At 36.1% G+C, this 57,671-nt stretch carries 56 protein-coding genes and 3 pseudogenes (2 of these 59 only partly in view); 23 read left to right on the top strand and 36 right to left on the bottom strand.

From position 1 onward, the window contains the following. The 3 genes in view from dltB to dltD are tightly spaced (at most 14 nt apart) and all read left to right on the top strand, a layout consistent with a single transcriptional unit that may run on beyond the window. Positions 1-5: the end of a D-alanyl-lipoteichoic acid biosynthesis protein DltB gene (dltB, locus tag H8787_RS09670; RefSeq protein ID WP_003071567.1), read on the top strand. The gene continues 1,240 nt to the left of window position 1, outside the view; 5 of the gene's 1,245 nt are visible here — the last part of the coding sequence; its start codon lies beyond the left edge, outside the window; the stop codon is at positions 3-5. Between the two features lie 14 nt (positions 6-19). Further along, positions 20-259, top strand: coding sequence for a D-alanine--poly(phosphoribitol) ligase subunit DltC (dltC, locus tag H8787_RS09665; protein ID WP_006269161.1), 240 nt, complete (start codon positions 20-22; stop codon positions 257-259). After that, the gene (dltD, locus tag H8787_RS09660; RefSeq protein WP_187327951.1) at positions 252-1,520 is read left to right on the top strand and encodes a D-alanyl-lipoteichoic acid biosynthesis protein DltD; all 1,269 of its coding nucleotides are present in this window, start codon (positions 252-254) and stop codon (positions 1,518-1,520) included. Before dltC ends, dltD begins: the two co-directional genes overlap by 8 nt. 128 nt (positions 1,521-1,648) lie before the next feature. On the opposite strand, the gene H8787_RS09655 is transcribed toward dltD, so the two are convergent. Together H8787_RS09655 and H8787_RS09650 are read right to left on the bottom strand one after the other, a co-directional pair. Continuing rightward, complete coding sequence (locus tag H8787_RS09655) at positions 1,649-2,485, bottom strand: Cof-type HAD-IIB family hydrolase (RefSeq protein ID WP_037598325.1); 837 nt, start codon at positions 2,483-2,485, stop codon at positions 1,649-1,651. Positions 2,486-2,504: 19 nt separating this feature from the next. Further along, positions 2,505-3,251, bottom strand: coding sequence for a DeoR/GlpR family DNA-binding transcription regulator (locus tag H8787_RS09650; protein ID WP_187327950.1), 747 nt, complete (start codon positions 3,249-3,251; stop codon positions 2,505-2,507). Between the two features lie 259 nt (positions 3,252-3,510). Between H8787_RS09650 and H8787_RS09645 the strand changes: the two genes are divergently transcribed. Together H8787_RS09645 and H8787_RS09640 are read left to right on the top strand one after the other, a co-directional pair. Then, complete coding sequence (locus H8787_RS09645) at positions 3,511-4,107, top strand: DNA-3-methyladenine glycosylase (protein WP_003071561.1); 597 nt, start codon at positions 3,511-3,513, stop codon at positions 4,105-4,107. After that, positions 4,094-5,338 carry a S41 family peptidase gene (locus H8787_RS09640; RefSeq protein WP_187327949.1) on the top strand — a complete coding sequence of 415 codons (1,245 nt, stop codon included), beginning with the start codon at positions 4,094-4,096 and terminating at the stop codon, positions 5,336-5,338. Before H8787_RS09645 ends, H8787_RS09640 begins: the two co-directional genes overlap by 14 nt. Before the next feature lie 70 nt (positions 5,339-5,408). Here the strand turns inward: H8787_RS09640 and H8787_RS09635 are convergent, their stop codons facing one another. Then, complete coding sequence (locus H8787_RS09635) at positions 5,409-6,578, bottom strand: CynX/NimT family MFS transporter (RefSeq protein ID WP_049476416.1); 1,170 nt, start codon at positions 6,576-6,578, stop codon at positions 5,409-5,411. Positions 6,579-6,641: 63 nt separating this feature from the next. Beyond that, the gene (locus tag H8787_RS09630) at positions 6,642-7,163 is read right to left on the bottom strand and encodes a TetR/AcrR family transcriptional regulator (RefSeq protein WP_037598336.1); all 522 of its coding nucleotides are present in this window, start codon (positions 7,161-7,163) and stop codon (positions 6,642-6,644) included. Between the two features lie 170 nt (positions 7,164-7,333). Between H8787_RS09630 and H8787_RS09625 the strand changes: the two genes are divergently transcribed. The 3 genes and pseudogenes from H8787_RS09625 to H8787_RS10190 form a co-directional block, all read left to right on the top strand. Next, complete coding sequence (locus H8787_RS09625) at positions 7,334-8,203, top strand: cation diffusion facilitator family transporter (RefSeq protein ID WP_006269331.1); 870 nt, start codon at positions 7,334-7,336, stop codon at positions 8,201-8,203. Between the two features lie 10 nt (positions 8,204-8,213). After that, complete coding sequence (locus H8787_RS09620) at positions 8,214-8,354, top strand: hypothetical protein (protein ID WP_003071554.1); 141 nt, start codon at positions 8,214-8,216, stop codon at positions 8,352-8,354. A gap of 25 nt (positions 8,355-8,379) precedes the next feature. Next, positions 8,380-8,475: pseudogene (locus H8787_RS10190) on the top strand (GNAT family N-acetyltransferase); the annotation flags it as partial. A gap of 429 nt (positions 8,476-8,904) precedes the next feature. Here H8787_RS10190 and H8787_RS09615 read toward each other — a convergent pair. The 8 genes and pseudogenes from H8787_RS09615 to H8787_RS09580 all read right to left on the bottom strand — a co-directional run bounded on the left by H8787_RS09615 (position 8,905) and on the right by H8787_RS09580 (position 14,678). Further along, complete coding sequence (locus tag H8787_RS09615) at positions 8,905-9,372, bottom strand: DUF1643 domain-containing protein (protein WP_049492368.1); 468 nt, start codon at positions 9,370-9,372, stop codon at positions 8,905-8,907. A gap of 281 nt (positions 9,373-9,653) precedes the next feature. After that, positions 9,654-10,918: pseudogene (locus tag H8787_RS09610) on the bottom strand (tyrosine-type recombinase/integrase). 89 nt (positions 10,919-11,007) lie between these two features. Continuing rightward, complete coding sequence (locus H8787_RS09605; RefSeq protein ID WP_187327948.1) at positions 11,008-11,268, bottom strand: MerR family transcriptional regulator; 261 nt, start codon at positions 11,266-11,268, stop codon at positions 11,008-11,010. Beyond that, positions 11,261-11,848, bottom strand: coding sequence for a replication protein (locus tag H8787_RS09600; RefSeq protein ID WP_187327947.1), 588 nt, complete (start codon positions 11,846-11,848; stop codon positions 11,261-11,263). The genes H8787_RS09605 and H8787_RS09600 overlap by 8 nt, the downstream gene beginning before the upstream one ends. Positions 11,849-12,042: 194 nt before the next feature. Then, on the bottom strand, positions 12,043-12,657 hold the full coding sequence (locus H8787_RS09595) for a hypothetical protein (protein ID WP_187327946.1): 615 nt from the start codon (positions 12,655-12,657) through the stop codon (positions 12,043-12,045). Positions 12,658-12,660: 3 nt separating this feature from the next. Next, positions 12,661-13,737: a cell division protein FtsK gene (locus H8787_RS09590; RefSeq protein WP_187327945.1), complete on the bottom strand. Its 1,077-nt coding sequence runs from the start codon at positions 13,735-13,737 to the stop codon at positions 12,661-12,663. Continuing rightward, the gene (locus H8787_RS09585) at positions 13,737-14,051 is read right to left on the bottom strand and encodes a hypothetical protein (protein ID WP_187327944.1); all 315 of its coding nucleotides are present in this window, start codon (positions 14,049-14,051) and stop codon (positions 13,737-13,739) included. Before H8787_RS09585 ends, H8787_RS09590 begins: the two co-directional genes overlap by 1 nt. Positions 14,052-14,201: 150 nt before the next feature. Further along, positions 14,202-14,678 carry a hypothetical protein gene (locus H8787_RS09580; protein WP_187327943.1) on the bottom strand — a complete coding sequence of 159 codons (477 nt, stop codon included), beginning with the start codon at positions 14,676-14,678 and terminating at the stop codon, positions 14,202-14,204. A gap of 279 nt (positions 14,679-14,957) precedes the next feature. Here H8787_RS09580 and H8787_RS09575 point away from each other — a divergent pair, with 279 nt between their 5' ends. Further along, positions 14,958-16,280 (top strand): hypothetical protein, encoded by a 1,323-nt coding sequence (locus H8787_RS09575; RefSeq protein ID WP_187327942.1) that lies wholly within the window; start codon positions 14,958-14,960, stop codon positions 16,278-16,280. A gap of 637 nt (positions 16,281-16,917) precedes the next feature. Then, positions 16,918-18,313, top strand: a pseudogene (locus H8787_RS09570) (IS1182 family transposase). A 168-nt stretch (positions 18,314-18,481) separates the two neighbouring features. On the opposite strand, the gene H8787_RS09565 reads toward H8787_RS09570, so the two are convergent. Both H8787_RS09565 and H8787_RS09560 read right to left on the bottom strand, forming a co-directional pair. Beyond that, on the bottom strand, positions 18,482-23,185 hold the full coding sequence (locus H8787_RS09565) for a DEAD/DEAH box helicase (RefSeq protein WP_187327941.1): 4,704 nt from the start codon (positions 23,183-23,185) through the stop codon (positions 18,482-18,484). A gap of 177 nt (positions 23,186-23,362) precedes the next feature. Further along, positions 23,363-24,157, bottom strand: a complete 795-nt coding sequence (locus tag H8787_RS09560) for a hypothetical protein (protein WP_187327940.1) — start codon at positions 24,155-24,157, stop codon at positions 23,363-23,365. 215 nt (positions 24,158-24,372) lie between these two features. On the opposite strand from H8787_RS09560, the gene H8787_RS09555 reads away from it, so the two are divergent. The 3 genes from H8787_RS09555 to H8787_RS09545 are packed head-to-tail and all read left to right on the top strand — an operon-like array spanning position 24,373 to position 27,332. Further along, positions 24,373-25,146, top strand: a complete 774-nt coding sequence (locus H8787_RS09555) for a hypothetical protein (protein ID WP_084972060.1) — start codon at positions 24,373-24,375, stop codon at positions 25,144-25,146. 13 nt (positions 25,147-25,159) lie between these two features. Next, a complete protein-coding gene (locus tag H8787_RS09550; protein ID WP_187327939.1) occupies positions 25,160-26,665 on the top strand; it encodes a protein kinase domain-containing protein in 1,506 nt (501 codons plus the stop codon). A gap of 16 nt (positions 26,666-26,681) precedes the next feature. Further along, the gene (locus tag H8787_RS09545) at positions 26,682-27,332 is read left to right on the top strand and encodes a hypothetical protein (RefSeq protein ID WP_187327938.1); all 651 of its coding nucleotides are present in this window, start codon (positions 26,682-26,684) and stop codon (positions 27,330-27,332) included. A 381-nt stretch (positions 27,333-27,713) separates the two neighbouring features. Here the strand turns inward: H8787_RS09545 and rpmG are convergent, their stop codons facing one another. Together rpmG and rpmF are read right to left on the bottom strand one after the other, a co-directional pair. Continuing rightward, positions 27,714-27,863, bottom strand: a complete 150-nt coding sequence (gene rpmG / locus H8787_RS09540) for a 50S ribosomal protein L33 (protein ID WP_003026692.1) — start codon at positions 27,861-27,863, stop codon at positions 27,714-27,716. 15 nt (positions 27,864-27,878) lie between these two features. Continuing rightward, the gene (gene rpmF, locus H8787_RS09535) at positions 27,879-28,061 is read right to left on the bottom strand and encodes a 50S ribosomal protein L32 (protein WP_003071531.1); all 183 of its coding nucleotides are present in this window, start codon (positions 28,059-28,061) and stop codon (positions 27,879-27,881) included. Between the two features lie 226 nt (positions 28,062-28,287). Here rpmF and hisS point away from each other — a divergent pair, with 226 nt between their 5' ends. The 4 genes from hisS (at position 28,288) to H8787_RS09515 (ending at position 32,642) form a co-directional block, all read left to right on the top strand. After that, complete coding sequence (hisS, locus tag H8787_RS09530; RefSeq protein WP_187327937.1) at positions 28,288-29,568, top strand: histidine--tRNA ligase; 1,281 nt, start codon at positions 28,288-28,290, stop codon at positions 29,566-29,568. 72 nt (positions 29,569-29,640) lie between these two features. Further along, positions 29,641-29,847, top strand: a complete 207-nt coding sequence (locus tag H8787_RS09525; RefSeq protein WP_003071529.1) for a hypothetical protein — start codon at positions 29,641-29,643, stop codon at positions 29,845-29,847. Positions 29,848-29,965: 118 nt separating this feature from the next. Further along, positions 29,966-31,720 (top strand): aspartate--tRNA ligase, encoded by a 1,755-nt coding sequence (aspS, locus tag H8787_RS09520; RefSeq protein WP_187327936.1) that lies wholly within the window; start codon positions 29,966-29,968, stop codon positions 31,718-31,720. Then, positions 31,707-32,642 (top strand): YitT family protein, encoded by a 936-nt coding sequence (locus tag H8787_RS09515; RefSeq protein WP_003071527.1) that lies wholly within the window; start codon positions 31,707-31,709, stop codon positions 32,640-32,642. Before aspS ends, H8787_RS09515 begins: the two co-directional genes overlap by 14 nt. A 216-nt stretch (positions 32,643-32,858) precedes the next feature. Here H8787_RS09515 and pulA read toward each other — a convergent pair whose 3' ends face one another. The 6 genes from pulA to H8787_RS09485 form a co-directional block, all read right to left on the bottom strand. Next, positions 32,859-34,934 carry a type I pullulanase gene (gene pulA, locus H8787_RS09510; RefSeq protein ID WP_187327935.1) on the bottom strand — a complete coding sequence of 692 codons (2,076 nt, stop codon included), beginning with the start codon at positions 34,932-34,934 and terminating at the stop codon, positions 32,859-32,861. Positions 34,935-34,947: 13 nt separating this feature from the next. Further along, positions 34,948-35,934: a LacI family DNA-binding transcriptional regulator gene (locus H8787_RS09505; protein ID WP_003071525.1), complete on the bottom strand. Its 987-nt coding sequence runs from the start codon at positions 35,932-35,934 to the stop codon at positions 34,948-34,950. Positions 35,935-35,944: 10 nt separating this feature from the next. Further along, entirely contained in the window at positions 35,945-36,757 is an 813-nt protein-coding gene (locus tag H8787_RS09500) for a DUF1189 domain-containing protein (RefSeq protein ID WP_187327934.1), read from the bottom strand. A 97-nt stretch (positions 36,758-36,854) separates the two neighbouring features. Next, a complete protein-coding gene (locus tag H8787_RS09495; RefSeq protein ID WP_003026676.1) occupies positions 36,855-37,697 on the bottom strand; it encodes a sugar ABC transporter permease in 843 nt (280 codons plus the stop codon). Between the two features lies 1 nt (position 37,698). Beyond that, complete coding sequence (locus H8787_RS09490) at positions 37,699-38,994, bottom strand: sugar ABC transporter permease (RefSeq protein WP_187327933.1); 1,296 nt, start codon at positions 38,992-38,994, stop codon at positions 37,699-37,701. A 73-nt stretch (positions 38,995-39,067) separates the two neighbouring features. Next, positions 39,068-40,330, bottom strand: a complete 1,263-nt coding sequence (locus tag H8787_RS09485; RefSeq protein WP_037598374.1) for an extracellular solute-binding protein — start codon at positions 40,328-40,330, stop codon at positions 39,068-39,070. 327 nt (positions 40,331-40,657) lie between these two features. Between H8787_RS09485 and malQ the strand changes: the two genes are divergently transcribed. The 4 genes from malQ (at position 40,658) to nrdI (ending at position 45,808) form a co-directional block, all read left to right on the top strand. After that, on the top strand, positions 40,658-42,181 hold the full coding sequence (gene malQ / locus H8787_RS09480) for a 4-alpha-glucanotransferase (RefSeq protein ID WP_048801180.1): 1,524 nt from the start codon (positions 40,658-40,660) through the stop codon (positions 42,179-42,181). A gap of 27 nt (positions 42,182-42,208) precedes the next feature. Then, the gene (glgP, locus tag H8787_RS09475; RefSeq protein ID WP_070669005.1) at positions 42,209-44,470 is read left to right on the top strand and encodes a glycogen/starch/alpha-glucan family phosphorylase; all 2,262 of its coding nucleotides are present in this window, start codon (positions 42,209-42,211) and stop codon (positions 44,468-44,470) included. Between the two features lie 297 nt (positions 44,471-44,767). Further along, the gene (locus H8787_RS09470) at positions 44,768-45,277 is read left to right on the top strand and encodes a hypothetical protein (RefSeq protein WP_187327932.1); all 510 of its coding nucleotides are present in this window, start codon (positions 44,768-44,770) and stop codon (positions 45,275-45,277) included. Between the two features lie 75 nt (positions 45,278-45,352). After that, a complete protein-coding gene (gene nrdI, locus H8787_RS09465) occupies positions 45,353-45,808 on the top strand; it encodes a class Ib ribonucleoside-diphosphate reductase assembly flavoprotein NrdI (protein ID WP_003071516.1) in 456 nt (151 codons plus the stop codon). A gap of 51 nt (positions 45,809-45,859) precedes the next feature. Here the strand turns inward: nrdI and argS are convergent, their stop codons facing one another. Further along, on the bottom strand, positions 45,860-47,548 hold the full coding sequence (argS, locus tag H8787_RS09460) for an arginine--tRNA ligase (protein ID WP_187327931.1): 1,689 nt from the start codon (positions 47,546-47,548) through the stop codon (positions 45,860-45,862). 103 nt (positions 47,549-47,651) lie between these two features. Here argS and argR point away from each other — a divergent pair, with 103 nt between their 5' ends. Together argR and mutS are read left to right on the top strand one after the other, a co-directional pair. After that, a complete protein-coding gene (gene argR / locus H8787_RS09455; protein WP_003071513.1) occupies positions 47,652-48,092 on the top strand; it encodes an arginine repressor in 441 nt (146 codons plus the stop codon). Between the two features lie 162 nt (positions 48,093-48,254). Further along, on the top strand, positions 48,255-50,813 hold the full coding sequence (gene mutS, locus H8787_RS09450) for a DNA mismatch repair protein MutS (protein ID WP_187327930.1): 2,559 nt from the start codon (positions 48,255-48,257) through the stop codon (positions 50,811-50,813). 140 nt (positions 50,814-50,953) lie between these two features. Here the strand turns inward: mutS and H8787_RS09445 are convergent, their stop codons facing one another. The 13 genes from H8787_RS09445 to H8787_RS09385 all read right to left on the bottom strand — a co-directional run. Continuing rightward, entirely contained in the window at positions 50,954-51,412 is a 459-nt protein-coding gene (locus tag H8787_RS09445) for a DUF3021 domain-containing protein (protein WP_187327929.1), read from the bottom strand. After that, positions 51,409-51,849: a LytTR family DNA-binding domain-containing protein gene (locus H8787_RS09440; RefSeq protein ID WP_187327928.1), complete on the bottom strand. Its 441-nt coding sequence runs from the start codon at positions 51,847-51,849 to the stop codon at positions 51,409-51,411. Before H8787_RS09440 ends, H8787_RS09445 begins: the two co-directional genes overlap by 4 nt. A 544-nt stretch (positions 51,850-52,393) precedes the next feature. Continuing rightward, positions 52,394-52,774 carry a type II toxin-antitoxin system HicB family antitoxin gene (locus tag H8787_RS09435; protein WP_049508833.1) on the bottom strand — a complete coding sequence of 127 codons (381 nt, stop codon included), beginning with the start codon at positions 52,772-52,774 and terminating at the stop codon, positions 52,394-52,396. A 36-nt stretch (positions 52,775-52,810) separates the two neighbouring features. Next, on the bottom strand, positions 52,811-53,002 hold the full coding sequence (locus H8787_RS09430) for a type II toxin-antitoxin system HicA family toxin (protein ID WP_003038349.1): 192 nt from the start codon (positions 53,000-53,002) through the stop codon (positions 52,811-52,813). A gap of 142 nt (positions 53,003-53,144) precedes the next feature. Further along, on the bottom strand, positions 53,145-53,333 hold the full coding sequence (locus H8787_RS10310; protein WP_187327927.1) for a hypothetical protein: 189 nt from the start codon (positions 53,331-53,333) through the stop codon (positions 53,145-53,147). A gap of 223 nt (positions 53,334-53,556) precedes the next feature. Continuing rightward, positions 53,557-53,982, bottom strand: a complete 426-nt coding sequence (locus tag H8787_RS09420; protein ID WP_049508837.1) for a DUF1492 domain-containing protein — start codon at positions 53,980-53,982, stop codon at positions 53,557-53,559. 741 nt (positions 53,983-54,723) lie between these two features. Continuing rightward, on the bottom strand, positions 54,724-55,548 hold the full coding sequence (locus tag H8787_RS09415) for an ATP-binding protein (protein WP_187327926.1): 825 nt from the start codon (positions 55,546-55,548) through the stop codon (positions 54,724-54,726). Positions 55,549-55,563: 15 nt separating this feature from the next. Further along, positions 55,564-56,382: a DnaD domain protein gene (locus tag H8787_RS09410; protein WP_187327925.1), complete on the bottom strand. Its 819-nt coding sequence runs from the start codon at positions 56,380-56,382 to the stop codon at positions 55,564-55,566. Between the two features lie 31 nt (positions 56,383-56,413). Next, positions 56,414-56,767 carry a head-tail adaptor protein gene (locus tag H8787_RS09405; RefSeq protein WP_049508842.1) on the bottom strand — a complete coding sequence of 118 codons (354 nt, stop codon included), beginning with the start codon at positions 56,765-56,767 and terminating at the stop codon, positions 56,414-56,416. Between the two features lie 2 nt (positions 56,768-56,769). Further along, a complete protein-coding gene (locus tag H8787_RS09400; RefSeq protein ID WP_016670425.1) occupies positions 56,770-57,051 on the bottom strand; it encodes a hypothetical protein in 282 nt (93 codons plus the stop codon). Then, positions 57,032-57,382: a hypothetical protein gene (locus H8787_RS09395; RefSeq protein ID WP_049508844.1), complete on the bottom strand. Its 351-nt coding sequence runs from the start codon at positions 57,380-57,382 to the stop codon at positions 57,032-57,034. The genes H8787_RS09400 and H8787_RS09395 overlap by 20 nt, the downstream gene beginning before the upstream one ends. Then, positions 57,379-57,615 carry a hypothetical protein gene (locus tag H8787_RS09390; RefSeq protein WP_070484729.1) on the bottom strand — a complete coding sequence of 79 codons (237 nt, stop codon included), beginning with the start codon at positions 57,613-57,615 and terminating at the stop codon, positions 57,379-57,381. Before H8787_RS09390 ends, H8787_RS09395 begins: the two co-directional genes overlap by 4 nt. Then, positions 57,605-57,671, bottom strand: partial view of a hypothetical protein gene (locus H8787_RS09385; protein WP_162885539.1) — the 3' end only. 110 nt of this gene lie beyond the right edge of the window; 67 of the gene's 177 nt are visible here — the last part of the coding sequence; its start codon lies off the right edge, out of view; the stop codon is at positions 57,605-57,607. The genes H8787_RS09390 and H8787_RS09385 overlap by 11 nt, the downstream gene beginning before the upstream one ends.

The raw sequence follows: 57,671 nt of genomic DNA, 5'->3' as shown, positions 1-57,671 counted from the left end.
AATAAAAAGGAGTTCTCTAATGGATATAAAAGCAGAAGTATTGGAAATTATTGATGAATTGTTTATGGAAGATGTATCAGACATGATGGATGAAGATTTGTTTGATGCAGGCGTTCTGGATAGTATGGGAACAGTTGAATTGATTGTTGAGTTAGAAAATCGCTTTGATATTCATGTTCCAGTATCAGAATTTGGTCGCGACGATTGGAATACAGCTAATAAAATTATTGAAGGTGTAACGGAGCTTCGTAATGCTTAAACGTTTATGGCTCATTTTAGGTCCGGTTATCTGTGCCTTTTTGATGGTTGTAACCTTACTATTTTTCTATCCAACCAAGCAGCGACATGATTATCAATCTGAAAAGCGCTCAGCCGTTACCCTGACAGCAGGAAGTTTCAAAGGAAGAACACAAAAAGTACGTGCTTTAACAGATAAAAAGCATCGTTTTGTTCCTTACTTTGGGTCAAGTGAATGGTTGCGATTTGATAGTATGCACCCTGCTGTTTTGTCTGAAAAATACAAGCGGAATTATCGTCCATATTTTTTGGGACAACGTGGAGCGGCATCTCTCACACAATATTTTGGGATGCAACAAATGCTCCCCCAAATAGAAAATAAAACAGCTGTTTATGTGATTTCTCCTCAATGGTTTACAAAAAAAGGTTACAGCCCTGCAGCTTTTCAACAATATTTTAATAGTGATCAATTAACTAGTTTCTTGCACCAACAAGAAGGAGACATTGCTGCTCAATATGCGGCGAAGCGTCTCTTGCAACTGTATCCGACAGTAGCTATGAAAGATAATGTAAAAAAAGTCGCTGATAATCAGAAACTGTCAAATTTCGATAAACAGTACATTCGCCTTATAAGCCGCTTGAATAACCGCGAAGACGCTCTTTTTAGCTCCCTTTTTTCCGAACATAATGAGAATTATGAAAAATTAGTACAACCTCAGGTCAATCGATTGCCAGATAAATTTTCTTACTCAGATCTAGAGAAATTTGCGACAAGAGATGCTCAGAGGAATACAACAAACAATGACTTAGGAATTGACAATAAGTTTTATAAACATCGCTTGCGAAAGCGCATAAAGAAACTTAAAGGAACGCAAAAAAGGTTTTCTTATACCAAATCTCTTGAGTATAATGATTTGCAGCTTGTCTTGAATCAGTTCGCAAAGTCAAAAACCAATCCAATTTTTGTGATTCCGCCCGTTAATGCGAAATGGACGGCTTACACAGGATTGAGTCAGGAAAAATACCAACAGGCTGTGAAAAAAATTCGTTATCAACTGGAAAGTCAAGGATTCAAGAATATTGCTGACTTTTCAAACGATGGCGGAAAACCTTACTTTATGCAGGATACGATTCATATGGGATGGCTTGGTTGGCTAGCGTTTGATAAGGCTGTGAATCCTTTTATTTCAAATCCAAAACCAGTTCCTAACTATCAGATAAATAATCGATTCTTTAGCAAAGAATGGGCAAATTATGACGGCGATGCCAAGGATTTTAAATAATCATAAAAAGCTGAGAGAAATCTCAGCTTTTTAGAATGGGAGAAAGGGATGATACGACTTGTAAAAAGAGAGGATTTCTCAGTAGTTTCATTATGTCAGAACGTTTATGTTCCAGCACTTTGACAATTTTATTTACATCCAATCAAGATATAATCTTCAATGGCCTTGGCAACACCGTGCTGATTATTGGTTTGAGTAATAGCGGTGGCTTGAACTTTCACAGGTTCAGGGGCGTTTCCCATGGCGACTCCAAAACCAGCTAACTTTATCATCGGAAGGTCATTAAAATTATCTCCGATTGCCATGACTTGAGGAAGCGGAATTTGATAGTGTTGAGCGATTTCTTGGAGGGCATTTTCTTTGGAGACATTCTTAGCAGTGACCTCTAAGTAATTGTCTTTTGAAAGATAGAAAGCTGTATTGGGAAAATCAAGAGTTTGGAGATAATTGTAGAGACGCTGAATTATTGCAGGTTCATCAATCAAGAGAAGTTTGTGGATTGGGACAAGTACATCTAAGACAAGAATGAGTAGATTTTGAATTGTGGGGACTTCTCCAGTGATGTCAGCTTCAATCTGGATCCACTTATCAAAACGGTCGGCTAGCCAGTTCTTTCCAGAGTAGAGATTGATAGAAACTGTTGGAAATTCTTGCTTAATTAATTCAATGAAAGTCCGAATTTCTTTTTTATCCAAAGGGTGTTCAATGATAGTTTCATAATGTTGCGGATTACCTTTAATAACGAGAGCACCATTGTAGCAAGCTAAGGGATTATCACCAAGCCCTAGTTCGTGCGCGATTGGCTTCATACCAAGTGGAGAGCGAGCAGATGCCAAGACAAAGGGAATGTTTTTCTTCTTTAAAAGCGGAATTTGCTCTTTCAGATTTTTGTCAACCTGATGTTGGTCATTTAAGATGGTTCCATCAATATCACTGACAATCAAACGAATACTTTGGTTATTCATAATTGTATCCTCCGTAAATTTAGTAGATGATTTTTAAAGTGTCAGGTAGGAGTGTCTTGATTTCTGTAGTTGGCTTTTGGTCTGTAATCCAATAGTCGAATGAACTAATATCGCTTAAAATATAATTGGAATTTTTTTGCCATTTCTCCTGCTCGGCTAGCAATACTTTCGTTTGGCTATGTTGCATGACTAGTTTTTTAATATAGGCATCTTCAGCATCCTCATAGCTAACTTGTCCATTTTTCAAACTTGCTGCTCCAAAGAAAGCAATATCGAATTGAAGATGTTCTAATAATTCAGCTTCGTTTAAGGAATAATAGAAGCGGTTTTTGGGATAGAATTTGCCTCCAAGTAGATGAAAATCAATCTGTTTCTGGCCACTAAGCATGATAGCATTGTCTAAAGAATGCGAATAAATAGTGTTTTTTTGATTCATCAATTGAGCTAATTGCAAGATAATTGTTGAGACGTCAAAATAAAGCAGTTGTTCTTCCTCAATCAATTCGTACGCTTTTTGAGCAATTTTTCTTTTTTCCTTGGTAAATTTTTTGCTACGATCATTGAAGGAGAGGATTTGTTGTTTGTTTTCTAAAGGAAGGATTCCGCCATGAGTCCGTTGTACGAGCTTACGCTCATTTAAAATAGAAAAATCCCTGCGAATGGTATCTTTAGAAACGTGAAAATAGTCAACCATTTCCTTTGCAGAAAGCTGTCTTTTCTCTGCAAGTAATTCTAATATTTTATTTAATCGTTGTTCTTGATACATACTCTTCCTCCTATGATTTCATTTTAACATAGAGGATAAGTGTTTTCAAGTTTTTTTAATGCTTTATAAGTTTTTCATAGTGTGGTTCAACTGTAAAGCCTTAAGGCAAATTTAAGTTAACTTTCTTATACTATAGATAATCCTAAAAAACTTTTCTCATATTAATCTCCTAAAGAAAAAAGCAATCGAATTGTACTGCCTTCAAAAGTTGGACAAATACGATTGCTTTTTTGTGTGAAATTCATGTTATAATAAGACCATGATTTCAAAAGAATTTCAAGAGCTGATGCGAGTAGATACAATTGCCACAGCAAAAGCCTTGCTTGGCATGCAACTTTGTTTGGATGGAAAACCCGTAGGAAGAATTGTTGAAACGGAAGCTTATCTGGGTGCAAAAGATAGTGCTTGCCATAGTGCGCATGGTAAACGCAGTCCGAAAAATGAATCTATGTATTTATCAGCAGGGCATTGGTATGTCTATCAGATTTACGGTCATCAGATGCTGAATTTAGTGACGAGGGCTGAAAATATAGCAGAAGCCGTCTTGATTCGGGCCTTGGAATTACCAGATGGTACATTACTTGCTAATGGTCCGGGGAAATTAACTAAATTTGTAGGGATTAGTAAAGCTTTTGATGGTCAGAATGTACAAGAATCACGTTTGCAACTGGCAGCCGATGCACTTCCTTTGCAAATTAGTTCACGTCCACGAATCGGCGTCACCTGTACAGATCATTGGCGAGAAGAGCCACTTTGCTTTTATGTAGCTGGCAATCGTCATGTGTCAAAAATTGCAAAAATAGGGTTATTACCAGATGAAGAAACATGGAGGAGAACACTTGATGACGAAAATTGAAATTTTTGAACAGGTTGTGGCGATGATGAAACAGGATTCGTCAACCAAAAAGGATCTAAAAGGAGCAGATCCAGACATGTATCGCAGGCAAATCACAAACGAGATGAAGGATGAGGATTTTCTTTATCAAATGCGGTGTTATCTGGCAAGTTTTGGAATCATTAGTCACGTTAGTTTTCATCCCAAACATCGGCAGGCACTAGGGTTTCGGCTGAGAAAATTTGAGAATCGACTATATGTACTGAATGCAAATCCTGATACGGACTTACGCGTTGCAGACCAGATAATTTTGATAGATAATCAAACAATTCCAGCATTTTATCAAGTGCATCGTGATTATTTTGTCAGTGAGACAGAAGAGCGCCAATATATGGAGTGGGCCTACTTTGTGGCTAAATCTGATACGGTGACCTTGCTGCGAAATGGGCAAGAGCAGACAATTTCAGTACAGGAAACAAAATTGACTACACACACTCCTGCTTTTGAATATAAACAATTATCAGAAGAAACTCTATATTTGAAAATGGAAAATTTCTTTGATGAAGAAGCCATTGCAAACTTATACCAAGAAAGTAGCTCGGCTATTAACACAGCAAAGAATGTTATTGTTGATGTGCGTGTTAATCATGGTGGATCGGATTCGTTGTATTTTCCTTTATTGCAATATGCACTTTCTGATGGCAAAAGTTTTAAGGACGTGACTTTTTCTGATGATGGTATGGAAATTTTATATACTAAGCGTAATGTAGGACTGCGTTTACAAGATTTTCAAGCAATGCTAAGGCAAGAAGATATTTCGCCTGAAACTCGAAATATGCTGGAGCAGTTTATAACTGAATTGGCTGTCAATAAAGACAAGGGGTATGTACTTTATGATCAATCAGATGAAGCGATTTTACCAGATGTGACTGGACAAGCAAAACCAGAAAAATTGTTTATTTTGTCGGATGTCTACTGTGGTTCATCAGGGGATAATTTCGTTTCGATGATGAAAGCATTTGACAAAGTTACCGTGATAGGTAGACCAACTCTAGGAATTTTAGATTATTCTAATTGCTGCACAGTGGATTTTGGGGATTATGAATTTGTATTTCCGACTTCACGGAGCCTTGCCGTTGATAAAGGACAAGGAATGAATGATAAAGGAGTGATACCAGATATTTTCATCCCTTGGACACCAGAGCATTTAGAGCGAGATATTGATTTAGAAGAATGTCTCAAACTTTGTTAAAGAAAAAAGAGAATGAAGCCGAACGTGTGATTTCATAGAAATCTAGTTTCGAATTTCATTCTCGTTTTTTTTATAAAATTTTATCAGATTTTTCTACATAAAAGAGCGCAATAATCATGATGATTGTAAGAACAAGCAAAATGACGATAGCTGGTATCCAAGAGCGGAAAAAATCTGCACTGTAACCAAAGAGAGCTGGACCAAAAGAAGCAAGGACATACCCGCCTGTTTGTGCTAATCCAGATAACTGTGCGGTTTGCTCAGGACTGCTAGTTTTCATTGAAAAAGTAACCATAAGATAAGGGAAGAGTGCACTTACGGCTGTACCAATTAGAATGTTGATAATGAGCCAATACATAAAATTATTTGTCTGTATCAGTAACATGCTAATGCCGATAAGAGCGGATGATGATATTAGACCAAGCATGATGAGGCGATAACGAGGAGAGAGTCGAGTTGTCAAGCTGGGAATGGTCATTGAAAACGGCAAACTAATCAGATTAAAAACAGAAGCTAAAAATCCAGCAGAAGCATTTGAAATGCCAGCTTGCGTTGCCATAGTTGGTAGCCAGGTTAGACAAGTATAAAAAAGCAGTGATTGCAGACCACCAAAAATAATAATAGCCCAGACTTTTTTATTTTTCCAAATAGTGTTGCCTTGACTTGATTTGTCTTTGCTGACTAAGTAGTGATTGTAGGAAGTATTTGGCAACCAAACTAAAAATGCTAAAAGACAGATGGCTGTCAGACAAAGTACCAACCCTTTCCATGAACTGGCTTCTGTTATGGGCACAGCAATAGAGGAAGCGATAGCTGTTGATAATCCCATAGAAGTGATATACATCGTTGTCAATAGCCCGATCCGATGCGGTTGGTTGGCTTGGATGACGCTTGGAAGTAATACGTTAAGCACTGCAATGGAAGCTCCAATAAGAATGGTTCCCATATAAAGGAGTGGTAGATTAAAAATCCGAATTAAAGAGCCGATTGTAAGAAGAGCGAGGACAAGAGCAAACAGTTTTTCTAGCCCAATTTTACTCGCTAAACGCGCTGAAAATGAAGAACAGAGAGCGAACATGATCAAGGGCAGACTGGTCAAAAGACCAAGTGAGCTCACCGAAACATGAAGCCCACTAGCAATGTTCGTTAAAACAGTTGGAAGCGTTGTAAAAGGCGTCCGCAAAGCGACACCCACCATGATAATTCCTGGTAATAAAAAGATAGAATGTTGTTTTTTCATAAATACTCCTAAGGGGTTCTTAGAAGATTATACCATAGAAATAGCTGAAATTATAGCTCTATATTAGTGCATGAGCTCCAGATAGTAGGATGTAATAGTGGCTTCTTCAATTTTATTTCGTTGTCCTAGCCACCAAGTAACTGTTTCGATAAAAGTTGTTGTGACATAGTTTTTTAAAAATGGTTCTGGTAAATTAGATTTTTGTGTCAATAGCTTTTCGCGAATGAGAGGAAAGAGATAGTGTTCTAGCTCTAATTTTAAACGATTAATAAAATAGATATTTTTAGATAATAATAAAGTGGCTATTTTATCTTGATTTTTCCTGAAATGGTAAAAAATATGAGCTGTTGCATCAAAAAGCTCACTTGCTTGGTATCGTTCGACAAATGTATGTTGGAACAAATCTTGACACATTTCTTCAAGTAGTGCTTCTTTTGTCTCAAAATGAGCATAGAAAGTCGATCGACCTACATCTGCAAGGTCGATGATTTCTTGGACTGTGAGGCCTTCATAACTTTTTTGATTTAAAAGAGTGATGAAAGCCTGATAAATGGCTGCGCGTGATTTTTTAACTCGTCTATCCATCGTTTCCGAACAAATCTCCCTAAATGTACGCTATCAAACGAAGCATTAGATTTGTTTCTTGTTTCCTCCATTAAAATAGTAGATAATATAAGTGAACAAAGTGTTTTGTTTTGAATACATTATACAACAAATAAAATGAAATCTCAATGTGCAATTAGAAGGAGAAGATCATGAAATCAAGTAAAAATGTCTGGATTGCATTTCTGTTAAATTTTTCTTTTGCAATTATTGAATTTACCTTTGGTGTTCTTTTTAATTCTAGTGCTGTGCTAGCAGATGCGGTGCATGATACGGGTGATGCTTTAGCAATTGGCTTATCAGCATTTTTTGAAAGAATTTCCAATAGACGAGGTGATAGAAACTATACATTAGGCTATAAACGGTATAGTTTACTGGGAGCCATGTTGACCTCTACCATTTTAATAGTGGGTTCTATTCTTATTCTGGTTGAAAATGTTCCTAAATTATTTGCACCTGAACGGGTGAACTACGACGGTATGCTTGTCTTAGGCATTTTTGCAATTGTGATCAACTTTGCAGCTAGCAGGGTGGTTAGTCATGGACGTACACACAATGAATCTATTCTTAGTCTGCATTTCCTAGAAGATATTTTAGGTTGGTTGGCTGTTATTTTCGTATCCTTTATTCTTCGTTTTACAAACTGGTATTTTCTTGATCCGTTGCTTTCGCTCATCATTTCGACCTTTATCTTAAGTAAAGCACTACCAAAGTTTTGGGAAAATGTTCAAATCTTTCTTGATCACGTACCGAGTGATGTGAATTTGAACGATCTTTATGCAGAAATTCAAACAATTGAGAATATCCAAGCAATAACTCAGTTAAATGTTTGGACAACCGATGGACTAGAAAAATTTGCGATGATTCATATTTGCATGAAACATCCCGAACAACAAGCAGAAACTCAACAGCTTATTCGCCAACATCTTAAAATATATGGAATTAAAAAAGTCACCATTCAAGCAGATGAAAGTTTAGATGAGCATGAAGAATGCTGTATTGGTGGAGAGAATGAGGAATGAGGAGAAAAAAATGGAGCATTCCGCTGTTAAGGAGTTGTTGAAAAGTGTTAAATCTGTTATCAACAAATTTTCAAAAGAAGACAGTTGGGGTATTTGTTTCCTAGATGTTGAAAAAGTAGCTCAGCTTGTCATAGAGATAGGAAACTGCTAAAATGTGAATAAGCAGATATTTGATTCGTGATGTAGCTGTTAACGAACAGAAATCTCTTGCCAAAGGTTTCTACGAACATATGGGATTTGAAGTGTATAAAGGAATAGTACGTGATGAATAAGGGAATCCCTATCCTCTTCTATATATGAATTAGATAAATAATTTATAGTATTTTAGGAGTAATAGTCTGCAGACTATTTAAACAATATAAAAATCACACTAGCATTATTGTACCGCCCTCCAAAAGTATAGTCATTATTATTTATTGTCGTATGATTCTTTACTTTTTTATAATATTCATGGTCAATACCAGTAATACTCACCATATAATAATTGATTTCCCTTGGTTGAACAAAGCGACAAGAAGGATAGCTGATACCATCAATAGAAATGGGGTAGTAGTTTCTTCATAATAGTAGCACTTCCTTAGTTTATCAACTTAGCATTAGGGAAATAATGCAAAAGTCTATTGAAACAGACAAAAATGAATGTCTATTATAATGAAGAATCAAGTTCTTTCGAGAAAATATCTATTTTTTGAAAAACGATATTAGAAGTTGAATGGTACTGGATGAATATTTCTAGGCGGCCTGAGGGGATGATGTGGAGTTCCATTTTTGTTTTTCTGAAGACAATATAGATTTGGTACTAGTTCCGTAATGACTTTTTCCCTGTTCATGTAAGTACCATTGTTTCCCCAACAAGCAACTATTAAATCAGACTGTGTTACACATTCTAAAAGATAATGATCATTATCTTTCCCAATAGGATCATCAATTAAATATATATCTTTCGGATAAGTACTTCTAAAAGCAAATAAATTAGCCATAAGTAAAGTTCCATATCCCCAATCTTTTGCGAAATTTATGCATCTAGTGATTGTAGGATCATCAATATTTTCATCAGCGATTGATGGGTTTAATCCAATAAATAGAATTGTAGGTTTTGTGGAGCCCCACGTACGAGATAGTTTATAACGATAAATCTTATCTTTAGATATAATAGCTTTCTTTTCCACGATTGATTCTCTTTTTTATATTATATACTATTGATTAAAAACATAGTCAAACTAGGTGTTAAAAAAGGTAGAGATTAAATTGAAATACAGTGCAATATATCGCAATTGACAAAAAGAAAAAACGCTTGAAATCAGCGTTTTTATTTGGTATTGATTTGTATTTAACTCTTATTTAACTTCTGTAAAGGTTGTGAATGTTATTTTAGCATCCTCTAAACGCCTTCATATCAACGTTTTTAGATTATTCTATAGAAAATGTAGTCATAAATGTAGTCATTTTGCTATGCCGTCAATTTTGCAATTTCTTTGAGATAGATTTCAACTGCTTCTGCCTTCTTTTTCGGTGCCAATTCAGCATAAGTGTCCATTGTCGTTTTAATAGACTTATGTCCCATTCTTATCTGGAGTTCTTTCCAGTTGGCACCAGCATTCAGCATCAAAGAAGCATGTGTATGACGGAAAAGGTGGAAACCATAGTTTGGTAGTCCCAACTCAGTCAAACGCTTTTTAAGCGTTGCACGTTCATTTCTGTCACACATATAGTTCCCGTAAATTGTCGGGAAAATTAGATTCACAGTTGGTAAATCATTACTCACAAAGTAATCACTCATCTCAGCATGAAAAGCTTTTAAGTCATCCAAAACTTGCCTTGGAACTGCAACTCTTCTGTTACCAGCATCAGTTTTGGCACTGCTCTTGCAAACAATCTCGCCCTTAATCCCAAGTTTCTTATTTCTAGCTTTCCACATTAGTGTTTTATTGACAATAATTTCATTAGCATCAAAATCTAAATCATTAATTGTCAAAGCCAGAAGCTCGTTGATTCGAAGTGCGGAAGCTAGCAGCGTGTCGCAGATAACTTTAAATCGTCGATTAGCTCGAGTATCAGGAAGAGTATCAAGATAGTTCAGCCAAGTAGCTAAGTCCTCTCCGTGCAATACCATGATTCTCTCCTTTACCACCTTCGGTTTTGGAGGGATTTTTACTGTCCGAGCTGGATTATGAGAAAGTTCGAAATTCGTAATCCCATAATCGAAAATATCACTGAGTTTATAGATAACTGCACCGAAATCTTTTGCGTGTCCCTTTTTGGATTTTTTAACACCCGATTCAACAGACTTTTTAGATTGTTGAATCGGGTGTTAACCCAAATCTGAATATCTGCAGATTTTATTTCTTCAGGCCTATATTCTCCAAACTTAGGGATGATATAGGTATCAAGATAGCTTCGAACTCGGTTGATTGTATTCTGAGAAGTCACCCAAGTTACAAAACTGACAAACCAGGCTTCAGCTAACTCCTCGAAGTTATTAATCAATAAGGTCTCTTTCAAAGTTGCCCCCTTTGCTTCAAAATCAATCCGAGCTTGAATGATTTTCCTATCAAGACTTTTTAGAGTTTTAGCAGTTATAGATGATGTAACTTTTTTTCCAGTTTTAACGTCTACACCAATATACACACCACGTTGCGTATAACTAATAGTTCCATTATTCTTTGTAGTTTTAATGACTTTTCGATTGTTGTGAATGATAGTTTCTTTCTGCATAGTAGCCTTCTTGTTTCGGATATACAAAAGGCTAAAATAACAACCTCACATGTATTTATTGTGATAGTCTTATTTTAGCATATTTGGGGTTAAGGAGTTAAGTATTTTATAACATCTTCCATTTTGTAATAGACTGTACGTGTTCCTTCAATAGGAGGTTCAAGCCTTTTAAGACCAGTTTTCTCCCACAATTTTAAGGTGTTAGGAGAAATTTGAAGGATTGACAATAATTCTTTTTGAGTGACTATACTAGAGCTTTTCTGTTTTTCTTGCTGATGTTGCATGATAGTCAATAAGACATTCAGTAGTTGTTCAATCTGGCTCAATTTGGCGTATTCGGTATTAGTCATTATCTCCGTTCTCCTTTCTATAGCCTGAGTGACGACGTGAATCAAGATATTTTGCAAAGAAGTAGGTCTTATCAACGATAATACTTAGGAGCATTGGACTTTCATCACGAGCATATATGACAAGGTTGTTAAACTTCGTGAAATTGTGCTCCTCAATAGTATCAATTACAGTTGAAAGAAATTCATCGTTGTTATTGCTAATAAGAAACTTATCTAGTTCAAAACCGCAACCTGATTCGATATCCTCAATATCGTAAGGAGTCTTTTCAGGGTTCTCTGCGTGAATAAAATAGTCATACATACCCTTAGGTGACATAACGATTTCTACATGAGCAGGGGTATTTAGTTTTTCTGTTAGAAATTCTGAGACTTGAGAGTAGCTTTTAAGTGAATCGAAGAATAAAGTGCCATGTTTATGCGACTTCTTAAACTCACCCGTTTGCCTGTTAACATCTTTATCATGCCAAGGACTAAGCACAAATGGGATGTGCATTTCTTCAAGAATTTCCAAATAATTTTCAGGGGCACTTTCTTGATAGAGTAGAAAAGCCCATTTATTAGAACGTTTTTCTTTTGCCATAGGCAGGTACCTCATTTCTAGTTCTTATCTATTAGGAATATTTTAGGGTGATTTTGGTAGTCTTACTCCCAAAATAGTGATTATTGATTATTGATGTAATGGGGGTCGTAGTAACCCCATTACACGTGGATAGATGATTTTGAAAATACGGGGCTTTTGGCTTTCACTATGTGAGCCAAGCCCCATATTTTCCTTTATCTCTTAGTTCCTGTAAACCAAAGTTTATTACCTTTTCGATGGGGTGAAGAAAAATAATAGTGTGGATTTCTGTTTGAAATTTCTTCCTTGATATCATCTTCCATTTCTTTCAGTAACTTCTGAGCCTGTTGAGTTCTTGGAATGGCAAGTAAGATAGTGACGGTTTCTTTTCTTACATCTACCGTACACCCTAAGACAGAATGATTGAAACTTTTTAAAATGGGGTTGATGCGAGTAATGGTCTGATTCTCAATTGTATTCATTGCTTCATATTGTTCATCTTGCTTCAGAAATTGTCTCATTCTAAAAGTCTGGTAAATAGACTTGAAATAATTCCATAATGAATCTTTTAAAAATCTTTGAACTAACTCAATGATAACCAAAAGAGCAGGAACGAGAATAAGATAGAATGACAATAGTTGAATGTAATGTTCAAGAGCAGTCAGCTTATCTAGTATTGTTGTAAAAAGTCCCTGCATTCCAGAGAGTTTAGTGGTTTCTATCATTTGAATAAGTAAGTTGATTCCAATCTTAAAGAAAAAACTAAGCAAGGCAAGGACTATTAAGTTCGCATTTAGGTTGTAGGTCGTTTGAAAGAAAGTTTTTTTCATAGGTCACAGAATGCCTTTCTTTGTATAGTAAGTAGGGCAAAGGAGAGGTAAAACTTGATAAGGATGTTCATTATCAATAATCTGAATAAGTCCAGTTCCTTTTCCTATAGGGATAACAATGCCTTCAGGGTCTAGGTCAGGGAATAGAAATTGTGTTGTCTTCTTGTTGATATTACCAATTTGAATTAAGACATTTAACTGTTCCCGAACAGAAATTGGGATAGATGTATGGTCGAAACGCTGACTGACTAGAAAAAGATGGACTTTTGTAGCTCGCCCAAGCAAAGCAATTTGAGATAGAAGCGAGAAGAAAGAGTCCTTGATAGTTTTATTGACTCCCTCGGATAATGCTAGTACTTCATCAATGACGATAGTCAAATGCTCAAATGGATGGTCTGGCTTATCATAGAGAATTTCCTGTCTCTGTTGAATAAGATTCAAGCAGGCGCTTAGGTTCTCATTGATTTCTGAAACAAAGTCTGATTTAGAGCGATTTTTCTGAGGGTGTAGAACGGCAATTCCATTTTCACGAGCCCAACGGCTAGGTGTGTCAAATTTAGGGTCTACAATAATCAAGTCAGAAATATTTTTGAGCATACTGAGAAAATAGGTTAGAGCATAAGATTTACCAGATCCACTGTTTCCTGCGATAGCCATAGAAGTTACTTTGTTGTAGTCAAGAGTAAGATTTTTCATTATGGGAATCAGATTTCCCTTTTGTTTTGCCGTAAATTCTTCCAAATCAGGGATCACTAGACGTTCAGAAACGCCTGCTTTCCAAGGGAAGAAGAGCCCACGCTGGACATGAATATCATCTGTATCTAGTGCCATAAAATAGGCTGAATTTTGTTTGAGAAGAGTGAAGCGAGGATAAAGAGCAGCATTCGCAATCAGGAAAATTTTCTGATAGAGTTCATCATCAATGATATAACTCGCTGGTAAGCGAGGAAGAAAGAGGAATCCTTCTTCCATAATTTTGCAGTCAAAGCTGTTAGTATAGCTAGTTTCTCCTTGCATAATGCTTCCAAGTCCCATATTGAGGCTTTGGAGCAGGTATTGCCCCAGTTCTCTATTCGTCATTATTTGACCTCCTTGACATTGTCAGCTTTGAAGTAGACGTTAAAGCCAACTTCGCAGGCTTGAAGATTATCAAACTGTACCAATGCCATATAAGATGGTAGCTCCACTTCAGCTTCGAATTTGACGGTGAAGGGCGGAAGTCCTTTTTGTGAGAACCAAGCTTTATAAGCGATAATTTCCCCTGTTGGTTGACTGTCTTCAAATTTAATTTGTGCTTCTAGTTCGGTGCTTAAGTAGAGAATGCCCTGCTTGTTGTCAATATATTCATTAGCAGTATTGACTGAGTAGCCACCTTTGCGATTGCGTGTTTTCATTAGATTTACCTCGTATTTGATTATTTGTCTTAGCTAAGAACAATTTTAGTTTAACGTAATTTCATGAAGTAGACTGTCAGTTTTTCTGACAGTCTACTTTTAAATTTGTGGTATGAGGCAGGCTAATTCGGATAACCAATAAGTTAATTTCTAAGCTATTTGATGCGAAGTTTCTTCCTCTGGAAAATCTGAAATAAAGCTTGATAAGGAGTCTAGAAAAATTTCTTTATTTTTTTCAATGATTTGCGATACTTCTTTCTTTGAGACATTAGAAAATTTTTTTGCAATTAACTTTTTTAGAAAAGTATTTTCAAAAGTAGGATCTACCAAAATTGTAGATATTATGTTTTCAATAAGTAGTAGTTCGAATTCAATACTCGGGAAAAATAATTCCCTAGGATTTTTATAATCTAAACTGGTCTGAAAAGCTAACGAAGCATTAAAACTAATATTTCTTTTTCCCTTTAGAATTTGCCCAACTGTTGTTTCGGATAATAACTCAACTTCCCCTTCAGCTGTTTCATATCCAATTTGATTTTGTAACATTTCTCGCTCATTAAGTATTCTCTTGAGCTCTATACCTAACAGTTTGCAATATAATTCCTCTATTACACTTTTATATGTCATTTTACTTCCTTTCCGTCCTTGGACGGAATAGAAACACAGTCGTTTACCGAGTTAAGTATGAAAAAAACACACCAAAGAAACGGTGAAACATTTGACATAGCGATTACCTGAAGATGTAGCTATGTTCTGAGTTTCAATCCGTCCTTTGGTGCACCTTTGGACTTCATAATTTTCCATTGAAATAGGGATAATTACATTATAAAGTGAAAAACGTGGTATAATTAAGGTGATTTTTATAAAATAACAACTAAAAAACACCACGTTTTAAAAAGGAAGAGTATGATTTTTAAAAGGACAAAGAAGTATTTTATCGATTGTGCTTCATTGAGGCTAGATTCTAAAATTAAAATTATAAATGAGGAACGTAAGTCAAGGGCTTCAACAGAGTATTACTGGTATACAGGTCAAGAAAAGAAAATAAATAAGAAATATAAAAAACTTACGAATAGAGAGATTTCTTCAAGCAATTCTCCGTTAATTAGCCTTATTAGAAGAGGGATGGTAACCTCAAAGAATCCATATCTTTATACTCCTAATGCAATAGAAGATGTTTTGAACAATTGTAAGTTGGATGAATATGGCACAAAATTAGGTTTAGTTAGTAATGAAAAAAAGAAATATATAGCGCGTAATATAATGTTTAAATCTTATGATGAAATTTGCTTTGGTGATTATTCCGAACATTTGAAACTCACATCCTTCCTATCATCTATTATTATTTTAGATATTCTTTTTGAATCTTATGATGAAAATCTATGGAGAATAGTTTTAGGATATATGCCACTTAATATTGAATTTGAAAAAATAAGATTAGATGTTGTTGATGTTCAAAAAGTATATAGTATAATTTTTGAAGAGCATTATGAATTATTTATGACAGGGATTTTTCGAGCTACAGAAAAAGCTCTTAATGTTGATACCTTATTTTGGAAATTTTATGAAGAACGTGTAAAAAACGAATCAAAAAACATAAATAAAATAGCATTTGTTGATGTTTATCTGAACGAATTTTACACTGAGATTTTAAAGAAAAAAATAGATAAATTTATTAATGATAGTAGTTATTATGGCTATAAAGAAAAGTATGTTCATGAAAATAGTACTTATCAAAGTTTAGAGTCAATAATTTCAATTCAACAGGAGATGCGTTTGTACCAAGGTGATATGGAATCAGTTGAAATTAGAAAAAAATATGGCAATAAGGTATGGGATGATAATTTGCTAAATGCTCTAAATAAGGATAACATTGATGACGTTCTGGGTAAGTATACTGATGAATATTTAGATTATGAAGATATAGATGCCATATACGCGACATATATATTAGGACTGACAGAAAAATTACTTCATTTAATGAGTAGTTTCCAAAGTTTTAGAGAGGAAAATTCTCATTGGCAAGGTAATTATTTAGGTTATGTCAAAAAATACCAATATGGCAATGAGATCTTAGAATATATACAAACAGGAGATAAAGAGCTCCTGAGACCTTTGATTTATAAAAGCTTACAATATGGAAACAATGGATTTGCAAGAGAAAGATATTTTATAAAAAGACATCCAGATAGCTATTTAGCTCGAGAAATAAGAAAATTTCATGAATAATTATGTCCAATATGTTTATAGAAAACAATAAAATTGCCTATTTAACTCTCTAGACAGAAACTAAACATATGTTTTAGGTTACCAATATCATAGTAATTACAGGATTTATTAGTATAAAAAAATAAACATTGATGCTACACTATAGAGTCAATCTCTTGCTCCTATGCAATTATTGAGAATATAACAAAGCGAATTTGTGAACACCTAGGTAAAATGGCTCGTAGAATGAGTCTTGATAGCAAAATTAAGTTTATCTATCAAAAAATCAAAGAAAATAATCCTATTATTGATTCCAAATTAATAAGTTACCTAGAATATCAGCTAAAAGAATCTGATATCATGACTATTAATACAACAAAAAGTTATAATTGATTCATTTCATTGTTTTGATATTATTTTAAATGTAGAGTACATAATATTATTTCACGCTACGGATTGGCGTTGGGGACTTAAAACTCCTACTCTACCTATTTTTATGTTCTGAAAATCTAAACAAAAATTTATAAAAATAAAAAGACAGTAGATGTAACTCTACTGTCTCAGATTGAAGACAAAGTCCTAAGAACAGAAGTTTCTAAGGACTTTTCTTTTTGTAAAGTCGTATAATAGAGGTAAGAACAGTTGTGAGGTACTCCCTATGTTTCACAAAGAAAAACCTGATTATCATCGCTGCCAATATGGCTTCTATACGATAGACGAATTGGTCCCAGAGGATCACTTTCTTCGCCAAGTGGATTCAAAGGTTGATTTTGATTTTATCTATGACTTGGTAGAAGACACCTATAGTCCAGATAATGGTCGTCCTAGTCTCGATCCTGTCATGTTAGTCAAAATCCCTTTGATTCAATGTTTTTATGGCATTCGCTCCATGCGCCAAACCATTAAAGATATTGAAGTAAACGTAGCTTATCGTTGGTTTCTTGGACTAAGCTTGGATGACAAGGTGCCTCATTTTACCACATATGGAAAGAATTACAGTCGTCGTTTTCAAGATAAAGAATTAATTTCAGAGATATTTTCGCGAGTGCTCAATCAAGCTTTATGTGCTGGCTTAATTGATCCTTCGGAAATATTTGTGGATGGTACCCACATCAAAGCGGCAGCTAACAGTCACAAGTATCATAAGGAAATGGTTGACCAACAAGCTAAATTTATGAGTGAGCAATTGGAAATTGAGATTGATTTAGATAGGAGGAAACACGAAAAAAAGTCCTTAAAGCCCGCACAAGAAAGCGAGGCTAAGGAAAAGAAAATCTCAAGGACAGATCCTGAGAGTGGTTGGTTCCACAAGGGGGAACACAAGGAAGTATTTGCCTATTCTGCCCAAGTAGCGTGTGATAAGCATGGTTGGGCCTTGGCTTATACGGTTGAAGCAGGAAATGTTCATGATAGTCAGGCTTTCCCTGCCCTTTTTTCAAAGTTAGAACCCTTCTCCCCACGCTACATTATTGCGGATTCAGGCTATAAGACCCCAGCTATTGCTCATTATTTATTAAGAGCGAAACATCATTCCTGTTTTCCCTTATACTCGTCCAAAGGGGGTAAAGGGAAACTTAAAACCCAGTGATTTTATTTATGATGCTTTCTATGACTGTTACCTCTGCCCAGAGAACCAAGTGTTAAGCTATCGCACGACGACTCGAGAAGGTTATCGTGAGTATAAGAGTCATCCAAAAGTATGTGTTTCCTGTCCCCTCTTATCCGTTTGTACCCAAAGCCAGAATCAGCAGAAAGTCATCACAAGACATGTATGGAAAGAGGCCCTTGAATTTTGTGAAGAGATTCGACACCGAAGAGGGATGAAGGAACTTTATAAGAAGCGCAAAGAAACAATCGAGCGGCTCTTTGGTACAGCCAAAGAGTACCACAACCTCCGTTATACAAGAGAGAAAGGCAAGTCCAAGATGGAAGATAAGGTTGGGCTTACTTTGGCGTGTTTGAATCTTAAAAAACTAGTAAAAATGAGGGTGGACAAGCCTTTTTATTTTGTTCAAATGACCGTTATTCTATCAAAAGATGATATATTAGCCTGACAAACAGAAAAAGACAAACACCATTTGGAATGTTTGTCTTCGATCTGAGACAGTAGATGTAACTCTACTGTCTTTAAAATATCACAACATCCAATTAATTTTAATTGCATTACATTAAGTTTTTAAAACTATCATAATACATCCTAGAATAAACTTGTCAAGCATAGTTTAATACTCTTCTACTTCAAATTTAGGTAAACTATTAATTAAATCAACCGTTTGAATAGATACATTGATGATTCTCAATAACAAATTGAAGATATATTTCTCGTCTTCACTATATTCATTTGGATCATCTGTAATTCCAGATTTTTTATCAGTTTTAACTTGATACTGATCTATTATCCATTCAATAGCAGAGCGTCCATTTACAACATATTCATACGCTTTTTCAGGAATATTACTAATGTTGATGTCGCTGTTAAATATGATTGTAGATAGATCATTTACTGATTTTCCTTTTTCATCACGCTTTTTAGCGAATCTCATCTTGGTTACTTTGTAACTTGGCTTCTCTGCTATCGTAATTTCAACTCCATCATAAACAGGAACTTCTTCGTAGTTAAGATGTAAGTCCATCAATTTCTGACCAACTTCAACATACTTTTCTTTATTCTTAACAATTGGAATTCGAGCTAAGTCTTTCTTCAAATCGTTGGCATACCTCTCCTGATATTCCCTAGAATTTAGCAATCCATATACATAAGCAAATGTTTCATCAAGACTTAATCCTAACTTATCAGCAAACTCTTGATTCATATTATCGTTACTTTGAAACAATGATGCTTCATCAACTTCATTATCATAACGCATGAACCCTTGACCTGTATCCATCGTATGCTGATTAGGCATAAACTTACTAACTAGAACAGAAAAATCTCTTGAAACTCCTCGACCTGTTGTATTGATGACAAGATTATTCTGACCGAATTTATTGTAGTAGAGACGGGCTTCTTCATTAAGTGCCTTATCATGATAGACCCATTTCTTAGTAAACGGTCTATAAAGGCTGATTTTTAAATGACTTTGATGGAATTCTAGTTCAATATCATTTACAGCAAATCTTTCAAGTTTACGTGACCAGTTGATGTGATCAGATTTTCTATTCAGCAAATCCTTTCGTTCATTAACTGGAAAATTTTTCAAACGTTTCAACTCATTATTATAATTTTGAACAAGTCTTTCTGTATTTTGAGCTACTTTCTCTTTTGAATAGCCATAGACCCAAGCATCCCTACTAGTCAATATCCCCATTGAATTATTATTGAACACAGAAGTAGACTCTCCTGCTAAACTAGCATATTTCTGATAATTCGGATCTCTTTGATTAAGCCAATCGTTGTTTTCATCAGGAATAATCTCTTGCCAATCTAGTCGTGAAATATCAGCAAATTCAGAAATAATTGCTAGTTTTTCCTTTTGTGATAAATAATCACCAATATCATGATAGTGAAGTTCATGACTATCTGAATCATCTTTAACTAATATTGAAACTGCCACGGATGTTCGAGTTCCAGCACCGAACACATTTCCTCCTTCTTTCTTACGAATTTCACCGAGTCCAAGGGCATTCCCTCTCATATTAAAAATATAGAGATGATTAAAGTCTTCATATAAACCAGCTCTAAGACCGTCCGTTGAATTTGAATTCAGATATCCTCCATTTGTTACAAAACCAATGACTCCTTGATTTGTAAGACGATCTGATGCCCAACGGAAGGCTTTTACATAAGAATCATACAATCCACGAGTCAATCCCGCATTTGATTTTGATACATAGGTGTCTGCCAAACGTTTATCTAAATTAGGATAAGAAATGTTTTGATTATTATCATTCTGACTCCCTTGCCCGATTGAATATGGTGGATTACCAATGATGGCAGTAATTGGTTTTTCTTGCTGGCGTTTTAGACGTCTGTCATTTGTACCAAAGAAGGAATCATCAAGCGTATCTTCTGTTTCTGTTGATTCAAAGGTATCTGTTAATACAATTCCTTCAAATGGTGTATACGGTTCATCACCATTAATTTCATCAAATACAGCTTCAATATTAATAGCAGCAATGTAATAGCTTAAAAGAACAATTTCATTAGCATGCAGTTCTTGTGTATATTTTCTTAGAATATCGTCAAAGGTAATTTCACCACTATCCATCAGTGATTTCAAGTAATGTAATGTTCTCGTTATAAATGTTCCAGTTCCAGTAAATGGATCTAAAATATGAACATTTTCACTTGCTAAGGTCTTGCCGAAGTGTTTTCTCAGTACTACATCGACTGATTTGACAATAAAATCTACAACTTCTACGGGAGTGAAGACAATACCTAATCTTTCTGTGGTTGATTTGAAACCAGTAGAAAAGAATTTATCATATAGAGTAATAATAATTTTCTGCTTAGCCTGAGCATTGTCAATCCCCTCTGCACGTAGACGAACCGAATCATAAAATGGTTGCAACTCTTTCTGCTCTTTTTCAAAACCAAATTGTGATAATTCTTCTACAATTTGTTCCATCGCAGAACTTACTGGATTATTCTTAACAAAGCTGTACTCACCAAAAAGTGCATCAAAAATTGGCAAAGTGATTAAGTGTTGCGCCAACATCTCAATCGCTTGACTTTGGTCAATCGATTCATTGATATTGTGTTGTAAGCTATGAAGGAATTTGTCAAAAGCAGATTTACTATCAGGATTTTGTTCTAAGATGAATTCAATCCCTTGAATATGACGTCTTGCAATATCAGCAACATCTTTTGACCAATCCTCAAGATAACGTCTATCACCAACTTTTTGAACAATCTTTCCATAAATTGCACCTTCGACAGCTTCCCATTCAAGTTCAAGTTCTGTTTGGTAAGCAACTATTGGCTCTTTCACATAACTATCATTGAAATTAGGATCGTCTGGTGCACCACCAACCCCAATAACTTGGATATTTTTGGGTTTTTGTTTATTTAATTCCAATTTATTAACTGTAGCTTCAAAACGTTCATCTACTGAACGCAGTGCGTTTAACACCTGCCAAATAACATCGTATGTTTTATTGTTATCGAGAATTGTTTCTGGTGTCTCACCTGCTGGAACTACAATTGGTAGAATAATGTAGCCATATTCTTTTCCTTCAAATTTACGAATGATTCGTCCGACAGCCTGAACAATATCTACCTGTGATTTTCGAGGAGACAGGAAGATAATAGCATCAAGGTTAGGAACATCAATCCCTTCTGTTAGGAAGCGAACATTTGATAAAATACGTGCTGAATCTTCGGGTATATCATCGCTTGCTAACCAATCTAATGCCTCATTTTTCTCAAGGGCATTCATGCTACCATCAACATGACGAACATTAACATAATAACCATCTTCGCTATTGAGGTAATCATTAACTACGTTTTCAAATTGCGCTGACAGGCGTTGACTATCTTTGATAGTACGTGAAAAGGCAATTGCCCGTTTCATCGGTTCACCAGAAACCTTATCCGCAAAACTCTCACGCTTAATCATCCCATTCCAAACACCAATAATACGTCCGACATCATCAATGTTTAACCCGTTTTCAGAATCCGACAGGGACTTCTGCATATCTTTCTGAACAACTGTTTCATCAACTGCTAAAACCATCAGTTTATAATCAGTAAGAATGTCATGACTAATAGCATCTCCAAAACCTAAACGATAGAACACACGACCATATAGGCTTTCATCATCCATACTAGAAATAATGATTGAATTTTCTTCTGCTTTTTTCTTAGCATCAGTACCATATAATTTCGGTGTTGCTGTTTGGTAAAGGCGTTTTGTCCCCTTTACATTTAGATCACTATGTACCTTCGTAAACGCTGATGCTTCAGCACCAAGAGCTTTTGCACCTGTAGTACGGTGAGCTTCATCAGCGATAATTAAATCAAACTCTGGGAAACCATCCTTTTGTGCTTCACCAAGAACATCAATTGACTGATAAGTTCCAAAAACCACTAATAGTTCTTTTTTGGGTCTTGTCATTAATTCTAGATAATTCTCAACAACTTTTTTTGATGAGGTTGTTGCTGGATAACCAATATCACTAGCTTTAATTGTTATATTGGACTCGTCTTGCTTGACACTGCCACGACTAGCATTTCTATCACTAGTAACTGCCATAGAAGACATTGTCATTTCCGTATCATTATTCCACCCTCTCAAGGTTTGCGTAAGTAGTTGAATACTAGGTACCAGATAAAGAATAGTGTATTGTTCCTTAGAAGCCTCTCTCGCCATTGCTTCAGCAATTTTTAAACTTGTAAAAGTCTTACCTGTTCCTGGAGCCATGATTAGCTGTCCACGATCATTTTTTCTAAAATGATTCAATGCAGAGTCAATAGCATTCTTTTGATAGTATCTTAATCCCTTTTTAGCTTTTACAGTTACTACTTCTGGTGATTCAAAAGAGAATTTTGTCCAATCAATTTGAGAATTTCTAAGATCTGAAAGCCCAATACGAATAACATCGCTTCGGTCTGCTAGAGCTTTCTCAGCATTTTTGCCCCATCTATCAGTAGAAGCAACGATAATACCTGATTCGTAATAGTCTTTTCCAAGCTCCCCTAAAAAAGAATCAATATTAGATTTTTGGATAGTATGTTTATAGAATTTTGCCTGAATCGCTACTAATTCACCAGTAAATTTTTCAGCAACTAAATCTACTCCAAGATCAACTTTAGGTACTCCAAATTCCTCTGGAACATCTGCTAGCATCCATACATTCTTAAACTCATTCTGGTATGTTGGTTCATTTTGAAAATAGGCACGTGCTAAATACTCAAAGTATGTTCCTCTATCACGTTGCGTTTCAGCAAGTTCATTAATCTGATGTACTAGGTTATCAAAAGTCATTTTATTTCTCCGTTTTGAAAGATAAACTATTATTTAAATAGTAGCCAACCAAAAGCTTACAATACTGTTTTTGTTACTATTATACCATACTTAGATAATTCATATTATTGCTATTTATAATCAGTAAAATAGCAACTATAAGAATAGTTGCTACAGGATTTTATGAAGGAGTTTAATTTATAGTTGGATTACTTTTAATAGCTTAGAATGAATTATTTTCCCATTAAAATACGATAATTTTTTTTCGATTTCAGAGATAAAAGCTATTCTAGCAGGAACAGATTTTTCCTTAGAATTATTTACATCGAAATCTTGCTCGCAAGGAATAAAGTTTAATTCATCCGATAAATGATTGAAAACAACTTTTGGAATTTTTAAACTACATAGATAATACCTAGTTTCATCATTTCGAAAAATTCTTAGGTAGAAGTTGTTCCACTTATCTTGCACTAGAAACAATCTGCATTCTCCATAATACATTACAAGATGGTCAGATTCTTCCATTTTTCTTAACTGTAATGATCTTCGAGGCAAGTATTTTCTAATACCATTTTCATTTGTCAATTCGTAATTTTCATCATCACCTTCATCAACATCAACATCATCATTAGGATTTTGATTTTGAGGTAGATTTACCACAATTATTCTATCATCTAAAATACGTTCTAACATTTGTTCAGCTCTGTCAGGAGCGATTTGATCATAGAATACTCTTAATTCTCTTCTAGCAGCAGGTTTAAGTAAGTACTCACAATTTTCTGTATGAACAGAGTTGGGGTAAGCAGCAAGGTAAATTCCATTACTATTCTCTTTTATAGATAATCGTACTTGTTTACACCCAGGACATAGTAGTTGACCTCTGTATCTGTCTCTTGTTGCTTGTTTGTTTCTATAGAATTCCTCTTCTAGTACGTGAAGTTCAAGTATTTCATTGTTGCTTATACAGTACTGATATTTATTTGTTTCAGGCATAATTATTCCTTTTTAATTATATAAATGAAAGGTAAAGATGTTTGTATTTTATTATACCATAATAGTACAAAATACTCTAATACATAAGGTATCCATAGTTGTTACTAAAGGGTAGGTGGTAGCATAAGCTAGTGAACAAAGAAATTATTTGTTGTAAGTGTATTAAGTGTAAAAATTTTAAGATGTTAATGTTATAATAAACTGGAGGAATTTTTATGGAAGAAAATTTAAACCCTAATATTGACCCACGTATAAAATTCAAATTATTACCACCAGCTACTATTATTAAAAATTTTGTTGATGGAGAGCCCGATTGTAATTATGAGAACTATTTACTAGAGCTACTTAATAAGTCATCTCATTTTAAAGATAAAGGGCAATCTCCTTTCTCTAAACCGTTAAATGAAAATAATGGTCAATGTGATGCAATATCGAAAAATTATGAAATAGACTTTAAATTATTATCATCAAGCACTAGATTACAAGCTAGTCATTTGTTTTCTCCGGGCATTAGCAATTATGGCGATGGTATAATTGGTATTCATGAAAGTAAAAAGAAATTCGGTGAAGTAAAAGCTACTCAGATTCATGTTGCATTCCGAACAAGAGATATATCAGAGCTCACTCGATTAGGGGAAAACTTTTTAAATATTAGAAAGTATGGTATTGAAAGAGATATCATAAAAGTGTTGAAAATGCTTGAAAAACAGAAAAACCTTTTATTATTTTTTCCATATTCGTTTGAGCTGATTGATATACTCGAGACAGATAATTCGGATGATATTATTGTAAGCGCGTTAAATTATGATTTCCACTCACTATTTGAATACAGAAGTTTAAAAGCGAAGGGATTTGATACCTATTTTGTAACTATATTTCAAGATAGATTTTATATTTTTTCTATTCTTGACGACACCCTCTGTTTAATTGAGAAAGTAGATTGTATGTTACTGCCTACATTTATTAAATTAAAGAATTACCATCTATAAGGAGGACGAGTTATTGATCAATCCAGATTTTTACAAAAGACTAGCAAAGATATTCTGTGGAGATGAGACAGAGCTGTTTACTTATAAATCAGGGCCTCAGCTAGTTTCTTTTTTCAATACCCATTTCCATACTCAAGATAGTTATGGTCAGGGTTTTCCTACAAGATGGATATATGTGAATGACAAGCTGTTGGACTTTTCATCTAGAGGCATTATCAATTCATTTTTCAACCTTATACTCAGCAAACAATATCTTTTAACAGAGCGTCAGATAAGTGAAGTGGATGCTATAGAGCATCAGCAGAAAATAATAAATGAATTAGATAAAATTTGTTCCGTTTATTCTTTAAAACTCTCAAGAAAAGGAAATGAATTTTATTTAGTAGAAATTGATTTAGATTTAGTTGAGATTGGAAAGGGTGGCTTTGCTGATATTTATTTCCAAAAATCTACAGGATTAGTGGTAAAAAAACTAAATGAGGAATCTGTGAGACGACAATCGTTGAGAAGTAGGTTAAAAAGAGAGTATGAAATAACTAAGTCTTGTTCGGATATTGAGAGTATTATTCGAGTATTTGATTTCGATAGTAGTAATTGTTCATACACAATGGAAAAAGCCGATGATACATTGGGAAATTATATTGAAGCAAGTGAGCTGACAGAGGATTCTAAGCTCAATATATTGCGTCAAATACTTTATACTATGTCTCTTGTCCACCAAAGAGATGTTCTGCATAGAGACTTAAGTCCAACCACTGTTTTCTTCGTGAATGGGATAATTAAGATTGCTGATTTTGGATTAGGAAAAAACCTAAATACTCTGACTTCTCATCAAACAATGGATACAACTTCTTTCGGTCAACTCTTTTATTGCGCACCAGAGCAACTATCGCTCTTAAAAGATGCAGATAAACGAAGTGATGTGTATTCACTGGGGCGTATTATTAATTTTGTTATGACTAAAAATCCTAATATTTTTTCACATTCTCTTCGTTCTGTTAGTGAAAAAGCTACGAATTTAGAACCTGATTATAGGTATCAAGACGCTACTGAAATGCTGAATGCATTAAATGCTTGGCTGAGCATTAGAAGTGGCGAAACTTTTAAGAAAACTATATGGGAAAAAATTGATCACGGTATTTTTGATGATGACATAGAAAACTATATTTACGAAATGACAGCAAGAGAGTTATGTCGAGCATGCATCAAAAAAAGTGATGTTTTTATTGAAAGCTTAATGGTCTTTATGAAGTTAGATGATACGCACGCGATTTATATCATTCAGACGATTCATTCTAACTACGAGCAATATTTGAAACGATTTGAAGATGCAGATCCTTTCGCCTCTCTTTCTTATAGAATTTTAAAGGGACAATTTTCCTTCAATGTTAATGAAGTTGCTGCTCAGATTTTACACTATGTAGCTTATGAAGTTGAGCGCTTTTCTGCTCAGCGTAAGATAGATAACTTAATTGAAAATGGGATTGAACCAATGATTGAGTCAATATTAGAAAGATAGATCAGGAGGAAATGTAATGACAAATGATGAATATTTCAATGAAATAGAGACATATTTTAATAAATTAAGAGAATATCGTGAAGAATCAAAGTCAATAGCTACAGATATTATTGATGAAAATTTTACTAAAGATGATATGTTTTTTATTTCTGCACTTAACAGACGAGTTCAATTTATTGATGGAATAATAGACTTATTAAGAACGAGAAATCTGACTTGTGCAGGAATTTTAGTACGAACACAACTTGATAACCTTATGAGAGTTTTCGCAGCTTTTATATCAGAAGACAGAAGATTATTTATTAAAGAGACTTTAAGTGGTACAGCTATTAGAAAAATGAGAGATAATCAAAACAGGAAGATGACTGATTTCAATCTTAAGAAAAGGATGTCAGAGTATTTTCCTGAGATTGAAGAGATATACAATAAATCATCTGGCTATGTTCATTTATCAGAAATAGCATTTCATCAGGCTTTTTGGACAGATCAATCTGATGGAGATTTTCGAATTAGACTTTCAGTTGGCTTGGCTCCTAGAGAAGAACTAAATCCTATTCTAATTGAGTGTGCCGAAGTATTCTGTCACTTTACAGAGATTGAATATGGTTTTTACCAAAAAATCATTGATTCAAAAAAAGTTTTTGATAATAAACAAAAAGAGATTTAAAAATCAATATGAACTATGTTGAAATTGAAATATCAATCTTGATAAAAATAGAAGATTTAATAATAAGATAAAATGAATTATGAAGATAGAGAATATTGCTTCAAAAATCACATTAATATCAATTGCTTATGATTTATATGGTGATTCGTTGAACATTGATGATTGGAAACCATAGATTGAATAGATTATAAAATATAAAAACGCTCTAGACAATATGACTAGAGCGTTTTCTATATATCCGAACATCTAATTTATTTCACAAAAAATGTAGTCAAAAATGTAGTCATTCGGTTGATTTTTATTGCAATACATTGAATTTTTAAAATTCAAGAATCGCGTTAAATCAAGTTTTTTTCGTTTCTATTGAAATGTAATGACCCACTATTTAACCTCGGTAAACACAACGTGCTTGCGAAGTTTTGGTGAGTATTTTTTCAATTGAAGACGGTCTGGAGTGTTACGTTTGTTTTTAGAAGTAAGGTACAAGCGTTCACCAGATGCTTTGTGTTCAAGTGTGATATTTACGCGCATGATAGCTCCCTTCTATTATTCAGCTGCAGCAGCTTTAGCGATTTTACGTCCTTTGTAGTATCCTTTAAGTGATACGCGGTGAGAACGTGAGTAATCTCCAGTAGTTTCATCAAAAGTTACAGATGGAGCTGTAATTTTGTAGTGAGTGCGACGTTTGTTTTTTTTCGCTTTTGAAGTGCGACGTGCAGGTACTGCCATTTTAAATTCTCCTTTTAGTTTTTAAAATCTATTCAATGATGATTTTCATCAACTTTAGTAGTATATCAAATTTTTTTTGTAAAGTAAAGTTACTTGACAAATTTTTGGACAAACTAGCCAGTTTTTTTAGTAAAGGGAAGTTTTCTATGGGAAATATTTTCAAATGTCCCGCAAAATAACGGACTTGTGGTACAATAATTATATTATATAAATTCGAGGAAAGACTATGAAATTACAAAAACCAAAGGGCACACAAGATATTCTTCCAAAGGATTCTGGGAAATGGCAGTATGTGGAAGAATTTGCTCGTAATACTTTTAAAAAATACAACTATGCTGAGATTCGCACACCACTGTTTGAGCACTATGAAGTGATCAGTCGCTCTGTTGGAGATACGACCGATATTGTGACGAAAGAAATGTATGATTTTTACGATAAAGGCGATCGCCATATTACCTTGCGTCCTGAAGGGACAGCACCTGTCGTACGTTCTTATGTGGAAAATAAGCTATTTGCACCAGAAATCCAAAAACCGGTAAAACTTTACTATATGGGTTCAATGTTTCGATATGAGCGTCCACAAGCTGGTCGTTTGCGGGAATTTCATCAGATTGGTGTAGAGTGTTTTGGCTCCAATAATCCTGCGACTGATGTAGAGACGATTGCCATGGCAGCTCAATTTTTCAATGAAATTGGTATTCAAGGTGTAACGTTGCAGTTGAATAGTTTGGGGAATGCGGAGAGTCGCGCCGCTTATCGTCAAGCATTGATTGATTATTTGACGCCGTTGAAAGACAGTCTTTCTAAAGATAGTCAGCGTCGTCTGGAAGAAAATCCTCTCCGTGTGCTAGACAGTAAGGAAAAAGAAGATAAACTCGCTGTTGAAAATGCACCCTCTATCCTGGATTATCTAGATGAGGAAAGCCAAACTCATTTTCAAGCTGTGCGTTCGATGTTGGAAGCACTGGGAATTCCTTATGTTATCAATACCAATATGGTCCGCGGATTGGATTATTACAATCACACGATTTTTGAATTTACTGCAGATGTAGCCGGTAATGAACTGACAATTTGTGCAGGTGGTCGATATGATAGCCTTGTTGCTTATTTTGGTGGGCCAGAGACAGCTGGATTTGGCTTTGGAATGGGTGTGGAACGCCTCCTCCTCGTTCTTGAAAAGCAAGGTGTGGAATTGCCGCTAGAAGATAGCTTAGATGTTTATATTGCAGTTTTGGGAGAAGGTGCTAATAATAAAGCATTGGAAATTGTGCAAGCACTTCGCAAGCAAGGGTTTACAGCTGAGCGTGATTATTTAAATCGTAAGTTGAAAGCGCAATTCAAGTCAGCAGACACCTTTGGTGCTAAAGTGTTAATAACTCTTGGCGAAAGTGAAATTGAAAGCAAACAAGTCACTATCAAAAACAATCAAACGCGTGAAGAATTAATTGTCGATTTAAATCAGATCCAAGAAGATTTTCAAGTAATTTTTAAGCAAGTAGGATTTTAGTTGAGAAGTGCAAAAGCTAGGTACTGGCTTTTTGCTATTATTTGTGTAAGGTGAACAGAGGTTGAATAACTGATGAAAAAAATTGTCATTCCATCTATACTTCAATTTATAATAGTTTTTTTAGTAATAGGTGGTATTGCTTATTTTGTGAGAGGAGACTTTTTCTTTCGATTTTTAGCACCGATTTTTGGCTTAGCGGCAGGACTGTTGCGCTTAGCCTTAAGTTATGTTGTTAAGGTTTTGCATCCTGAATTATATGAAAGAGAGATTAAGAAATGAAACTTAGTCTCCTTTTTATGAGAGATTAGGTTAAGATAAGAAGTTTTTGAAAAGCGGACTTCTTTTTCATCTCTTTTGTGGTAAAATAGTAAAAGAATTAAAAGTTTGGAGAATAAAAATGAGACGTTCAATGTATGCTGGACGTGTTCGTAGTGAACATGTCGGTCAAGAAATCACTTTAAAAGGTTGGGTATCCCGTCGTCGTGACTTGGGAGGCTTGATTTTCATTGATTTACGTGACCGCGAAGGCATTATGCAGCTGGTTATCAATCCTGAGAATGTAACTAAAGAAGTCATGGGAACTGCCGAAAGGTTGCGAAGCGAATATGTTATTGAAGTGACTGGAAAAGTAGAAGCACGTACGCAGGCAAATGATAAACTTGCAACAGGAACTGTTGAACTGCATGTGGAGACTTTGACAATTCTCAATACAGCCAAAACAACTCCATTTGAAATTAAAGATGGTATTGAAGCGAATGATGATACGCGCCTTCGTTATCGGTATTTAGATCTTCGACGTCCTGAAATGTTGGCAAATTTGAAATTACGAGCTAAAGTAACACATTCAATTCGTAATTACTTAGATGAGCTTGAGTTTATTGATATAGAAACTCCGTTTCTTACGAAATCAACTCCAGAAGGTGCGCGTGATTATTTGGTGCCAAGTCGAGTGAACCAAGGACATTTCTATGCATTGCCACAAAGTCCTCAGATTACAAAACAATTGTTGATGAATGCTGGTTTTGATCGTTATTATCAAATTGTGAAGTGCTTCCGTGATGAGGACTTGCGTGGAGACCGTCAACCAGAGTTTACACAGGTTGACTTGGAAACTTCATTTCTTTCTGACCAAGAAATCCAAGATATTACAGAAGGCTTGATTGCTCGAGTGATGAAAGAAACGAAGGGAGTTGATGTTACGCTACCATTCCCACGAATGACATATGATGATGCGATGACTTTATATGGAAGTGATAAACCAGATACTCGTTTTGAAATGCTTTTGCAAGACTTGACAGATATTGTCAAGGAGATTGACTTTAAAGTTTTTTCAGAAGCACCAGTAGTTAAAGCTATTGTTGTGAAAAATGCTGCTGATAAATATTCTCGTAAAGATATTGATAAGCTGACAGAGCAGGCAAAACAATATGGTGCAAAAGGACTTGCTTGGGTCAAAGTGGCCTCAGATGAATTAAATGGTCCAATTGCTAAATTTTTGAAAGACTTGACAAATGAGTTGACGGATGCTTTACGACTTGAAGAAAATGATTTGGTTCTCTTTGTAGCTGATACTGTAGAAGTTGCTAATGCAACTTTGGGTGCACTTCGTGTCCGTTTGGCAAAAGAACTAGGCTTGATTGATGAGTCGAAATTTAATTATCTTTGGGTAGTGGATTGGCCAATGTTTGAATGGTCAGAAGAGGAAGGACGTTATATGAGTGCACATCACCCATTCACCCTTCCACAAGCAGATACAGCTCATGAGTTAGAAGGTGATTTGAGTAAAGTTCGTGCTATTGCTTATGATATTGTCTTGAATGGTTATGAATTGGGTGGTGGAAGTCTTCGTATTAACCATAAAGATTTGCAAGAACGAATGTTTAAAGCCCTTGGTTTTTCTAAAGAAGCAGCTACTAATCAGTTTGGTTTCTTGCTAGAAGCTATGGATTACGGCTTTCCACCACATGGTGGGTTAGCTATCGGACTAGATCGCTTTGTCATGTTGCTAGCTGGTGAGGAAAATATCCGTGAAGTGATTGCTTTCCCTAAAAATAATAAAGCAGGTGATCCTATGACACAGGCGCCAAGTCTAGTTGACACTAAGCAGCTTGAGGAATTAAGTTTACAAGTAGAAACTCATGAAGAAAACTAAGATTTATAAACGATTTCGTTATTATTTGCGCCGTTTGGCTTATAATTTTAAATTGATACAAGTGCTTAAAAGTATCTCCCGTAAGAAGTATGATGAAAAAATATCTGCTTCACTAATCTATGGTTTTTTATCTGCTGTTGCAGTTAATCTCTTCTTTCAACCAGGGCATGTGTACTCAAGTGGGGCGACGGGATTGGCACAGATTTTAGCCGCTTTAAGTACACGTTTTTTGGGATTTGCCATTCCTGTTTCTGTAACTTTTTATCTCATCAATATCCCACTAATGATCTTGGCTTGGTATCAAATTGGGCACAAGTTTACGGTGTTTACTTTTATTACGGTTTCCATGAGCTCACTGTTTATCCAGTTTGTTCCTGAAGTGAGTTTAACAAATGACCCAATTATCAATGCATTGTTTGGTGGGGTCATTATGGGAATGGGGATTGGTTTTGCTTTGCGTTCCAATATTTCTAGTGGTGGGACAGACATTGTCAGTTTGACAGTTCGGAAGAAAACGGGCAGAAATGTCGGAAATATTTCTTTTATTGTCAATGGGATGATTATGATTATTGCGGGTGTGACCTTTGGGTGGAAATATGCGCTTTATTCGATGATTACGATTTTTGTTTCGAGTCGGGTGACAGATGCCGTCTTTACCAAGCAAAAGAGGATGCAAGCTATGATTATTACCAGTTATCCTGAAGCCGTTATTGAAAAAATCCACAATAAGTTGCATCGTGGTGCAACGATTATCAATGGTGCAGAAGGTACCTACAATCATGAGAAAAAAGCAGTTTTGATTACAGTTATTACGCGTGCTGAATTTAATGAATTCAAGCATATCATGCGAAAAGTAGACCCGCATGCTTTTGTATCGGTAGCGGATAATGTTCACATTCTTGGACGTTTCGTGGAAGAATAAAACCATCAGATTAGCTGAATTAGCTAATCTGATGGTTTTTTGTTAGACACCTTTAAGACTGTCTTCCCTTTTTAAGATCAAAATCAATAGGAAGTGAGCTAAAAAGTTTTTGTGTTAAAGTATAGAATGAAATAAATCAAAGATACAATAGCTGGGTTCAAAAAGCACAGCTTTGAAAAGTGGGCAGGACTGATAAAGCAAGTCTTCTTTCCATAATTATTTAAGTGCGAGAACTTGTTTTCCAGGGACAGTATAGTAATCTTTGTTAGCGTCGAGAGGAGTATCAAGGCTGATTTTAGGATAGTTGATAAACACAGCTTGTTTATCCTGATTTGGATAGATAAATGAATTGTTCCCAAAGTTAATGAGGATAGTGATTTGATTTTCTTTTTCTTTGATTTTGTATTTGACTATAGATTCATTCAGCCATTGAGCAGAGCAACAATTTTTGATTTCTGTACGTGTTTTCAAACGTAAGAGTGGATGTTTTTTTCTGAATTGAATGAGCTGACAGATAAATGCCACATCTTTCTCATATTCAATTGAGCGTAGCCAATCTAGACGGTTAATAGTATCTGGAGTATTATAAGTATTCTCAATGAGATTTTTGCTACGGAAAAATTCTTGACCACTATGAATGAATGGTACTCCTTGTGTCAACAAAGAGAGATGCAGAGCAAGTCGAGCATTGTCAAGTCGCTCTTTTAAATCAATCTTGGGATTTTGTATCGCAAAATAGTCAAAAGCAGTTGCATCGTCATGGCATTCTACATAGTTGATTGCTTGTTGCGGTGCGATAAAGTGTTCAGTACCTATAAAACCAATATTGGCAGTTAAAACATTCTCTATAGAATTTATGGAATTTGTTTTTTGTATTTGTTCGCCTTTTGCGATGGTTGCTTTTATTGTATTGCGAAAATGATCATTGAAAAAACCATAACTTGGTAATTTGTCAGCATTGAACTGGTGAGCCAGTCTATTGTTATCTAGACCCGTATTCATACGCCAGCCTTCTCCGTAAAGATAGACGTTCGGATAGAGAGATTGCAACTCCTCTGCAATCTGTTTCATGGTTTCTATATCTAAAATCCCCATGAGGTCAAAGCGGAATCCATCGAATCCGTAAATCGTTAACCATTGTTTGAGGGAATGCTTAATATAGCTACGAACCATTGCTCGTTCACTTGCTACATCATTTCCACAAAATGTACCATTTGTTAAATTACCGTTGTGATCGTAGCGGAAAAAATAACCTGGAACGATTTTTTCAAAAGCATAGGCTTTAGGATCGTAGACATGATTATAAACAACGTCCATGATAACGCTAATATCAGCTTTGTGGTAAGTAGTGATGGCTTCTTGCAATTCAACGATTCTTGCATATGGATCATGTGGATTAGTTGTAAAACTGCCGTCGGGAAGGTTGTATTGCATAGGGTCGTATCCCCAGTTGTATACGAGCTCTGGATGATTTTCATCAACGCTGCCAAAATCATACAAAGGCATGAGCTGAATGTGAGTTACACCTAATTGTTTGATGTACTCCATCCCTAAAGTGTGTTTTTGCAACTGCGGAGACTCTGTCAGAGATTTGAATTTACCAGGATAAGTAAACTTAGCTTCTTTTTGCATGGAAAAATCTCGCACACTCATCTCGTAAATAATGGCCTCTGTCATTGACATTTGTGTCTGTGCTCGATGGATAGGATGAGAAATTTTCTCTAAGTTAATTATGTAACTAGCTCCAGAATTACTTTCGGACGATAGAGCATAAGGGTCGTGAACTTCTACCCAGTAACCATTTACTTTGTGTAGATAGTAATAAGCAGCTCCATCAAAATTTCCGAATACTTCTGTTTGCCACACTCCCTTTTCTCCGAGAGTCATTGGGTAAACAGTATTTTGTAAATGAAGTAATACTTGTTCAGAAATTGGTGCCCAGAGCTTAAAAGTTGTTGCTTCCGGGGTATAATGAGCTCCTAAATCGTTTTCGTTGTAAGCAAAAGTCTGGTCAAAAATTGGCTTTCTCACAATATGGCGAAATTGTAAGAACGTTTTATTACGATCTTGGTCGTAAATCCAATAATGTTCAGTTAAATCTAGCGGTTTTAGAGGAGCAAGACTGTATTGCACAAAGTCGTCTTGTTCTTCCAGAGATCTTATCTGTAAAATTTGTGTGCTATCGACCGTTTCGATTGTAAATTGTAATTGTTCAGTATAAAATTGTTTTTCTAACTCGATAGTGATGAGACTTTGGTCATCTAAGTAGGCTTGGAATGATCGGAAAGCCATAAACTTCCTTTCTTTATTGTTCGATAATGCGATGTGGAATTACTTGGCGATAACAAATTTGTCGATTTTCTTTGGTATCATTGATAATTTGCAGGATAGTTTTAAAAGAAATCCGCCCCAGTTCTAGCGTATTAATATCAACATAAGCTGCCAAGTCAAGTTTGGGTTTAATAGAGTCAAAAGCTAGAGTAGGAATAGATAATTGATTTTGATTTAAATAGTTGCAGACCCCTTCTGCTAGCATGCTATCTGTTGTGATAATCGCATCAATTTTTGAATCATGATTTAGAAGATGTTTTGTGAATTGATATCCTTTTTCTTCCAAAAATTCATTTGCAAATGCTGTGTTTTGAGGATCAAGCTCTAAGTGGTAATCTTCCAGCGCTTTTTGATACCCTTTATAACGATCTTGCGTTACAAATAGTCTTTTACTACCACCGATAAAAGCAATATTGCGGCAGCCTTTTTTGATAAAATATTCTGTTGCATCATATCCAGCTTGGATATTGTCATTATCCACCAAAGGAATAAACGGAGAAAGAGATTTTCCTAAAATTAAGAAAGGAAATTGTTCCTCACTAACCATTTTCACTAATGGATCATTTTCCTGAGAATAGAGAAAAATGAGCCCGTCCACACGTTTCCCTAGAACCATTTGGGAAATAGCTTCCATGCGCTCTTTTTCATTTTTCCCGGTCGCAATTTGAATAGCGTAGTGAAATTCAGAAGCTACCTGAGCAATCCCACGAAATACTGAAGGGAAAAATGGATTTTGATAAAAAGCATCGGAATCATCAGGTAAAACAACACCAATGACTTGTGTGTAACTGCTAACAAGACTACGTGCATTGAGATTAGGATGATAATTCAATTCCTTCATAGCTTTACGGACTCTTTTTTTGGTCTCATCGCTGATGCTGGATTTATTTTGGACAACACGGGTAACGGTAGAAGGCGAAACTCCTGCCAATTTAGCAACTTCTTTAATAGTAACTCGCATAAAAAACCTCCTACTTTTTCATTTTTTCATCACGGAAATGTGTCCGATAGAAAATAATGACGAGATAAAGCACAAAAAGAATGTTTTGAATGGTAATCATAGTGGTCATGGCTTGACCGAACAATAACCCTGCTGCAACAGCAATCAAAGTTGGCAAACCTAAACAATTCAAAGCAAAATGATAGCATTCTTTGACGGTTTTAAAAGAAAAAAGACGTGATTTTTTCGTTAAATAAAGGAAAAAGGTAGCTCCTAAGATGATGATGAAGAAATTCAGTGTCAAAAGACCGCCAGAAAGGAGAACGAGAAATAGACTGACTGTCACACGATTTTGTTGAAACCAATCTTGTGAAATGGAGGCACTGAGCGACTTTTCATTTTTTAGAGCAGCTTGATTGATATGCTGATATTGAATGTCTGCCAGTTTTTTTCCTTTTTTGCTGATAATCAGTTGTTTGGATCCGAAAGCAAGTGTTAGTTTTTCTCCTAAGGTAGACTGTTCTTTCCCTAGAAGGACAGTTCCTGCTTTGCTATTGTGAGTTGATTGCTGACCAGCATAGCTGAATTGATGATTTTCTATTTTAGCATTCTCTGTGATATCGTCCATTACTTCCTTTGTAACAGGGTCAAAAACACCATCTACAAAAGTAGTGAGTGGATAAGTCTTGAGAGACGCGTTTTGCACAGCAACTGGTATCATGGATAAGGAAATTAAAAAGATACTTGTAAAAATCAATTGAAACCAGGTCAGTAATTTTCGGTTGGTAAAAGGCTTTTTAAAACCGTAAATACTAGAAAAATAATTAAATGGATAAGGTAGCATAAGACACTCTTTCTAAAAATTTATAATCAGGTAATGGCTAATAAAGCAAAGTTTATTAGCTATCATACAACTATAAATAAAAGAGGGTGGGACAAGATTATCCCTTGTCGCCACCACTTGTTAAACCAGATACAAAGTTCTTTTGTAGGAAGAAGAATAAGATACAGATTGGCAAAGCAATCAGGATAGCGCCTGCTGAGAAGTAAGCAATCTTCAAATTCTTCACATCACTAACAAAGGTTTGTAAACCAACAGCAACTGTATAGAATTCTTTTTCACGAAGTAAGAAACTAGATAAGATGTAGTCTCCGAATGGTCCCATGAAAGCCCAGAGAGCTTGTACAGCAATCATTGGACGAACGAGTGGCAGTACAATTTGCCAGAAGCGTCTGAAGTGACCAGCACCGTCCAATTTAGCGGACTCATCAAGCGAGATAGGCACAGTATCAAAATATCCTTTCATGAGCCAAGCGTTCATTGGGATACCACCGCCGACATAAAGGAAGATGAGGAACCAACTGTGGTTGAGCGCATTTAACATCAAAGCCATAACGAAGAAGGCGGTCAGGGCAGCCATTGTTGGCACCATTTGAATGATTAAGAAGAAGACCAGACTTTGTTTTCTAGCTAGGAAATTATAACGACTATAAGCGTAACCAGCTAGTACAACTATACTTGTTTGGATAATCATTGTCAAGATAGCAATGATTAAAGTGTTAAAGTACCAAGTCCCATAAAGAGTTTCAGTAAAAAGCTTGCTAAAGTTTTCTAGGCTAAAATTAATATCTGTATCTAGCTTAAACGCAAGGACATTCCCTGTCTTGAAAGCAGACATAATCGTAATCAAGAGAGGATAGATAATGATAATAGATAAAGCCACTAGATAGAAATAAGTTAAAAAGTGGTTTAAACGGCGTTTAAATTTAATAGAATTATTCATCTTACACATCCTCCATATCAAATGCATGTAGTTTCTTGAACGCAATCATGGAGATTGAAATCACAATAAGAGAAATGATAAGTGTTACCGCAGCAGCCATTGAGTATTGAGGAGCTGCACCTGTCGTTAAACGATAAATCCATGAAATGAGGATGTCAGTCGAACCTGCACCACCACCAACTGTACCAGGACCGCCATCATTAAAGAGGTACATGATAGAGAAGTTGTTGAAGTTGAAAGTATACTGACTGATGAGTGTAGGAGCAGCAACTGCTAAAATCATTGGGAAAGTGATATTGCGGAATTTTTGCCATGCATTTGCACCATCAATGTAAGCTGCTTCGTAAAGATCGTTTGGAATGGATTGCAAGATACCAAGTGTCAATACATAAATGTAAGGGAAACCAAGCCAACCTTGCATCATAATTAGAGCAATTTTAGTCCAGGTCGGATCTGTTTTCCAAGGAATCAGATATCCATTTAAGAATGGCAATACTTTACCAAGAAGCGGAATGACTTGGGTATTGATTGCACCGATACTATCGTTGAACATGTTACTGAAAGTTAAGATAGTGATGAATGCTGGGACAGCCCAAGGCAGTAGGAAGATAACGCCGAAAATGCGTTTTCCTTTAATAAATGGTTGGTTTGCAATAATAGCGGTAAAAATACCAATAACGATTTGGACAGTTGAGGCAGCTAGTGCCCAGATAATAGTCCAACCAAGAACGGCTCCAAAAGCAGAACGGAAAGTGCTAAGTCGCCAAATATTAGTGAAGTTTGTCACGCCAACCCAATCCAAGAGCTTGGTTGGAGGCAAATGTTGGAAATCATAGTTTGTAAAGGCGATTAAAAGAGTAACCAATACAGGGAAAATGATAGCAAAAGTCATTGCAATATATGAAGGAATAATCAATAGGTAAGGAAAACCATTAGCGTAAATTCCTTTTAACATATCTTTGAAAGTCGTAGGAACTGGATAATCATTATTCCAACGTTTCGCAATAGTATAAGCATCTTTTAGATTGAGAGCATAAAAGATGAAATAAACAATGACAAGAATAAAGTGGAATGCACCACGAATCAGCATGAAAAGAGAGTTATCGCGTCCAGGCACCTCACCGAGAGTAATTAAGTTTCCTAACTCAGGAGCAGCAATGGCGAAAAAGTAAATCAAAAATAAAATGGTAACTCCTAAAAAGATAGCCCCTTTTGCTTTTTGTTTATTATAAATTTGCCCAAGTCCTGGGATGAGGGAGAGCAGCAATGCTTTACGTGGCTGTTGTTGTGTAGTCATCAGAGCCTCCTTTGTCTAAAATATAGAACTCGACTGGTGCTGCCAATCGAGTTCTATCCTACCTCAATCTGTTTTATTTTTTACCAAATTTTTGATTGATAGTATCTTTAATCAATTTAACGGCATCATTTACAGCGGTTTTAGTATCTTTTTTACCACTTACAGCATCAAAGAGCATACTTGCTGCTGGATCCCATACAGTACTCATTTCAGAGATATTTGGCATAGGTTGAGCAGATTGGAATTGTTTAATAACAGCTGAAGTCAATTCATCATTCTTTCCTTCAGCGTATTTACGAGCCTCTGTGTTTGCAGGTACTTCGTTTGTAGCATCATAGAAAGCTTTTTGTTGTTCAGTCGAAGTCAAGAAGTTAACAAACTTTTGAGCTGTTTTGGCATTTTTAGATCCTGCAGGGATGACCCAAGCTTTACCACCACCAAAGGTTTGATAGTTTTTACCATTTGGAAGTGTAGGAATAGTGGCAACACCATAGTTCACTTTAGCTTCTTTGAATGATGCAGCTTTCCAAGGGCCTTCAATGATAGCAGCTGTTTTACCTGATTGGAATTGAGTTTGAATTAAGTTTGCGGCACCTTTAGTATCTTGCATTCCTTTTGGCCATTTTGCATACCAAGTTTTAGCGTATTCAACACCTTTGATAGAACCGTCATTTGCAAGTCCAATGTCTTTAGGATCGGTACCGTTCTTACCAAAGACATATCCACCATTACCAGCTAACAGACCATAAGTGTAGTAGAAGTTTGTCCAGTCAGCAAGGAACCCAGTTGTTTTGCCATTTTCGTTAGCAAAAGCATATTTGCTGTCTTTTGCAAGTTCTTCTAATTCAGCAAAAGTAGTAGGTGCTTTAGAAACAAGGTCTTTATTGTAGTACATTACTAATGTTTCGATAACAGCAGGTGCGCCATAAGTCTTACCTTTTGTAGTTACGAGTGCTTTTGTTGTGTCATCAGTCATTGAACCTTTGTCAAGTTTCACTTCTGAAAGTTGGCCGTCTGAACCGAGACTACCTACGCGGTCATATGGAGACATCATAACGTCTGGAGCCTTGCCAGATTGATTGTCAAGTGAAAGATTTTCAAGACCTTTAAGTTGGTCGCCAGTTTTAATAGTAACTTTTGTTCCACTTTCTTTTTCAAAAGCTTCAGCTGCTTTCTTTACATATTTTTCGTATTGTTTTTCTACGTAAATAGTGAGGTTTTTACCATCACCAGAAGAAGCTGATTTATTATTTTTGCTACCGCAAGCTACTAGTAACAAACTAGCTAATCCTACAGTTCCAAGAACTGCAACACTTTTCAACACTTTATGTTTCATGATTTATTCCTCCTAAAGAATAAAATAATAAGATAATAATTTAATTAGTTTACGCAAACGTTTTCTTAAACTGAGATTAGTATACCATAAATAGAAAACGGTTGCAACATTTTTTTTAAAAATCTTAAAAATTTTTTATTTCTCACTCAAAAATGTTGACAAAATATAGAAGAAAAGGAGAGGATTGTCCAAAATATTTTAAAAAATAATAAAAAAAGCAGAAAAATGGTTGCGTCCATTTTGGAATTAAGTTATAATCAAATCAACGCAAACGTTTTCGTTAAATGAATGCAAAATTTAACAGAAAAATTTATTGAGGTGAAAAAGATGAAAGAGCGTCAAAGTGGTGTTCTCATGCATATTTCTTCTCTGCCAGGAAAATATGGAATTGGTTCATTTGGGAAAAGTGCTTACGATTTTGTCGATTTTCTGGTGAGAACTAAGCAACGTTACTGGCAAATATTGCCACTAGGAACAACTAGTTATGGAGATTCTCCATATCAATCTTTCTCTGCATTTGCGGGAAATACACATTTTATTGATTTTGATCGATTGATTGAAGAAGGATTGCTTGTGCAAAGTGATCTTGAAGGGTTAGACTTTGGTCAGGATTCAAGAAAAGTAGATTATGCGAAAGTGTTTAACAATCGCAGACCTGTTTTGGAAAAAGCTGTGAAACGTTTCTTAGAATGTGGAGATTTGGCAGCCTATGAAAAATTTGTGGCTGACAATTCATCATGGCTTGAAGTATTTGTTGAATACATGGCGATTAAAGAATATTTTGACTTGAAAGCTTGGACTGAATGGCCAGATGCGGCTCTTCGGCGTCGTGAAGCAGCTAGTTTAGCTCATTATCGTGAAAAATTAGCTGACAGATTGACTTATCATCGTGTAACGCAGTATCTTTTCTTTAAACAATGGTTAGAATTAAAAGCGTATGCCAATGAACATTACATTGAAATTGTCGGCGATATGCCAATCTATGTAGCAGCTGATAGCTGTGATGTTTGGGCACAACCACACTTCTTTAAAACAGATGAGCTAGGGCAGCCTACATGCGTAGCGGGATGCCCACCAGATGAATTCTCTGCGACTGGCCAACTCTGGGGGAACCCAATTTATGACTGGAAAGCAATGGATAAAGATGGTTATAGTTGGTGGATTAAACGCCTACGTGAAAGCTTCAAGATTTATGATGTAGTGCGTATTGATCATTTCCGTGGATTTGAATCTTACTGGGAAATCCCTGCTAGTTCCGATACAGCAGCTCCTGGTAAATGGGTTAAGGGACCTGACTATGCTTTGTTTAAAGCAGTGAAAGAAGAGTTAGGTGATCTGAATATTATTGCTGAAGACTTGGGCTTTATGACCGATGAAGTGATTGCTTTACGTGAAAAGACAGGCTTCCCTGGTATGAAAGTGACTCAATTTGCTTTTAATCCAGACAGCGAAAGCATTGATAGTCCACACTTAGCACCTAACAATTCTGTCATGTATACAGGTACGCACGATAATAATACTGTTCTTGGTTGGTATCGCGATGAAATTGATGATGCTACACGTGAATATATGGCTCAATACACCAATCGTAAGGAATATGAAACAGTACCTCATGCTATGTTACGGACTATCTTTGCTTCTGTCAGCTTTATGGCAATTGCAACCATGCAAGATTTACTTGAATTAGACGGTTCAGCTCGCATGAACTATCCATCAACTATTGGTGGAAATTGGTCCTGGCGTATGACAGCAGATGAATTGAATCCTGTGGTTGAAGCAGAGTTATATAGCTTGACGAAAACATATCGTCGTGTAAATAAAAAATTATTAAATCATGAAAATGAACTCTAGTGTTTGTTTTCTAGTCTAGGAGAAACAATGTCAAACTTACAAGAATATATTAAGAAAAATTATCAAAAAGGAATTGCTGAATGTAGCAATGAAGAATTGTATATTGCCCTTTTAAACTATACAAAATTAGCTAGTGCACAAAAGTCAGTTAATACTGGTAAAAAGAAGCTTTACTATATTTCTGCCGAGTTTTTGATTGGGAAACTTTTGTCAAATAACCTAATTAACCTTGGCCTTTATGACAATGTTAAAAAAGAGTTAGCAGACGCTGGTAAAGATCTAATTGAAGTTGAAGAAGTAGAATTAGAACCTTCACTTGGAAATGGCGGTTTGGGACGTCTGGCTGCTTGTTTCCTTGATTCAATTGCGACTCTTGGTTTGAATGGAGATGGTGTTGGACTAAATTATCACTTTGGCTTGTTCCAACAAGTCTTGAAAAATAATGAGCAAACAACAGTTCCAAACTTCTGGTTGACAGAGCAAAATTGGTTAGTAAAATCAAGCCGTAGCTATCAAGTACCATTTGCTGATTTCACTTTAACATCAACTCTTTATGACATTGATGTGCCTGGTTATAAAACAGCTACTAAAAACCGTCTTCGTCTGTTCGACCTTGACTCAGTAGATGCAAGTATCATTGAAGATGGGATTGACTTTGATAAGACAGATATTGCTCGTAATTTGACTCTATTCCTTTATCCAGATGATAGTAATAAGCAAGGTGAATTGCTTCGTATCTTCCAACAATACTTCATGGTATCAAATGGTGCGCAATTGATTCTTGATGAAGCGATTGAAAAAGGGAGCAATCTTCATGACTTGGCTGACTACGCAGTTGTGCAAATTAATGATACTCACCCATCAATGGTCATTCCTGAGTTGATTCGTCTCTTGACTGCACGTGGGATTGAGCTTGATGAAGCAATCTCAATCGTTCGTAATATGACTGCTTATACAAACCATACTATTCTTGCAGAAGCATTGGAAAAATGGCCGCTTGAATTCTTGGAAGAAGTTGTTCCACACTTGGTTCCAATTATCAAAGAATTGGATAAACGTGTAAAAGCAGAATATGCAGATCCGGCTGTTCAAATTATTGATGAAAACAATCGAGTACACATGGCGCACATGGATATTCACTATGGATATAGTGTAAATGGTGTTGCAGCACTTCATACAGAAATTTTGAAGAACTCAGAGCTTAAAGCTTTCTACGATGTTTATCCAGAAAAATTCAACAATAAGACAAATGGTATTACGTTCCGTCGTTGGCTCATGCATGCAAACCCACGTTTATCAAATTATATCGATAGCTTGATTGGGCGTGATTGGCATCATGATGCTTCAAAATTAGAAGATTTACTTGATTTTTCTGACAAGGCTGATGTAAAAGCTGAACTTGAAAAAATCAAAGCTCACAACAAACGGAAATTGGCTCGTCATTTGAAGGAACACCAAGGTGTTGAAATCAATCCAAACTCTATTTTTGATATCCAAATCAAACGTCTTCACGAATACAAACGCCAACAAATGAACGCTCTTTATGTCATTCACAAATATTTGGATATCAAGGCTGGGAATATTCCTGCACGTCCAATTACAGTCTTCTTTGGTGGTAAAGCTGCTCCAGCATACACAATTGCTCAAGATATTATCCATTTGATTCTTTGCTTGTCAGAGGTGATAGCTAACGACCCAGAAGTTTCTCCATATTTGCAAGTCGTCATGGTTGAAAATTACAATGTTACTGCAGCTAGCTTCTTAATTGCAGCTGGTGATATTTCTGAGCAGATCTCTCTTGCTTCTAAAGAAGCTTCAGGTACTGGTAACATGAAATTCATGTTGAATGGTGCATTGACACTTGGTACTATGGATGGCGCTAATGTAGAGATTGCTGAATTGGTAGGCCAAGATAATATCTACATCTTTGGTGAAGATTCTGAAACAGTTATTGATCTGTATGCGAAAGAAGCGTACAAATCATCAGATTTCTATGCTCGTGAAGCAATCAAACCGTTGGTTGATTTCATTGTTAGTGATACAGTTCTCGCAGTTGGTAAGAAAGAACGCTTAGAACGTCTCTATAATGAATTGATTCATAAAGATTGGTTCATGACGCTTCTTGACTTAGAAGATTATATCAAAACGAAAGAACGTATGTTTAAGGATTATGAAGACCGTGATGTTTGGCTTGAAAAAGTTCTGATTAACATTGCGAAAGCAGGCTTCTTCTCAGCAGACCGTACCATTGCCCAATATAACAATGAAATTTGGCATTTGAACGCTTAGTTTAAAATCTGGGATTTTCCCAGATTTTTTATTTATGTGGCTTTCATTTCTTCTTATTCTGATAAGTGTAAGGCAAATAAGGGAATAAGACGAAACCACAAAGCAACGCTTTGAGTGATCACTTACTAGCCTGCTCGTATATCAACAAGAGTAGTTTGATATTGTCCCAGACTCCATGATTTTTGATAGTATAAGCAGAATGACATTTTCTGTAACTTTGTTTATTTTTGTTGCCTTTTTTTACTGCTTACGTTATAATAAATAAAACTGAAAACTCTTTTAAGCAGGAGGCTTATTGTGAAAAAACGACCAATTTATTTATATGTATTGCTGACGTTATCAGCCATTTTATCATCGTTTACATTCATAGGAACTTTTTTGGGCAGTGAAAAAATAACGAATACAAGTTCCTACAAAGGTTTATCTGAAACAGTTGTAAAACAAATAGTGAAAGTGACTGAAAAGAGTCTTGTCTTTCTTCATAATGGTCCCCATAAATTATTAACTATCCTTTCTATTCTGTTGTTGATAGCTGCTGTTGTTTTCATTGTTAAGAAAAACATTTTATACGCTAATTTTGCCTATATTGCCTATGTATTATTAGGAATTATTGGAACAATTTACAATTACGTAGGTGGGATGCCGTTAAACTATCTTTATCAAGATCAAACGATGCGTGCTACAGCAATTTCATCGACAAGAATTCTGACTATTATCTATTTTGCTTTTAATATTCTTTTCCTTGTTATTGTCTTTTTCAAGATGAAACGGCAGCAACAAGACTTAGCAAAAAAAGAATTGCAATAGTTGACAAAACATATCTATCAGCTTAAAATTTTAAGAGAATGATAGATATGTTTTAATTTTAGAAAGAGAGAAACTATGAAAATTTCCTTAGTTTATATTAGTTTGAGTGGAAATACAGCGAGTTTTATCAAACGCTTATCTGCATTTTTGCAAGAAAGACATGAAAGCGTTGAGATTGAGCAAGTGGATATAAAAGATATGGTGAAAGCAGGACGACCATTTTATGCCATGTCTCAGCCTTTTATAGCTTTTTTGCCAACTTACTTAGAAGGTGGAAATGGTCTGGACAATGGCGATGTTGAAATTCTTACCAATGATTTAGGTGATTTTATTGCTTTTGAAGAAAATTATAAGCGTTGTTTTGGCATTGTTGGCAGTGGTAATCGTAATTTTAACCACCAATATTGTTTAACAGCTAAACAATATTCAGAACGATTTGGCTTTCCAGTCTTAGATACATTTGAGCTTCGTGGCTTGAATGAAGATATTAAACGAATTGGTCTAAAAATCGAAGAATTATACGGGCTATAAGACAAAAACCTATCGATATATCGATAGGTTTTTATGATACCATTAAAATAATTACATTTTTTCTGGAGCGTCAACACCGAGAAGATGAAGAGCTTCTTTTAGAACAACAGCTGTTGCATAGCTGAGAGCTAAGCGGCTGTCACGTTCAGGACTTTCGTCCAAAATACGCGTATGAGCGTAGAACTTGTTGAATGCTTGTGCAAGGCTGATAGCATATTTTGCAATGAGTGATGGATCATAATTGTCAGCTGCACGTTTAACAACACGGGCGAAATCTTGCAGCAGTTTAATGATTTCCCAGCTTTCAGCATCTTTAAGGCTATATGTTGCTTCAACACTTGGCTTAAAATCAGCTTTGCGAAGGATGGATTGGATACGCGCATAAGCGTATTGGATATATGGACCTGTTTCTCCTTCAAAGGACACCATTGCTTCCAAATCAAAGTCGTAACCGTTGCGGCGGTCTGTTTTTAAATCGTAGAATTTGACAGCTCCCACACCGACAGCACGAGCAACAGTATCTTTGTTTTCAAGATCAGGATTTTTAGCTTCAATTTGGTTCTTCGCACGACTGATAGCTTCTTGAAGGGTTGGTTCAAGCAGAATGATATTACCTTTACGTGTAGACAATTTTTGACGGTTCTTTGTCACCAAACCAAAGTCTACATGAATCATATCGTCGCTCCAGCCGAATCCCATTTTCTTTAAAACAGCTTTCAATTGTCTAAAGTGGTTCGCTTGTTCTTGACCCACAGCATAAACATTTTTGACGAAGTTATAAATACGGGCGCGGTACATAGCTGTAGCAATATCACGAGTAATGTAGAGAGTCGCACCATCAGATTTTTTAATCATAGCTGGCGGAAGGTTGACATCATCAAGATTGACGATGCTTGCTCCTTTAGATTCTTCTAGCAATCCTTTTTCTTCAAGGAGCTTAATTCCTTCGTCCATCTTGTCATTATAGAAGGCTTCGCCGGCTAGGCTGTCAAATTCAACACCAAGCAATTTATAGATGCGGTTAAATTCTTTCAGACTTTCATCACGGAACCATTGCCATAATTCCGTAGCTTCAGGGTCACCGTCTTCTAATTTTTTGAACCAAAGACGTCCTTCGTCATCAAGTTCAGGATCGGTTTCAATTTCCGCATTGATTCGGACATAGAGTTTTAATAACTCGTCAATTGGACTGGCTTCAACAGCTTCTTTGCTGCCCCATTTTTTATAAGCAACCATCAGAAGCCCAAATTGTTTACCCCAGTCACCCAAGTGGTTGATTTTAATGGTGTTGTAGCCTAGTTTACGGAAAATATTAGAGAGAGCATCTCCGATAACGGTGGAGCGCAAATGACCAACTGAAAAGGGTTTTGCAATGTTAGGACTGGAGAGGTCAATTGTGATGTTTTCCCCATGCCCCTCATCTTGTTGCCCGTAGTTATTTCCTTCTTTTACAATTTCTTTAATAACTTGAGCTGAAATTCTTGATTTATCAAGAAAGAAGTTTACATAAGGACCTGTTGCTACCACTTTTTCAAAGTTTGTCGTATCAATCTTTTCTGCAATATCTGTAGCAATGATTTGAGGAGCTTTACGTTCTACTTTTGCTAAAGAGAAAGCAGGAAAGGCAATATCGCCTAACTCTGAGCTTTTTGGTTGTTCTAGTAAATTAAAAATAGCATCTTGGTCTAAGCTGTCAATGACCTTAGCCAATTCGCTTGCAATCAATTGTTTATTATTCATGGTTTCTCCTTTGGTCTTTTACTAGTATTTTAACATATTTTTTGACGAATCTTCAATTTTTTTGATATAATTTAGAGTATAAATATACATTGTTGAGGATAAAATGAAAAAAACTGAGCGTCATAAACTGATCAAGAAAATAATTAAGGAAGAGAAACTAAGTACACAGAAAGATATTCAGGATCGTTTGAAAGTACAAGGAGTTATTGTCACACAAACAACCCTCTCTCGAGATTTACGAGAAATTGGCTTGACGAAAGCCAAGAAAAACCATGAAGTTTATTATGTTTTAGCGGATGAAACAAACAAGATTGATCTGGTTGAATTCTTATCTTATCATTTGCAGGGAGTTTCTCGGGCTGAATTTTCCTTGGTTCTTCATACACGCTTAGGAGACGCTTCTATTTTAGCTAACTTCGTGGATGCTAATAAAGGAGAGTTGATTTTAGGAACGGTAGCAGGAGCCAACACGCTCTTAGTGATCTGTCGTGATACAGCAGCTGCGAAACAAATGGAAGAGCAGCTCCTTGAGAAAATGGATTAAGAGGAGAAGATGATGAAGCTGAGATAGAAGCGCTCAGCTTCCTTTATTTATATAGTTCTAATGACAAGATGTAGTGTGAGTGGGATGACGAAATTAAGTGTCTCCGAAATATTTAATTTCTGTCCGACTCTCATTGTTATTTAATAAACGGAAAGGCTGAGAATGACAAAAGAAAAACTATCTCCGGGAATGCAACAGTATTTAGATATAAAAAAAGATTATCCGGATGCTTTTTTGCTATTTCGTATGGGAGATTTTTATGAATTATTCTATGAAGATGCGATCAATGCAGCACAGATTTTAGAAATTGCTCTGACTAGCCGTAATAAAAATTCGGAAAATCCAATCCCGATGGCAGGAGTTCCCTACCATTCGGTGCAACAGTATATTGATGTTTTAATTGAATCGGGCTATAAAGTAGCGATTGCAGAGCAGGTGGAAGATCCTAAAAAAGCAGTTGGTGTAGTCAAACGTGAGGTGGTACAAGTCATCACACCGGGGACAGTCGTTGATTCTTCAAAACCAGATAGTCAAAATAATTTCTTGGTAGCTTTAGATAAACTAGAAAATTTATATGGGCTGGCTTACATGGACTTGGTTACAGGTGAATTTCAGGTCACAAGTCTCAGTGACTTTAACATAGTCTGTGGAGAAATTCGGAACCTGCGAGCGCGTGAAGTGGTCTTAGGATATGAATTACCTGAATCAGAGCACCAAGTGTTGGCAAATCAAATGAATTTGTTATTATCACAGGTGGGAACTGCTTTTGAAGATGTTCAGCTATTAGGGGATGAATTGTCTCGCTTAGAACATCAAGTAGCTGGGAAACTGTTAGAATATGTTCATCAGACGCAGCTGCGTGAGCTTAGTCACTTAAAGCGAGTTCATCATTATGAAATCAAGGATTTCTTACAGATGGATTATGCAACTATGGCAAGTCTGGATTTAACAGAGAATGCACGTACAGGAAAGAAGCACGGTAGTCTGTGTTGGCTGATGGATGAGACCAAGACAGCTATGGGAACGCGACTTTTAAGAAGATGGATTCAGCAGCCCTTGATTGACAAAGAGCGAATCCTTAAGCGGCAGGATGTCGTGCAGGTATTTCTAGATTATTTTTTTGAGCGCAGTGATTTAGCAGATAGTCTCAAAGGTGTGTATGACATTGAGCGTTTAGCTAGTCGTGTTTCGTTTGGAAAGACCAATCCGAAAGATTTATTGCAGTTGGCGGCAACATTGAGCAATGTCCCTCAGATTAAGGGAATTTTACAAGGAATTGATCATCCTGTTTTGGGACAGTTGATTGAAAACTTGGATGACATTCCAGAATTGGCAAACTTGATTCAGTCGGCAATTTCTCCCGATGCTCCAAATGTTATTACCGAAGGGAATATCATTCAAACTGGTTTTGATGAAACCTTAGATAAGTATCGAGTGGTTATGCGAGATGGTACGAGCTGGATTGCTGATATCGAAGCGAAAGAAAGGGCGGCTAGTGGGATTAATAATCTAAAAATTGATTACAATAAAAAAGATGGTTATTATTTCCATGTTACTAATTCACAGTTGGAGCACGTACCTAGCCACTTTTTCCGAAAAGCAACGTTGAAAAATTCAGAACGATTTGGTACAGAGGAATTGGCTCGTATTGAAGGCGAAATGTTGGAAGCGCGTGAAAAATCTGCTAATTTAGAATATGAGATTTTTATGCGTATTCGTGAAGAAGCTGGCAAATATATCAAGCGTCTGCAATCCTTGGCACAAACTCTGGCAACAATTGATGTATTACAAAGTTTTGCAGCAGTTGCTGAAAAGCAACGCTTTGTACGCCCAGAATTTATTGAACGTCCTTCCATTGAAATTGATAAGGGACGGCATGCAGTTGTAGAAAAGGTTATGGGTGCACAAACCTATATTCCTAACAGCATTTCAATGGATGAAAATGTCAACGTTCAGCTAATTACAGGTCCAAATATGAGTGGGAAGTCAACCTATATGCGTCAATTAGCGATTATTGTTATTATGGCTCAAATGGGTTCCTATGTTTCAGCTGAGAGTGCTCAATTACCAATTTTTGATGCCATCTTCACTCGAATTGGTGCGGCAGATGACTTGGTATCTGGACAATCAACCTTTATGGTAGAAATGATGGAAGCAAATCATGCTATTTCTCAAGCAACAGAACACTCTCTTATTCTTTTTGATGAGTTGGGAAGAGGGACAGCGACATATGATGGGATGGCTCTTGCTCAGGCGATTATTGAATATATCCACAATCGAACAGGGGCAAAGACCCTTTTTGCCACACACTATCATGAGTTGACAGACTTGTCAACTAGCTTGACACAGTTAGAAAATGTTCATGTAGCAACTTTAGAAAAAGATGGGCAAGTGACCTTCCTTCATAAGATTGAAGCTGGTCCTGCGGATAAATCTTATGGGATTCATGTGGCAAAAATTGCAGGTTTACCAAATGATTTGCTGATGAGAGCCGACCAGATACTAGCAAGACTAGAAGAACAAGCAAATGAGAAACCATCTCTCAATCCTTCTAATAAAGGAGCTAATGATAGCAAGGAAAATCAAGTATCTGAGCAGATATCTTTATTCACAGAAACAACTGAATCACCTATTTTAGAAAAACTACGTCAGTTGGATATTTATAATATGACCCCAATGGAAGTGATGCTAGCTGTAGCTGAGATGAAAAAACATCTCTGATAGATACAACTATGCAAATGCCTAAAATAAATTCCTGTTTTTTTGTTCAGTTACTATTAAAGTAGGTAGGGTTTTGTATTGATATATAGCAGAATAAGCTAAAATAACCACCAAGAATTCACTTGGTGGTTATTTCTTTACTATTGATTCTGTTTCTTCAATCCATTGTTGATTTGTTTAATTTTCTTTTTGGTTAGATAAAACAAGATTGCCCACAGGATGAGATAAACAATAGTAAATTCCAAAATCAACTGTAAGATAAAAATGGGTTTGCTTGGAAACCAGCCGGCTAGAAGAGCTAGAGGAATAAATCCTAAAATCATAAGTCCATAATGGCAGATAGTTGCTTTGAGGATGCTCCAATCTTTTTTGAAAAGCTCTTTTCCTAGGCTAAAGAGCAAGCCAATAAAGCTCCAGATCACTGCGCAATAGAGCACAACTAAAGCTTCATGAATATGGTGCTGTTCCATCCAAAGACCAACTGCTGAATAAGGATTAAGTGGATGATAGACAGGAGCAAAAAAGTAAGAATAGATGGTGGATAGGAGTAGCCCGATTACAGTACCTCCTAGAGCATCTCTGAATAATGTTTTTTTCATAGCTGTAATTTCTCCTTTATGACTTTGAGATAACGGCGAGATGAATAAGTTATCTGACCGTTTTTCATTGCAATCTGAATCAGACCACTACCAGTCAATTTCAGATGATCGATATGTTTGATGTTAATGATTTCAGATTGGGAAATCTGTAGAAAATCAGTGGGAAGCAATTCCAAAACTTGATAAAGTGGAAGCCCTAAGAGATAAGTGTCTGTCGCTGTTTCAACCCAAACTTGGCGGTTTTCAGTGTAAATTCTCTGAATTTTAGCAGTATCTAATAGGTAAATCTCCTCCTCTTTTTTGGCTCGAATGGTTTTAGTGCCACCGAGATGTTGAGTGAAAACCAGCAACTGTTGAATAGCATCCGATAAAGCTGGTGCTTCAATGACAACCTTTTCTTCTGAAAATTTTTCATCAATATGCAATTGAACTTTCATAAACATCCCTTCTTTCTAGATTGTATCTTGCCTGCTGCTGACTTTCGTTGCAAGGAGGATTCGTTTTTCCTAAGTCTATTAAACATTATTTTAGCTAGGAAAACAAGAGCTTTTGCCTAAGTGGTTGCTTTGCCTGTCTATTTGGTTGTTTTGCGAAGGAGTAATTACAATTCTTTTCGTACTAGAGTTCTGATTGAAAAACGGCTTTATGTTATAATAGTAGCTAGAATAATTACGGAGAAAACTATGTCAAAAATTATAGAACTAGGAAATAGATAGTTTTACAACTCATTGACAGCTCTTAACCGTTGTTATTACTGGGTTTTATCAATATTATGTAATATTAGAAATTGTTAGAAAATCCTTAAAAGTCCACAAAAAGGTGAACAAAAAAAGACCTTTACAGGTCATTTACAATATGAGTTCAGCAGGCAAGAACTGGCGTAGTGAATAGCTACGCTTTTAAGTTGCTTGTAGCCTTGCTGATAAGATTATTATACCATGTCATTACGCGCATTTCTGTTGCTGCGCATGCTGACTGTGTCTAGGCTTGTAACTTTGTTTCTAGGGCTTGAGTTAGCACCTCAGAATAATTTACTTTTTCACGATCCGCTAATCTTACTAACCATTCAGGGACAGTCACGTTCTTTCTAATGGCTTTATTGTTGCGAATAAAAGGGGTAGGGTCTGCTTGTATCATGCTAACAAAGCCGTCTTTAACGGTTAAAGACATGATGTCGCTAGGCTTTGGCATATCTAATCCTTCGTCTATGTAAGCAGCTAAAACACTCTCAAGCATTTCACGGGCATTTTTTAAGGCTTCTTCAACATTTGCCCCTTGTGTGCCTCCTCCAAACTCTGGAAATTCTACCCAATAAGAACCGTCTTCCTCTTTATGAAAAATTGCTGGATATGATTTTAACATAGTCTGTTACCTCCAAAAAATGAAAGATAAGGGGGATTATTTCAGCCCCAAATCTTTCAGGATTTTGCTTTCTAGCCCTCTTCCTAAATCCTTGTTTCCATGGATTGGAATAGTCACTATATAATCAAAATCTTCGTGTTTGAAATGGTGATGGCTGCCGTTCTGTCGGATTTCTACCCAACCGTTTTTCTCGGCTAGCTTTGCCATTTCTTTTCCTGTAAGTGGCATAGTGCACGTTACCTCCTTACATTTTCTATTATACACATTATGCGCATAAAAAACAAGTGGAAAGAAAAAGTTTTTTAACTGATAGCATATCATATCTAAAATACTGTAGTTTAACATTTGGCTATAGATTGATAATAAGGTTCTAAAAACGGAACGATTTTGCACCAAGTCTCCCTCGCAACTGCTCCCAAATAATTCGGCGGGTCGCTGGGTAAACGCCCTTTGTTCTGCCGATAGTAAGGATTTTTAACCAAGCAACTTCGCCTCCTAATCCGTTCTCCATGACATCCTTTAAAAATCTGAAAAATTGGCGTGCGACGTAAGAAGACACCTTACCGCGGCTCTCCTTGCGCAAAAGGTGGGGCGGGGGGTGTTTAAGCTTTAAAACTTCAAAAAGGGAATTTTTTGCACAGAAAAGGGCAGCGTCCTTTAATCACGAACAAATATAGCCCCGTTCAAAATTTGGCGGGGTATTTTCCGAACGTAAAAACTTTGTATGATATTCTAGGTGCCAATAGCTAATTGGTCAATCAGTAGTTAAGTATTCTTTATCTTCACAAATTTTCTTCACTCATAATTTTAGCGATACTTTCAATTCCTTTTTTCCTTATTCTGTATAGTGTGGTTTTTGTTTTTCCTACCTTATCCTCTATATCCCATATATCTAAGCGATTAACATAGAACATTCTTAATACGGATCGTTCAAGCGGATCACTTAGCTTATCAATTATCCTACAGGTTTCTACACGTTCCTCGATAAGACTAGCAAGTCGTTCTTGTATATCTTCTTTCAACTTCAAAACATAGACGAGTTCATTCTCTGTATTGTTTGTTCTGCTAGTCTGGACTTTGGTTTGTGTCAGAGTTGATTTTTTGAATAAACCTTGATCCAGATACTGCAGTTCTAACTGTAAACTCTCCATTTCTGTATTCAGCCACTTAATACTTTCTAGCTTTACTTTTACTTGCTCTGGTGTCATGTTGTTGCCTCTTACTCTCTTTTATGTTATAATAGATTTGTAATTTTAATAACTAAGGGTCGGGTGTGTGCTCGGCTTTTTTGCTCTTTCATGATACTACAATAAAGCGTTAAATCCAAATGCTGATAATCAACCATAGAAGCGGTAATAGTTCAAAGCTCTGTAGCTGATTGCGTGATTTCTCTTTGTTTAATCACGCGCCTATATTCACACCTTTAGAGCTATAAAGTCAAAACTAAAAGAGGCGTTAGCCTCTTTGTTGTATTATTCATTGAGTAAACCACTTACTACCACATCATGGATAAACTGTTTTTGTTTTTCCTTTGGCAGCTGCAAGGCTTCAAGTAAAGACTCTAAAGCTTGCTTGTCTGTACCTGCAATTAATTTCTTGATGATGTTTTAAAATTTCCTTTCTAGGTACTCGCAAAAATGAATCCGCTACGCTTGTGTTGACTGTACTGGTATCGGCGCACTATCTGCAATCAGCAAGAAGTAGGCTTCTGCGATTTGGGCGAATAATTTTACACGCGCTTCAGGATGTTTGTATAACTCATAGGCGTTTATGCTGGTGTCTTCTGTCTAGAGCTTCTAGCCTAGTTCAATCAGTTTAGGCATATCTACAAGTTCTATCGGTGTTGTATCGGCCATGAAGTCACTATGTTTACGATTGAGTTCTTCCAGTACGTGATCTGCCTGTTCAAAGTATACTTGGCTCTGTCATAGCTTCCTCACTTTCTCTAGTTAAAAATTCCGCTTCATTCGTTTATCTGTTATGTCTGTCATAGTGAACACATTCCCCTCTGACTGCTTCCCAATCCGACTGATTAGCTTAGGATTGTAGATTTGTGCTAGCTCTTTACCAGTATGATTTGTGTTGACGATAGTTGTTTCTCGCTTGTCAAAGATTTTGAAAAGAAAGGTCTGTACCCAGTTATTAGCCTCATCTTTTCGGCTATTCATAACGCTTTCTGAGCCTAGATCGTCAATAAAGAGATAGTCAACCTCGGTCAGTAGCTTCAAGGCGTCATACTCTGTAAAATCACTCTGCCTATACTGCCAGCCTGACTGAATGCGCGTGACGATTTCAGCAATACTGACAAAGAGGACGCTCTTAGGCTCATTCTTAGCCTTATAGCCCTCGTTGATAGCTTTGGCCATGGAATAGCATAAATGGCTTTTACCAGTGCCTGGCTTGCCCATAATTAGCGTGTTCCCCGTCATACCGTTTAGATACTGGTTAGCTTGCTTGATAGCAAATTCTTTGGCTTCGTGTTCCTCTTTGGTGGTTGCTTTGAACGTGCTAAAAGTGGCATTTTTCAGCTCATTTGACACCGTACTTTCACGCGCTAGCACATCATAGGTTGAAGAGTCCAGATCATGCCCTAGGGCTTTTTCTATGCCCTCTAGCTCTGTCTGTTTAATGTTCTCCCTAGTACATTCCATGCAGTAGGGTGATGTATAACCATCTGGCTTTTTGAATTGTACCAGGTTAATCTGATGAGTTGGGCAAAGCTCGTCAGTCACCTTTATTTTTTCGTTTAGCTGCTCTGTATTCAGTAATTCCATTGATTCTCCTCTCCGTCAGTAGATAAACGGGTCTTGAATATCGTCATCAGACTGACCTTGTTTCTTTTGATGAAACTGTCTCTGTTCATCTTCAACTTGTGTCATGGTTTTAATACCGTTCTGTCGCCAGTTCTTCAGTATTGAATTGATATAGCTAAAAGATCGCTTGCTGTTATCTGCAGCCTTGTCTATGGCAGTCTTGATAACCTCTAGCTCCATACCGTCAAGAGTGAGATAGTCGGTCAATATCTGATACTGTTGTCCGTCTATAATCCCTATACGTGATTGGTAGTAGTTAGAGATTTCGGCAGCAGAAGAAGCAGGAGCAGAAGAATCTTTTTTCTCTATCTCTGCTTCTTCTTCTAACTCTATCTCTATCTCTTTCTCTAACTCTATCTCTGTCTTACACTTTTCAACGTTGTTAGGTTTATTTCTTACGTTGTAAGATTTGCCCATTTTTAAACGTTTATTTTTGCGATATTCTCGCATGTAAGCAGCTTGATCAGTTTCTTGCTGTATCATAGCTTTAGCTTGAAGCAATTCAGCGTTTTTATCCCCGTCTATTTGGATTAGACCGCATTTTGTAAAATAAGCCATAGTCATTTGTATATCGTCTTCGGAAACATCTAATTTTAAGGCTAGTTCTTCGGTTAACTCGTTAAAGTATCTCTCGTAGTACAATATACAATCACTTTCCAAACTTTCCAGCATTAAACGGATATAAATAACCGTCATAGTATAGCCACCAGGCATGTTTTTAAGTCGTTTTATAAAAATATTATCAAAAAACTTTTTATCAACTTTCAGCCAAAAATAGATTTTAGTTTTAGCCATTCTATCAATTCCTTTCTGTCTTTCTTCCCTATCATGAAATCCTAACGGCCTTAATCATGATGATTTCTTTACTGGCATAATCAATTTCTATTTCTACAATGCGATATTCAAATCCATTAAATTCAAGGTACATAGAGTTATCAAATGGAACATTAGGAAGATAACGGATAAGGAATACTTTTATATCCTGAACTGATTCCAAGGAATTTTGATTGTCCGTAGATGTTCTGCTGCCTGCTTTAAAGTCCTTTACAGAAGTTCGTTGCACTTCTGCCCAGCAGCTATAAACATCTTTACGGACGCCGTCAATGACTTCTCCGTCTTCGTTTTGCCCTCCGATTTTCTCAAAGATTGTAATGCGTGTGTTCATTTTTCTAGTATTCATTTTTACCACCTTTCATTGTTTACTCCTAAAAATAGCAATATATCACTCACCCTGTAAAACACTTTTCGAGTGTCCTCTAGTGGTGGCTGATATCGTCTTAGCCCTGCCTTTTCCCAGCGCTGCAGGGTCTTATATTTTATGTCTAACTCAGTCATAACCTGCTGGGCTGTCATAAGTCCTGTGATATGAGGTAGCGCCTTATCCCGTGTCTTAAGGTATTTGTCGACTGTTTCCAGCAGTTCCATTTTTAGGCTTGTTTCTGTTTCATTGCTTAGTAACGCCATAATCTAACAACTCCTTATAACTTACAAGGTCGGCATTTAACAGTACACTTAGACGCTTTTGTTCTTTCTGTACTTGGTTGTAAAAAGCCTTTGCACCGTCTAGCAGTTCTGACTTATTCGCAGGTATAAAATAACCTCGATTAAAGCCGTGTCTGATACCGATAATAGGAATGCCGTAGCTCGTGATTAAGCGACTGATAATACTTTGTACCGTTCGTTCATCTAGCTTCAAAATAAGCCCTATCTCCGATCCTGTAGTTGGGTTTTCAGCGCCTACTTTGATAAGTTTCAGCACACGCTTATAGTTTTCTGGTAATGTAGTTTGTGTCATTTGCTCATCTCTCTTTCTTCGCTGACTAGGATAATCTGGCCTTTCTCCCACATATCACAAAAATCCATCAAAGTCTCTAAAACTTGTTCTAATTGCTTTTGTTCCTCGGCATTGTAGCAATCAAATTTATTTTCTAGAGAAAAATCTAACATAGTCTGATAGGCTTCTTCTAGCCAAATACCAAAGTTCTTAGCTCTTTCATTTGCAAGGTCAAACTCTTTTTTATCTGCCATGTTCTGCCTCCATAGCCTCTAGCCATTTTTCAATTTTTCTTAGCTGTTTTTTAGTG

Origin of the sequence: Streptococcus sp. NSJ-72 (assembly GCF_014334035.1) — a bacterium.
In the GTDB taxonomy this organism is placed as follows: domain Bacteria; phylum Bacillota; class Bacilli; order Lactobacillales; family Streptococcaceae; genus Streptococcus; species Streptococcus constellatus.
Note: the sequence above shows the minus strand (reverse complement) of the source record. Positions and strands in the feature narration are given on the sequence as shown.

What these genes read in the sequence shown, in the direction of transcription:
- H8787_RS09655 (WP_037598325.1), bottom strand. Translation starts at nt 2,485, where the DNA reads ATGAATAACCAAAGTATTCGTTTGATTGTCAGTGATATTGATGGAACC.
- H8787_RS09545 (WP_187327938.1), top strand. Translation starts at nt 26,682, where the DNA reads ATGACAAATGATGAATATTTCAATGAAATAGAGACATATTTTAATAAA.
- H8787_RS09485 (WP_037598374.1), bottom strand. Translation starts at nt 40,330, where the DNA reads ATGAAACATAAAGTGTTGAAAAGTGTTGCAGTTCTTGGAACTGTAGGA.
- glgP (WP_070669005.1), top strand. Translation starts at nt 42,209, where the DNA reads ATGTCAAACTTACAAGAATATATTAAGAAAAATTATCAAAAAGGAATT.
- H8787_RS09580 (WP_187327943.1), bottom strand. Translation starts at nt 14,678, where the DNA reads ATGACATATAAAAGTGTAATAGAGGAATTATATTGCAAACTGTTAGGT.
- H8787_RS09420 (WP_049508837.1), bottom strand. Translation starts at nt 53,982, where the DNA reads ATGACACCAGAGCAAGTAAAAGTAAAGCTAGAAAGTATTAAGTGGCTG.
- pulA (WP_187327935.1), bottom strand. Translation starts at nt 34,934, where the DNA reads ATGGCTTTCCGATCATTCCAAGCCTACTTAGATGACCAAAGTCTCATC.
- H8787_RS09435 (WP_049508833.1), bottom strand. Translation starts at nt 52,774, where the DNA reads ATGTTAAAATCATATCCAGCAATTTTTCATAAAGAGGAAGACGGTTCT.
- aspS (WP_187327936.1), top strand. Translation starts at nt 29,966, where the DNA reads ATGAGACGTTCAATGTATGCTGGACGTGTTCGTAGTGAACATGTCGGT.
- argS (WP_187327931.1), bottom strand. Translation starts at nt 47,548, where the DNA reads ATGAATAATAAACAATTGATTGCAAGCGAATTGGCTAAGGTCATTGAC.
- H8787_RS09600 (WP_187327947.1), bottom strand. Translation starts at nt 11,848, where the DNA reads ATGGCAAAAGAAAAACGTTCTAATAAATGGGCTTTTCTACTCTATCAA.
- hisS (WP_187327937.1), top strand. Translation starts at nt 28,288, where the DNA reads ATGAAATTACAAAAACCAAAGGGCACACAAGATATTCTTCCAAAGGAT.
- H8787_RS09595 (WP_187327946.1), bottom strand. Translation starts at nt 12,657, where the DNA reads ATGAAAAAAACTTTCTTTCAAACGACCTACAACCTAAATGCGAACTTA.
- H8787_RS09490 (WP_187327933.1), bottom strand. Translation starts at nt 38,994, where the DNA reads ATGACTACACAACAACAGCCACGTAAAGCATTGCTGCTCTCCCTCATC.
- H8787_RS09410 (WP_187327925.1), bottom strand. Translation starts at nt 56,382, where the DNA reads ATGGCTAAAACTAAAATCTATTTTTGGCTGAAAGTTGATAAAAAGTTT.
- H8787_RS09400 (WP_016670425.1), bottom strand. Translation starts at nt 57,051, where the DNA reads ATGGCGTTACTAAGCAATGAAACAGAAACAAGCCTAAAAATGGAACTG.
- H8787_RS09590 (WP_187327945.1), bottom strand. Translation starts at nt 13,737, where the DNA reads ATGACGAATAGAGAACTGGGGCAATACCTGCTCCAAAGCCTCAATATG.
- H8787_RS09560 (WP_187327940.1), bottom strand. Translation starts at nt 24,157, where the DNA reads ATGCCTGAAACAAATAAATATCAGTACTGTATAAGCAACAATGAAATA.
- H8787_RS09650 (WP_187327950.1), bottom strand. Translation starts at nt 3,251, where the DNA reads ATGTATCAAGAACAACGATTAAATAAAATATTAGAATTACTTGCAGAG.
- mutS (WP_187327930.1), top strand. Translation starts at nt 48,255, where the DNA reads ATGACAAAAGAAAAACTATCTCCGGGAATGCAACAGTATTTAGATATA.
- H8787_RS09635 (WP_049476416.1), bottom strand. Translation starts at nt 6,578, where the DNA reads ATGAAAAAACAACATTCTATCTTTTTATTACCAGGAATTATCATGGTG.
- H8787_RS09640 (WP_187327949.1), top strand. Translation starts at nt 4,094, where the DNA reads ATGACGAAAATTGAAATTTTTGAACAGGTTGTGGCGATGATGAAACAG.
- H8787_RS09620 (WP_003071554.1), top strand. Translation starts at nt 8,214, where the DNA reads ATGGAGCATTCCGCTGTTAAGGAGTTGTTGAAAAGTGTTAAATCTGTT.
- H8787_RS09645 (WP_003071561.1), top strand. Translation starts at nt 3,511, where the DNA reads ATGATTTCAAAAGAATTTCAAGAGCTGATGCGAGTAGATACAATTGCC.
- H8787_RS09555 (WP_084972060.1), top strand. Translation starts at nt 24,373, where the DNA reads ATGGAAGAAAATTTAAACCCTAATATTGACCCACGTATAAAATTCAAA.
- rpmG (WP_003026692.1), bottom strand. Translation starts at nt 27,863, where the DNA reads ATGCGCGTAAATATCACACTTGAACACAAAGCATCTGGTGAACGCTTG.
- H8787_RS09405 (WP_049508842.1), bottom strand. Translation starts at nt 56,767, where the DNA reads ATGAATACTAGAAAAATGAACACACGCATTACAATCTTTGAGAAAATC.
- H8787_RS09445 (WP_187327929.1), bottom strand. Translation starts at nt 51,412, where the DNA reads ATGAAAAAAACATTATTCAGAGATGCTCTAGGAGGTACTGTAATCGGG.
- H8787_RS09500 (WP_187327934.1), bottom strand. Translation starts at nt 36,757, where the DNA reads ATGCTACCTTATCCATTTAATTATTTTTCTAGTATTTACGGTTTTAAA.
- H8787_RS09575 (WP_187327942.1), top strand. Translation starts at nt 14,958, where the DNA reads ATGATTTTTAAAAGGACAAAGAAGTATTTTATCGATTGTGCTTCATTG.
- H8787_RS09585 (WP_187327944.1), bottom strand. Translation starts at nt 14,051, where the DNA reads ATGAAAACACGCAATCGCAAAGGTGGCTACTCAGTCAATACTGCTAAT.
- H8787_RS09625 (WP_006269331.1), top strand. Translation starts at nt 7,334, where the DNA reads ATGAAATCAAGTAAAAATGTCTGGATTGCATTTCTGTTAAATTTTTCT.
- malQ (WP_048801180.1), top strand. Translation starts at nt 40,658, where the DNA reads ATGAAAGAGCGTCAAAGTGGTGTTCTCATGCATATTTCTTCTCTGCCA.
- H8787_RS09565 (WP_187327941.1), bottom strand. Translation starts at nt 23,185, where the DNA reads ATGACTTTTGATAACCTAGTACATCAGATTAATGAACTTGCTGAAACG.
- argR (WP_003071513.1), top strand. Translation starts at nt 47,652, where the DNA reads ATGAAAAAAACTGAGCGTCATAAACTGATCAAGAAAATAATTAAGGAA.
- H8787_RS09395 (WP_049508844.1), bottom strand. Translation starts at nt 57,382, where the DNA reads ATGACACAAACTACATTACCAGAAAACTATAAGCGTGTGCTGAAACTT.
- dltD (WP_187327951.1), top strand. Translation starts at nt 252, where the DNA reads ATGCTTAAACGTTTATGGCTCATTTTAGGTCCGGTTATCTGTGCCTTT.
- rpmF (WP_003071531.1), bottom strand. Translation starts at nt 28,061, where the DNA reads ATGGCAGTACCTGCACGTCGCACTTCAAAAGCGAAAAAAAACAAACGT.
- H8787_RS09605 (WP_187327948.1), bottom strand. Translation starts at nt 11,268, where the DNA reads ATGACTAATACCGAATACGCCAAATTGAGCCAGATTGAACAACTACTG.
- H8787_RS09505 (WP_003071525.1), bottom strand. Translation starts at nt 35,934, where the DNA reads ATGCGAGTTACTATTAAAGAAGTTGCTAAATTGGCAGGAGTTTCGCCT.
- dltC (WP_006269161.1), top strand. Translation starts at nt 20, where the DNA reads ATGGATATAAAAGCAGAAGTATTGGAAATTATTGATGAATTGTTTATG.
- nrdI (WP_003071516.1), top strand. Translation starts at nt 45,353, where the DNA reads ATGAAAATTTCCTTAGTTTATATTAGTTTGAGTGGAAATACAGCGAGT.
- H8787_RS09390 (WP_070484729.1), bottom strand. Translation starts at nt 57,615, where the DNA reads ATGGCAGATAAAAAAGAGTTTGACCTTGCAAATGAAAGAGCTAAGAAC.
- H8787_RS09430 (WP_003038349.1), bottom strand. Translation starts at nt 53,002, where the DNA reads ATGCCACTTACAGGAAAAGAAATGGCAAAGCTAGCCGAGAAAAACGGT.
- H8787_RS09495 (WP_003026676.1), bottom strand. Translation starts at nt 37,697, where the DNA reads ATGAATAATTCTATTAAATTTAAACGCCGTTTAAACCACTTTTTAACT.
- H8787_RS09440 (WP_187327928.1), bottom strand. Translation starts at nt 51,849, where the DNA reads ATGAAAGTTCAATTGCATATTGATGAAAAATTTTCAGAAGAAAAGGTT.
- H8787_RS09525 (WP_003071529.1), top strand. Translation starts at nt 29,641, where the DNA reads ATGAAAAAAATTGTCATTCCATCTATACTTCAATTTATAATAGTTTTT.
- H8787_RS09415 (WP_187327926.1), bottom strand. Translation starts at nt 55,548, where the DNA reads ATGGAATTACTGAATACAGAGCAGCTAAACGAAAAAATAAAGGTGACT.
- H8787_RS09515 (WP_003071527.1), top strand. Translation starts at nt 31,707, where the DNA reads ATGAAGAAAACTAAGATTTATAAACGATTTCGTTATTATTTGCGCCGT.
- H8787_RS09630 (WP_037598336.1), bottom strand. Translation starts at nt 7,163, where the DNA reads ATGGATAGACGAGTTAAAAAATCACGCGCAGCCATTTATCAGGCTTTC.